Below are 55,444 nucleotides of genomic sequence, written 5' to 3'. Positions count from 1 at the left end.
ATCTGCGGGCGCGCGTGGACGAGGCCCGCGAGGCTGGCCGCAAGTCACTGCTGTTGATGATCCGGCGCGGTGGCGAGCCGCGCTTCGTGGCGCTGTCCGTCGCCGAATAAGCTGCGGCAATGTGATCGGGCGGGGCCTTTGGCTCCGCCCTTTTCATTGCGGGCTGAATGGCCTATCTCGCGGATAGCTAAAGGATACAGCCATGGCCAAGATCACCTATATCGAACATAACGGAACCGTCCACGAAATCGACGTCAAGCCGGGAATGACCGTCATGGAAGGCGCGCGCGACAATGGCGTGCCGGGGATCGAGGCCGATTGCGGCGGCGCCTGCGCCTGTTCCACCTGCCATGTCTATGTGGCGCCTGAATGGGTCGACAAGCTGCCTGCCAAGGATCCGATGGAAGAGGACATGCTGGATTTCGCCTGGGAGCCCGATCCGGCGCGCTCGCGTCTGACGTGCCAGCTGAAAGTGACCGACGCGCTTGACGGTCTGGTCGTGAACCTGCCCGAAAAGCAGATCTGATGCGCATTCCGGCGGTGCTGGCGGCTTTTGTGGCTTGCCTGCCTGCCGTGGCATCTGCCGAAACCGAAATCCGCGCAAGTTTTGAAAACCCGGCGACCGCAGCCGATTACGAAGGTGATTGGCCGATCTGGTCGCGCGTGCGGCTGAAGAACGCCCGTTCAGGCCGCAGCGAGGAAAGCCTTGCGCGGGGAAGTCTTGCCCTGACCTGGCATCTGGACGTCGATCCGGGCGGGTTCTTTCTGGGCGACATGCCAGCAGTGGCGGATATCGACAATGACGGCCGGTCGGATCTGGTGACGATCCAGCGCGACCGTGAACTCGGATGGCGTGTTCTGGTCGCCGATCTGCCGATGAACGGGATTGAGTTTCTGACCGAGGCGCGCTTTGCCCCTGCGATAACCGAAGTCGTGCTGCTTGGCGTGGCCGATTTCGATGGCGACGGCCTGCAGGAGATCGCGGCTGTCGCAAGTGGCGACAACGTGGATGCCCTGCTGATCTATCGCTGGCAGGGTGCAGGAAAGCCGCTGGCGGTCATTGGCCCCTTCATGGGCTTTGCGCCGGGGCCGGTCGATGCGGGGCCGAGGCTGCGCGAATGCGACGGGAAGATCGCCTTTCTTGCGGCTTACGTTGATGCGGGTGTGGTCGTCGCAATCCGCCCCTCGGACAAGCCCGACACGGTAACTTACGATCAGGTTGCCGGAAGCGCCGATAAGGCGGGTTTTGCTGCGGCGCGCGCCTGTTCCTAAGGTGCTGCATTGCAATCATCATCTTGCCCACAGCGCCAACTGCCGCTAGCCCTTCACCGGTTGCGTTAAGAGAGAAAGAGCCTGCAATGTCCGACCTGATCCTGACCGTCACCTGCCCGGCCCGGCGCGGGATCGTTGCGGCGATTTCCAGCTTTCTGGCCCAGAACGGCTGCAATATCACCGATTCCGCCCAGTTCGACGATCTGGAATCGGGGCGCTTTTTCATGCGGGTCAGTTTTCAGGACGAGGACGGGCGAGGTGCCGAGGCGCTGCAGGCAGGCTTCGCCCCGGTCGCGGAAGATTTTCAGATGGAGGCCGCGATCTACGATTCCGCCCATCGGATGCGGGTGCTGTTGATGGTGTCGAGCTTCGGCCATTGCCTGAACGACATCCTGTATCGCTGGCGCATCGGGGCGTTGCCGATTGATATTGTCGGCGTCGTCTCGAACCACATGACCTATCAGAAGCTGGTCGTGAACCACGACATTCCTTTCCATCAGATCAAGGTCACGCCGGCGAACAAGCCCGAAGCCGAGGCGCGCCTGATGGAGGTCGTGCGTGAAACCGGGGCCGAGCTGGTGGTGCTGGCGCGCTATATGCAGATCCTTTCGGACCGGTTGTGTTCGGAAATGTCGGGGCGGATCATCAATATCCACCACTCGTTCCTGCCCAGCTTCAAGGGTGCGAACCCCTATAAACAGGCTTATGAGCGCGGGGTGAAGCTGATCGGGGCAACGGCGCATTACGTGACCGCTGATCTGGACGAGGGGCCGATTGTCGAGCAGGACACCGTGCGCGTGACCCATGCGCAATCCCCTGCGGATTACGTCAGCCTCGGCCGGGATGTCGAGGCGCAGGTATTGGCCCGCGCCATCCATGCCCATATCCATCACCGGGTCTTCCTGAATGGCTCGCGCACGGTGGTGTTTCCGGCCTCGCCCGGCGGATACGCGTCCGAGCGCATGGGCTGAGCAGGGGCGATGGGCGCGGCCGCTTTCTGGATATTTGGGCCAGAGTGAATGCCGGATGCCTACGCCGGGCGGAGATGAAGAAGGGGCGCGGCCTTGCGGTCAGCGCCCCTTGTCTTTCGGTAATCCGGGATCGGCGATGATCAGACCGGCATCCGGCTGCTGTTGATGCCCGGGATGGCCGCGGCCTCACCATTGCCGGCGGGGCGGCGACGGCGCGGGGCAGGGGCTTCGTCGCCGGAATTGTCGTCGATGAAGTCCAGCACGATCGGACGGATGTTGAGGCGCCAGCTTTTGCCTGCGAAAATGCCGTAATGCCCGGCGCCGGGTTCCAGGTGCTGGCGTTTCTTGTCGTCGGGCAGGCCTGTGCAGAGATCCAGCGCGGCGACGCATTGCCCCGGTGCCGAGATGTCGTCATTCGCCCCTTCGACGGTGAAGACAGCCACATCCTTGATCTTGCCCAGATCGACCGGCTTGCCGTTCACGGTGAAGCGGTTCTCGGCGATTTCCAGGCCTTTGAAGATGCGTTCGACCGTCGACAGGTAGAATTCGGCGGTCATGTCCATGACGGCAAGGTATTCGTCATAGAATTTGTTGTGCTTGTCGCCTTCCGAGGCCTCGCCGCGCGCCTCGGCAAAGATCTTGTCCATGAAGGCGCGGGTATGGGTTTCGGCATTCATGGCGATGAACGAGGTAAGCTGCGCCAGCCCCGGATAGACCATCCGGCCCGCGCCCTTGTATTTGAAGCCGACCTGCTGGATTGCCAGGTATTCCAGTTCACCCATCGTCATGCGATTGCCGAAATCGGTGACCTCTGTCGCGGCGGCGTCAGGGTCGATCGGGCCGCCGATCAGGGTCAGGGTGCGCGGCTGGGCCTTTGGGTCTTCCTCTGCCAGCAGCGCGGTGGCAGCGAGCGCCAGCGGTGCCGGCTGGCAGACCGCGACGACGTTCACGTCGGGGCCGAGATGGCGCATGAAGTCGACGAGGTATTGGGTATAGTCCTCGATGTCGAACTTGCCCTTGCTGACAGGGATATCGCGGGCATTGTGCCAGTCGGTGATATAGATTTCCGCATTCGGCAGAAGCGAGGTCACGGTCGAGCGCAGCAGCGTGGCGTAATGGCCCGACATCGGGGCGACCAGCAGGATCTTGCGTGACAGGGGTTCGCGCCGGGCGACGCGGAAATGCACCAGATCGCCGAAATCGCGTTTCAGTTCTGGTTCGATATAGACGACGTGGTCCTGGCCATCTGCGCCGGGGATCGGCGGGATGTTCCAATCGGGCTTGATGACCATGCGCGCAAAGCTGCGTTCGGTGACGCGGCCCCACGCGCTCATCAGGCGGAACATCGGGTGTGGAACCATCGCGAAGGCCGGGTAGGAGGCCATGGCGCGCGCCGAAGCGCCCAACCATTCGTTGGTGTTGCGGATCGTCTCCATCGCGTCGTAGGAGATCAGCCCCTTCAATATCTGTTTGGCCATTCGTCCCTCGTATGGCAACGCACCGGGCGCGATGCCCTCTTTTTCAAAACGGGGGCGCCGGGTAAGCTTGTCTTGCAAAGGTAGGGGGGAAGATTGGTCATGGCAAGCAAGGACGCACGCAAATCTCCGGGACGCAGCAAGGGTGACGTTGGGTCAACTGCTGGAAAACGCTCCAATCCTTCCCAAACGGAAGCCTCCGCGCCTGCCGCGAGGGCAGCTGCGGGGGCAAGCAAGCCTGCGGCGAAGGCCGCGGCCAAATCAGCGGCCGGCGCGGAATCGGCTGTGGCCAGGGGGGCGGCGAAAAAGGCTGGCGCAAAGACAACTGCCAGAAAGGCAGCCTCCCCAAAGGCGGTGAACAGAACGGCGAAGCCGAAAGTGGCCGCCAAACCGGCGAAGGTCGCGCCCCCAATTGCTCCGGCAGGGGGCCCGCCTGCTGACATGGCGAAAGCGGCGTCGGTGCAGGCGCGGCCCGAACCCGCTGCGCCCCCGCCGGCAGCGGCGCCAGAGGTTCCTGCCCAACTGGCCGAGAACATGGAGCGGATCGAGGCGCTGACCCAGCGGCTGGCGGCGGCGCTGTCGCGGCGTCCGATGCATGATCCGGGCGTCGAGGCGCCGGGGGCCGACCTTGTCGTCAATGCCGGCCTCGCCTGGGCCAAGCTGTGGTCCGAGCAGCCCGCCCGCATTGTCGAGCAGCAGGTGAAATACTGGGGCGAGACGCTGGCCCATTACGCCGGGATGCAGCAGCAGCTGACGCGCGGCAAGCTGACCGCGCCCGAGGATGCCGAGGCCGAGACCGACAAGCGGTTTCGCAACCCGCTTTGGCAATCGCACCCCTATTTCAATCTGGTCAAGACGCAGTACCAGATCAACGCGCGCGCCATGCGCGAGGCGGCGCAGAACCTGGACATGCTGGACCCGGTCGACCAGCACCGGCTGAACTGGCTGACCAACCAGATCATCGACATGTTCGCGCCGACGAATTTCCTGGCCACCAATCCCGACGCCATCGAACGCGCGCTTGAAACCGAGGGCGAAAGCCTGGTCAAGGGGCTGGCCAACCTGGTGCGCGACGTCGAGACCCATGGCGGCGAGATGATCGTCTCGCTGGCCGACCGCAACGCATTCGCGGTGGGTGAGAATATCGGCACCGCACCCGGCCGTGTCGTCCGTCAGGAAAGGCTGTATGAACTGATCCAGTACAGCCCCAGCACCGAACAGGTGCACGCCGTGCCGATCGTGCTGTTTCCGCCCTGGATCAACAAGTTCTACATTCTTGACCTGAAGCCGGAAAACAGCCTGATCCGCTGGATCGTCGATCAGGGCTATACGCTGTTCGTGGTGTCCTGGAAAAACCCCGACGCAAGCTTTGCCGAGACCGGATTGGCCGATTATGTCAGCGCCTATCTGTCGGTGATGGACGCGGTCGAGGAAATCACTTCAGAGCCGAAGCTGAACGCCGTCGGCTATTGCATCGGTGGCACCACGCTGTCGCTGACGCTGGCGCTGATGGCGCAGCGTGGGGATGATCGGGTGAACTCGGCCACCTTCTTCACGACGCTGACGGACTTTGATGAGCAGGGCGAGTTTACCCCCTTCCTTCAGGACGATTTCGTCGAGGGCATCGCCGCAGAGGTCGCGCGCACCGGCATTTTCGCCGCCCACCTGATGACCCGCACGATGAGCTTCCTGCGCGCCAACGATCTGGTCTGGGGGCCGGCGATCCGGTCCTATCTTATGGGAGAGGCGCCGCCGGCTTTCGATCTTCTTTACTGGAACGGCGACGCGACCAATCTGCCGGGCAAGATGACGACCGATTACCTGCGCGGGCTGTGCCAGCAGAACCTGCTGGTGGGCGAGGGCTATCCGATGCTGGGCCATCAGTTGAAGCTGTCGGACATCCAGTTGCCGCTTTGTGCCATAGGCTGCGAGACCGACCATATCGCGCCTTGGAAACACAGCTGGCGCGGCGTGGCGCAGATGGGATCGAAGGACAAGCGCTTCATCCTTTCGGAATCGGGTCACATCGCCGGGATCGTGAATCCGCCGTCGAAGAAGAAGTATGGCCATTACACCAATGACGGCGATTTCCTGGGTGGACCAGAGGCGTGGCTCGACTCGGCCCGTTTTGCTGCCGGCAGCTGGTGGCCGGTCTGGGAGGAATGGCTGCGTGAAAAATCGGGCGAGATGGTCGCCGCGCGCAGTCCAGAGGCTGGATTCAGCGCTGCCCCGGGCGAGTACGTCCACGAAACTCCTTGATTGCGTGCACATTTTTTGTGATCGGTTGATTTTTGCTGCAGTGCAGAAAATAAAGGTTGAAATGCTGCGGTGCGGCATCTATCTTGTGGTCACTGGAATGAACAGGCGGCGCTCCTCCTCCCCAGCCGCCGAGATGGAGATAGAGAAATGGCCAAGACCCCTGATTTCACCAAGACCATGCAAGACCTGATGGCGAACTTCCCGGTCGACACTTCGTCGATGCAGGACGCGTTCAAGACCCAGTCGGCCCTGAACGAAAAGCTGTCGCGCGTGGCCCTGTCGGCTGCTGAACGTTCGACCGAGATCTCGGCCCAGTGGGCGAAAGACTCGATCGCCCGCATCGGCGAACTGACCACCAAGAAAGACGATGCCGGCGCTTATGCCAAGGCTTTCGCCGATTTCGCCAACGCCTCGGCCGAAACCGCTGCCGAGCACATGTCGGCTTTCGCTGAAGTTGCCAAGAAACTGCAGATGGAAACCGTCGACCTGCTGATGGCTGCCGGCAAGAACCTGGCCGACGACGCCCAGAAGACCGCTGAGAAAGCTTCGAAGCAAGCTCAGGAAGCTGTCAAGAAAGCCGCGACCGCCACGAAAGCCTGATCGGCTTTTCTGCACGGACGTGAAAAGGGGTGGCCGAATGGCTGCCCCTTTTTTCTTTGCAATTGCCGCAAATTGTCCTCAAGATGCTGCAAATGCATCCATTGAGGACAGCCGATGGCCAAGCCCGATGCCGCCACGCCCTTGCTGATCAAGCGCTATGCCAGCCGGCGGCTTTATAACACCGAAACCAGTGACTACGTCACGCTCGAAGATATCGCGACCTTCATTCGCGATGGTCGCGAGGTGAAGATCGTCGACCTGAAAACCGGGGATGAATTGACCCGGCAATATCTGCTGCAGATCATCGCCGAACACGAGGGCAGGGGCGAAAACGTCCTGCCGGTGGATGTGCTGACCGATCTGGTGCGCAGCTATACCAGCCAGGCGCAAACCGTGGTGCCGCAGTTTCTGGCCGCCAGCTTCGAGATGCTGCGTGAAGGGCAGTCGAAGATGATGGAAAACATGGCCGCGATGTCCAGCACCAGCCCGATGGCAAAAATGCCCGGCTTCGATCAGCTTCAGCGCCAGCAACAGGCCTTCCTGAAGGCGATGATGGGCGGCTGGCGCGGGGGCGCGTCGGGTCCGGCACCGGACGACGGGGACAGCGCCCCGGCGCCCGAGGGCGACATGGATGAAATCCGCCGTCAACTCGCTGCATTGCAAGAGCGGATTTCGAAGCTCTGATCTTGCGGTTCCCCGCGACACCGGTTAGGTAGCGCGGGCACGGACGGTTGGCCGAGTGGTCGAAGGCGCACGCCTGGAAAGTGTGTAGGCGGGGAACCGTCTCGAGGGTTCGAATCCCTCACCGTCCGCCAAACACCGCCGATTTCCGCCGAAAATAGCCTATGCGCCGTCGTTTGCCGCATTCCACCAATCGGCATGCACAACCGCCAGTTCTACGCTACAGCCCGATAAAACTTGAGAGCCAGCGAACGACAATTTGCGACCCCATTCCGCATGGAAGGTCACCTTCTGCGCTCACTCGAAAGCTGACGGGGCACGACTAAACTGTTGGATCAGGAAGTCGAGGAAGACGCGGATTTTTGGCGCAAGATGCTGGCGCGATGGATAAACCGCATAGTGTGTGATTTCTGTCGTTGTCCAGTCATCCAGGACCGATTGCAGCCGTCCGTCCCGCAGGTCTTTCGCAACGTAGGGAAGTGGAATCAGGCTGACGCCGAGACCACCGCGCAACGCATCACGCACGGCTAGGCTCGACGTTACCGAGTAGCGCGCCTGGACGGCGATCCTTTCGGTGCGCCCTCTCTTTTTGAATTCCCAGGTATCGACATTTCCGCCAAACAGAAAACGAATGTGGTCCAGAATTTTCAGATCAGATGGCGTTTCCGGTTTTCCATGCCGCTTGAAATAGGCCGGTGCGGCGCAAAGCACATGCGGCATGACCGCCAGCTTTCTTGCAATCAGGCTTGAATCCTCAAGATTGCCGCTGCCGCGTATCGCTAGATCGAACCCTTCGCGAACGATGTCGACCCGGCGGTCATCGAGATGCAGGTCGAGCTTCAGTTCTGGGTAGAGCGAGAGGAATTCCGGAATCGCTTCGGAAAATCGCACGAGGGCGACAGTCATAGGCGCGCTCACGCGCAGCGTGCCGGACGGCGACGTCTTGACAAGCGAGAGTGCCGTTTCCGCCTCGGTCAGCGCATCAAGGCCGCGGGTGACGGAGTCGAGATAGATCCTGCCTTCCTCGGTCAGAGCCATGCGCCGTGTTGTCCGGTTGATCAGGCGCACCCCCAGATGCGCTTCAAGCTCCGCTACATTCTTGCTGATGGCGGGTGGAGAAAGGCCCAGCTTACGGGCTGCTTCCGCAAAGCTGCCCAGTTCAGCCACATGCCGAAACACCTGCAACGCTGTGAAGCGGTCCATTTATTAGTTCCTACCAGATAAGAGTATCTTTCTATACCGGCATATTCTGTCCAGCAAGTGAATTCTCTATATCTGCGAAGCAATGTCAGGGAATTTCGCAATGCCTCATCCAACCATCCACCTTATCGAGCGGCGCGTTTCCGCCAATCAATTCGACGCGTCTCACAGGCTCACCGACACCGAGATCGGAGAACTCGTTCGCCTCGCGACGCGCGCGCCGACGGCCTACAATCTGCAGAACTGGCGCTTCATTGCGGCGCGGACACAGAATGCGAAGACGAGGCTGCGCCAACTGGCCTATGGGCAAGCCAAGGTTTCCGAGGCCGCCGTCACATTCATCATCTGCGGGCAGACGCCCGACCATACAACCCTTGCCGACCGGCTGCGCCCGTTCGTCGAAGCCGGGCACATGCCGCAAGACATGGCTTCGGTTTGGCAGGAGAATGTGGGGGTCCAATACGCCGAACCCCGCGCGGCCCGCGATGAGGCGATACGTTCGGCCGCCCTTGGCGCGGCGACGCTCATGTATGCCGCCGAGGCAATGAATCTTGCGTCGGGTCTTATGGGCGGCTTCGATGCCGACGCCGTGGCCCGCGAATTCGGCCTCGCCCGAAATGAGACACCCGTAATGCTTCTTGCGGTCGGTCGCGCCGCACCGGGCAACTGGCCGCAGAAGCCGCGCCGACCGCTTTCCGAGGTTCTGCAGATATCATGAAAACCAATGTTACCGATTTTGCCATGACTGCGATTGCGCCTGTTATCTGGGGCAGCACCTATATGGTGACGACAGAATTCTTGCCAGGATTCTCTCCGATCACGGTCGCCATGCTGCGGGCGTTGCCCGCAGGCCTGCTGCTGATGATGATCGTGCGAGAATTGCCGATCGGCATCTGGTGGTTGCGCGCATTCGTGCTCGGCGCTCTCAACATCTCGATTTTCCTGAGCATGCTGTTTGTCGCGGCCTACCGGTTGCCCGGAGGGGTTGCCGGCACCGTGCTCTCGGCGCAGCCCCTGATCGTCGTCTTTCTGGCCTCCTTTCTTCTTTCCAGCCCGGTGCGGCCATCAGCTATCATCGGCGCCCTTGTCGGGATGGGCGGCGTTGCCCTGCTCGTTTTGACACCCAGCGCCGCGCTCGATGCCATCGGTGTTGCCGCCGGCCTCGCCGGCGCGACCTCCATGGCACTCGGAAGCATTTTGGCGCGCAGATGGCGACCTCCGGTATCGCCGCTCACCTTCACGGCTTGGCAATTGACCGCCGGCGGCCTGCTTTTGCTTCCCGTTGCTCTGCTCGCCGGACGTTCCATTCCTGTTCCGACGCTCTCCAACCTTCTGGGGTTGGTATGGCTCGGCCTGATCGGAGCGGCTTTTACCTACGCACTCTGGTTTCGGGGCATCGGGCGATTATCTCCTTCGGTCGTATCATCGCTCCTGTTCCTCAGTCCGCTGACGGCGGTGCTGCTCGGATGGAGCTTTCTCGAACAGACGCTGACCCCGCTTCAGATTGCCGGTATCGCATTGATTATTGGCAGTATCTGGCTCAGTCAGCGCGCGAACAGCTGAATCAGCGTCAACTCACGAATGAGTGCTATTTCGACCGTGTCGTTGAAGAAGAAGCGCGGTGCCAACAAAGCGTCCGTATTATCGAAAGTCCGTGCCGAAAGCTGCTTGTCTCCTTTCCACCCAATGTAGCCATTCATTCTTGCCTTAATTTAGGGGCTATAGAGTAGGTGTGGTTCTTACTTTCGCCGTCTCCGGCGCGCCAAACACCGCCGGTTGCTGCCGAAAATTGCCTATGTCCCGCCGTTTGCCGCATGCAATGAGCTTCCGGTTATGGTGGTGCCGTTCAGGAAATATTGCCTGCCGCCTTTAGATAGGCGGTCACCATTACGATCAACTCGTCCTTTATTGCCGGGATTTGATCTCGGGCAAGATGGCCTTCAAGCACCGATCGCACCGGCCCTATCAATGCACCGAACGCGATTGCCCCAATCATTTCAGGATTATTGAGACGAATATCAGGGGCTGATCGCAGGGCATCAGCGATGTCCGCGAGCGTTCGTATACGTAACTGCGCGATCATCGCGCTGCCGCCGAGTTCTTCAGAAACAGCGTAAAGCGCACTCGATTCATTGGGATTGCGCAACTTGGTTTCCAGAAACGATGTTACCAGCGCTGCCGCAACCTCGGCGACTGGTTTGCCGCATGCAGAAGTCAACGCCGTGCTCATGGCGTCTGCTATGCCCGTCAGATGCTCGCTCAGCACGTCGGCAAGCAACGCATCGCGGTTGGGATAGTATTGATAGAGGCTGCCCACCGAAACACCGGCCCGCTCCGCCACCCGGGTGGTGGTGCATTGCCTTACACCATCGCGCACCAAAACCTGAATCACCGCGGCATGAAGGGCTTCCCGCGTCGCTCGGGAGCGATCTTGAACGGGTAATTTTCGGGCTTTCAGCGTGGCTGCCGGGGTGGTCATGAAACGCGAATTCCTAACGTGAAGGATCATTCATATATTGGAACCTCGACACGCGAACAAGGCATGAAAGGCATGATCTGTGGAAGAGACGTTTAAATTCGGCGCCCATTTGGTTCGGCGCATCGGCTATGGCGCCATGCAACTCGCTGGCCCGGGCGTGATGGGATCGCCATCCGATCCTGAGGCCGCGCGAATTATCTTGCGCGAAGCGGTCGCTCTTGGTGTCGATCACATCGACACCAGCGACTTTTATGGGCCGCATGTCACCAATCTGCTTATCCGTGAAGCGCTGTCGCCCTATCCGCACGATCTGCTTCTCGTCACCAAGATCCGCGCCAAGCGCGGCCGCGATGGATCGTGGAAGCCGGCGCTCTCGCGCGCAGACCTGTCAAAGGCGGTGGAGGACAATCGTCGCAATCTCGGACTGGATGTTCTTGAAATCGTCAACCTGCGAATGACAGGGACGAAGCATGGTCCCGTCAAAGGTTCAATTGCAGAGCCTCTATCAGTGCTGATCGACCTCCAGCGCCAGGGCTTGGTCCGAAACATCGGCATAAGCAACGTAACGTACGAGCAAGTCAAGGAAGCACGGGGCTTGTGCGACATTGCCTGTGTTCAGAACCACTACAATCTGGCCCATCGCGGGGATGACGCTCTCATCAACGAACTGGCCGCCGCCGGCATCGCCTATGTTCCCTATTTCCCGCTCGGCGGGTTCCAGCCGCTTCAGTTCGAGGCGTTGTCGCGAACCGCGCAAATACTTGACGCGTCCCCCAGCCAAGTGGCGCTCGCCTGGCTATTGCACCGTTCGCCGAACGTACTGGTGATCCCCGGCACGGGCTCGCTTGCGCATCTCCGCGAGAACCTCGCGGCCCAGCACTTGATCATCCCCGAACAACAACTGGCCGAGCTCAACGCTATTGCCACAGTCAGGCCCGAGGACGATCCCGGAGCCATCTGAATGGTGGCAGCGTCAGATTCCAATAGTTCACCAAAATCAGCATCAATCCATACTCGTAGCAAGGGACTCCCTTCATGCCGCATGTCGAAGTCGAAAACGCCACCATCCACTATCAATTGTTGGGCAATCCAGAGAAACCCAAGGTCATGCTTATAGCAGGGTTAGGTGGAGTTGGGATGTCATGGTGGCCACAGGTGGAACGGTTTGCCGGGCGTTACCATGTGGTGCTACCGGATCAGCGCGGAACCGGGCAAAGTTCTCGGCCGGCAGATGGCCATACAATGGCACAAAATGCTCAGGACATGGCTGCGGTGCTGCGACATGCCGGCGGTGGGCCGGCGCATATTGTCGGCTCGTCGGCCGGTGGCGCGATCGCTCAGATCATGGCGCTCGACCATAGCGAACTGGTGCGCAGTGTGACGTTAACTTCGTCCTTTGCCTGCGCGGACGCCTATATGCGCCGTGAGTTTTCCGTCCTGCGCTATTTGATGGAGCACGCCGACTTGCCGACTGTTTATGCCGCTTTCGCCATGATCCTGTTCGCCCCGGAATACGCCGCAGAGAATCCGGAAATGATCCAAGCGTGGATCGATCGCGCCGCTCAGGCGCCTGAGGAACGCGACGTCGCGATCAAACGCATCGATATGGTCATAGCGCACGATGAATTGGCGCGCCTCGGCACAATCCGTCGTCCGACTTGCGTCATCTGTGGCGATCAGGACGTGCTCACGCCGTTGTCGCTCTCGAAACAGATCGCCGACGCTATCCCCGGAACCGAAATGCATGTGATCGAAGCAGGTGGCCATCAGGTTCACGCGGAGAAGGACAGCCGCTACTTTGAGCTTGTCAGCTCTTTCATCGATAAGCACTGAACCGTAAAGTGGTGCCGACCGCACCTGAACTTCTCGCCGTCGCCGAGACTGGGGGTAGCAACCAGCAAGAGCAGTTGGGGTGAAGGGGGATCTCCCGGCCTGCATAAGCCCCTTGGACGCACGGAAGGCTGGGGATATTGCCCCCGGACAGTTCCATTTACCTTAGTGGCGCGAGGGCAACGCCCTCGGTATAACAAAACAAGCAGTCGCCGCCTCGCGGCGTGATTTGGGAGACACGTCTTGGCGCGCGATGAGGGCCTTGAAGAAATCTTACGGGGCGACCTTGGGGACATGTCTGGATTGACGGAAAAGGCCATGTTCGGTGGCTGGGCTTGGCTGCTTGATGGCAATCTGTTGTGCGCGGCACGCGACGATGGGATGCTTGCCAGAATCGGCAAGGACCGGGACGGCTGGGCGCTGGATATGCCTTGCGTGGTTCCGATGATCTCTCGCGGCCGGCGGATGCAAGGTTGGGTACGCGCCGGACCGTCGGCTTTCGGTGACGACGCGCTAAGGCGCAAGCTCGTCGATGCTGCACTCGCCTTCGTTCGATGACTGCCGGCAAAGTAGGCCGCTGCGGCGCGACCCGGAGGAGAACGCACTTCCACATTGCCCTGTGGAGAGCTGGAGGGTCGCCAGTAACAATGTCCCGGCGCTCTTGCCCCGGGGCCGTTTTTTATCAATCACTTTGGAGGGGTATAGCGTAGGTGTAGTTCTCGGTTTCGTCGGCTTCGGCCCGCCAGTTATATTGGCGAAAGCCCGAAAGCAGGTCCCTCGCGGGGCCTTTTTCTTTATGTACCAAAGGGGGTTGCGGGGACCATCCGCCCTTCGGAGACTGGCCGGCCGCGCCTCTGAGCGCCGACCGGTTCGTTCTTCCCCCGCCATCCCGGCAGGCGGGTTCAACGTCGCAACAGATTTCAATGAACTGATATGATTGCGCAGGTCCTGCGGAGCGTTAAAGCGGTCGTGTTGTCAGCACCGATAACATTTCATGCGCCCGCCTTTTCAGCGCGTCTTCGTCAACACCGGCTCTCGCATGCAGCGCGATATCCGCCAGAACGGCAGACAGGATCTTGGCCGCTATTGTCGGAGCGCAGGAGGTTTCACCGCGCGCCACGGTGTCGCTGGCCAGCTTCTCCAGCTGCAGCTCTACGTCGTTGAGGGTCGCTGCAAGGACGGCCTGGATATCCGGATCCTCAAGCGCTTCTGCTGTGGCTGTGCCAAAAACCAGACACCCACGCGCCTCGCCCGAGCAGTAGAGTTCGATGGCCGCGTCAAAGAATGCCGTCAGGGATTCTGAAAAGGACATTCGCGCCGACAGCGCGCCTTCGGTTGCTTGCGCCATGCGATTGCGAAACGCGTCGAGCGCCAGAAGATACATCGTCTTCTTGTTGCCAAACGCGGCAAAAAGACTTGGCCTGTTCATCCCCGTTGCCAGGGACAACTCCTCCAGCGATGTGGCGGAATAGCCCTGCCTTCTGAACGTCTCTGTGATCGCCAGCAGCGCTGCGTCACGATCATAGGCAGGAGGGCGGCCGCGTGGCCTTTTTGTTTTTGTACTGTCTTGCATAAATCTTATATCCATGGATTTATGTTCACATCAGTACATAAATAATCGGGACGAACGATACTCGCAATGGGACACAGACAGGCAACTGGCATGGGAAGTTTGGATTGGGGCGCAGGGGGGCGTGGCGCACTTGTATGGAACGAGAAGCTGCGGCTGCTTGGTAATCTGATCCTCGTAAAAGCCGCTGACTCGTGGGATCGCGTGACCGAAACGCTCGGGTTGCTGCGGCCAGAATGGACCGATACCGAAGTTCTGCTTCCCCCGATGAATGCGCTGACCGCAGATGCGCTGGCATTGGCCGAAGAGACGCATGCACCGGCATTGCTGGCGCATAGCTGGCGAACGTATCTGTTTGGTGCGCTGCTTGCCCGGCACGAACGGATCGACTTCGACCCGTCGCTCTTCTTTGCAGCTGCCATTCTGCATGATTTAGGCTTGACCGAAAGCCACAAGCCCGAGCTCTGCCAGGCGTGTTTTGCGCTGAGCGGCGGAGAGCGCGTTCGGGATCATCTGCACAGCCGAGGTCATTCCCAAGCGACCGCGCGCAAAATTGGCGATGCGATTTCGCTGCACCTGAATGGCCGTGTTTCACGCTATCGGCATGGCGCGGAGGCGCATCTCGTTTCGCGTGGCGCGAACTGTGACCTTTTCGGTGCAGGTCGCAGGAGGATATCTCGCGTCAACCTGATCGAGATTCACGAGCTGCATCCCCGCGACGGGGTGTTAGACGCGCTGCGCTTTGAAAGCGCGCGGCATCTTCGACACACGCGCGCGCAGGTGATGACGGCCCTGTCCAAAGGAAAGCGCCTGCCTGAACCATTCGCTGATATTGTGCTGCCAGGGACTGTGACATCGCGTTCAAACCCGTCAGCCCAGCCAAGATGAAGCAGGAGCGTTGACGTGACCCGGCCATTCAAGGTTGCCGCCGTTCAACGCTGTCTTTTCTTGATCTCGGTTGCGACCCTGGGCATGCGTTCGAATTCATCGCAAATGCCGCAGGCGATGCCCTTCGATGATCGGCGATGACGACGAAGTCGAATTTCGGCACTGGTCCAACCGCTTCGGGGCCGGTGCTGGATCAGTCCCTGCTGCCTGACCAAGCGTCAAAGACGTGCGGGCCGGATGCTGTGTTGTCGATCCGTCCGGGAATATGTGGAGGAATATCGGGGCTATCCGCCGCGAAAACGCCACAGCGGCGCAGGTGGCCGATCAGGGGCAGGCCGGGGGCTGCGCGTTCAAAATATGTACGGACCGAGCAGGGCGTGTGGTTGCGATTTGCAGATACGCCGATTTTGACGCCATGCAGACATGTCCAGGTATGCGTGTAGTCCGGATAAAGAACGCTCTGCGTCAGTTCGATCCCGCTATCATATTCATAGTCGTTCAGGAAAATCCTGTCGCCCAGCAACAGCGCGCTTCCCTGATATCGGTGATGCCGCCGTCCCGGTCGGTTGAACGGGCCCATCCGCTCCAGCCGGCGATAGAAGACATGTTCCCCCTCGGGCGCAAAGACGACAAGTGAGCGGACGATACGCCCGCGCTGCGACATGGAATAATAGTATTCGAAGAAACTTCCGGTCAGTTCCAGGACCCGCCGGTCACCCCGGGCGCGGATCTGGTCGAGATGTCGTTGCACCCGGTGGGCGAGACGATCGGAATCGAGACCGCGCAAGCGTACGATCTCTGAAAAGTCGGTTTGCGGCAGGACGATCTCATGCGGTTCAACCCCAAAATAATCGCAGATCCGCCGCAGCAGGGGGCGGCGAGGAAAGCTGCTGCCGGCCAGATAGCGGTTCAATTGGCTGCGGTTGATGTCCAGATCGCTGGCCACGCGCGAAATCGAAGGTTTGTAGCTGCATAGCAGCCGCAAATTGGGCGCGAAGAACTCCATGGTGTTAACTGTCTCGCTATCAGCACCGAAATGCACCAGTTGGCGCCAGTCTGCCTAATTGTGTCGAGCGGGCTTCGTCAAGCAATCTGCGGCAGATTAATTCGCCATGCCCGGAGCATCCAATGAATCCCGACAATCTTAGATCTTCGAAGACAAGGCCCACGCTGGGGATTGTGACCGGATCCGGACCCGAGGCTGGAATGGATCTGTGGTCCAAAGTCCTGCGAAAGAACGCCGATGCCTTTGGCGCGGATTTCGGTGGTGATACGGATGCCCCTCGGGTCATCGTCGTGTCAGAGCCGGAACTGGGCCTTTCGATGGATCTGGCCCGCAACGAGGCCGAGGTCTGGGCCGCAATGCAGCGGTCGCTGGCTGTGCTGGCACCGCAGGTTGATGCCTTCGCGATCGCCTGCAACACGCTGAACTGGTACGCGCCGAAGATTCAGGCGCTGGATCTGACGGCGCGACTTCTTTCCTTCCAGTCAGTCCTGACGGGCTGGATCGAAAAGACCGGCATATCGCGTGTCGCGCTTCTTGGTGCGGCGCCGGTAACCGAGATGGGAGAGTGGTCAGCCTATCGCTTTCTTGACACGCTGATTGATGTGGAGCGTCCGGCTGATCCCGCTGCCCTGCACGAGTTGATCCATGATGTCAAAAGGCTGGGCAGCCATAATGCCTCACTGCGGCCACGCTTCGCGGATCTGGTAAACGCGCTTGACGCCGATCACGTCCTGCTTGCCTGTACGGAGCTGCCATTGATTGCGGAAATTGCCACAGACAAGCAACTGGTTGACATGACGGATCTGGTCGCCGACGCATTGGTGGCCTGGTCGATGGATGGTGTGCTGAATTGATTGCCAAAAATGAGATACTGATCCTGCATACCGGCGGGACCATCGGCATGATGCCGGGACCCGACGGCCTGCGGCCTGCCAGCGGATTGGTGGAAAAGGCGCTGGCAGAGATCACCCCGGAAGGGGTGACGATCCGGGTTGTTGCCTTTGATCCGCTGCTGGACAGTGCAGAGGTGGGTCCAGTGCATTGGAACCGGCTGATAGACGCCGTCCATGCCGCGACGGGCGGCGTGCTGATTACTCACGGCACGGATACGATGACCTATACAGGTGCCGCCTTGTCGCAGGCGCTGCAAGGCATCGACCGGCCGGTCGTGTTGTGTGGCTCGATGCATCCACTGGGTACGGGTGGCGATGCCGAGGAAAATCTGGCGCTTGCGCTGAAAACCGTGATGTCGGGTGAGGCAGGTGTTTCGCTGGCCTTCGCGGGTGAGGTGTTGCCAGCCTCGGGGCTGGTCAAGCAGGATTCGCAACATGCGAATGCCTTTCGCAGCGTGGCGCAACGGCCGCTGGACGGCGCACTTCGTTACCGGACCTTCGCGGACAAGCGGCTGGCGGTGTTGACCATCACGCCCGGCATACCCGCCGCCGTCATCGACGCTGCTTTGAAAAAGCTGGATGGCGCGGTGCTGCGCGTTTACGGCACAGGCACAATGATGTCGGACCCGGCGCTTCTTACGGTGCTGACAGCCGCGTGCGACCGAGGCTGTCGACTGCGCGCCGTCAGCCAATGCGAAAATGGCGGGCTGGTGCCGGGCAGCTATGCTGCCGGTGCGCCGATCTGGCAGGCGGGTGTCCAGAATGGCGGCCCGGAAACGGCCGAGGCCGCACTGGCGCATATCTGGCTGGAGCTGTCCGACTAACCAACCCAGCAGCATACTGTCGCGGTCAGGCTGGTAACTTGCTTGGCCGCCATCGCCTCGCGAATTGCTGCATTGCCGTGGCGCGCCGCCCGAGATGTGTTGGTGCCTGTCCGACGCCGCTCAAACCTACCCAGCTTACGGGCGGGCCGCCTCTGCCTTGCGTCTGGCGGTCAGTGGCCCGATCCCATTTCAAAGCTTCGGCGTATAGGCCGTGACTTCAATCTCTACCTTGGCGTTTGGCAGCATCAGCGCCGAGCATACGGTCGAGCGGGCAGGCGGAGGGGAAGGAAAGTACTCGGCATAGATCCGGTTGAACGCCGGGAAATCGGCCGCGTCAGTCAGCCAGATCGTTGCGCGCACCACGTCCTTCAGATCGCTGCCAGTCGAGGCAAGGATATGCCGGATGTTGTCGAGGCATTGCCGCGTCTGCGCCTCGATCCCGCCATCGACCACCCGGCCATCGGAACCAAAGCCCAGCTGCCCGGACAAAAAGACAAAGTCTCCTGCACGTGCGGCTTTGGATAGCGGTACTGGTGTTCCGTCCGGAAGGGTGACGGGGCCCCCGATTGCTTCGATTGACATCATGTCTCCATTGTTTGCGTTGGAATTCAGAAACGGCGCATGCTGTAGTGGTCCTCGCTCAGGTAAGGCTGCCTGCCAGACATCAGATCGGCGACAGCGCGAGAGGTTCCGCTGGCCGTTGTCCACCCAAGATATCCGTGCCCGGTGTTCAGATAGAGGTTCTCTGGCCCGGACTGCCCGACAATTGGCAGGCAGTCTGGCGTCATTGGCCGATGCCCGCACCAGGTGGAAACGGGGTCGGCCGCGTTGATGATCGGCGCCAGATCGGGATATGTCGTCAGGGCTGCACGACGCAGATTATCGATGCGCGTCGGGTTGATCTCTGGTGAATAGCCACTGAACTCGGCAGTGCCGACAAAGCGGATGCGATTGCCCAGCGGAGTCATCCCGATATGCGCGTCGTCGTCGACAACTGGAATGGCGGGCTTGCGGCTTGCCTGAGACACATCGAATGTGACCGAGTAGCCCTTGACGGGTTTGATGGGTAACCTCAGCCGCAGCTTGCGTCCGATTTCCCGGCTCCAGAACCCGGCGGCCAGGACGACGGCATCGGCCGCAAGGCGACCTTTGTCGGTCACCAATCCAGTGATACGCGACCCCTGGGTTTCGAAGCCGTTAACGGTTTCGCCGAAGCGCAGTTCAACGCCGGCTTCCGATAATCTGGCCGCCAGGGCTCGGCAGAAAAGATGCGCGTCGCCATGCTGATCATCGGGGTAGTAGAAGCCCCCGCACAATCCATCGCCTATCCTGTCAAGCGCTGGCTCGATCCTTATCAGCTCGTCCGTTGAACACGGATTTACCCTGACACCGGACGCCGCAATATATTTGTTGATGGGTGTCACCCGGTCGAGTGACCGCCGGTTGCGATAGAACATGATGGTGCCGCGGCGGTCGCTGTCGAAACGAAGGCCCAAGCTGTCCGTCATCTCGTTAAGGACGCCTTGGCTGAAATGCGCCAGTCGGCTGTTGCGCTCGATCGTTCTGAAGTACCTGGAATATGTCGAGTTGCGCAGGAACCTCATCCCCCAGAGCAAGTAGCTGGGGATTGCCGATGCCTTGAGGTACAGCGCCGCTGTCTCATCATTCAGCGATGACAGAAGCGCCCTGAAGATACCGGGCGAATTCCACGGCGCCGCATGGCTGGGGGTGATCAGCCCGCCATTGGCGAGGCTGGTCTCCAATGCGACGCCTTCGCGGCGTTCCACCACAGTTACGTCCCAGCCATCGTTGTGAAGGAACCAAGCTGTCTGCAGACCGGCCAGACCGGCACCGACGATGATGGCTTTTTTGGGCATGAACGTTTCTCTTTTTTGCGTCGGCTATCAAGCTGGCAGCAGATGTCAGGCGCTGACCGGACATGCCGGCGCGCAGCTACGCAATCTGCATAGCAATAATTTTCTGAAAGGAAAATTATAATATACGAAAAACTGGTGGAAACTTTGGCGCGAGAGTGGCCGTCAAGAATTTACATAGCAGCTGCCGCGAGGCTGTTCGTTCGCGCGGTTGGAAGGTGCCCGGCTCTGGCGGTGTTACAGTTCCGGGGCTTCGGCACCCGGGTCGCCGCCAGCGCAGACGGCAAGCACGACGGCATCATCGTCCGAACCGCACAGATACGCATGGCCCATGGTGCTGTCGATATAAACGAAGTCACCCTCATTCAAAACGGTCGACGCGTAGAACTCGGTATGCAGTTCGATTTTTCCCTTCAGCACATAAATGAACTCTTCGCCCCGGTGGTGCGTAAGCGGCCCGAAGTCGCTGAGCGTGCGCGCCTTGATGCGGACGATGCAGGGAACCATGGATTTTACGACGAGCTCTGAGCAGAGATAGAGGTGGTCGTAGGTTTCCGTTTCCAGTCGCACACCTTCGCCATGCCGGCCAATCACTTGCCATCCGCGCGGCGCGCGTTCGACGGGGGCGGGCAAGGTCGGCTCTCCGAACATTTCGCTGATGGTCGTGGACAAGCCGCGTGCAAGTTTCACAATGACTTCGTAAGTGGGTGAAACTGCGTCGTTTTCCACTTTGGAGATCGTGGATGCGGAAACGTCGGAAAGCTTTGCCAGCTCGGTGAGGGTCATTTTTTGGTGCTTGCGACGCGCCTTGAGGCGCGCGCCAAAGGATGCGTTTGGTCCGCCGACAACGCTGTTCTTTGAGGTCATTTGCGATCCGGGGTGAGGGTGCCTGAGATCTTGCAGTCTAGGCACGGCGTCGGGGGCGCGCAATGTCATCGGGTAAAAATTTGTCGAATGATAAAATGATCACGATCTGCCGCCAGAAGCCGGAGGCGACCGAGGTACAGGTTTCGAACTCTGCGGCAAGGCTGGCGTGGGAGTGGGTACAGATAGCCCTATGTGTTTGCTATATATGCACAAGTCGGGCGTATCATCTTGGGCGTCAGGGCAGACAGCAGATTTTCGGGTCGAATGGAAGTTGAATAATTTTCCATTATTGCAAATGAAAAATTTGCCGATAGTATGTGATGCATAACGCGCCGTGCGCAAGCGGCGGGCGAGACAGGGGGGATGGGAAGACATGGACCACCGGATATTTGGCGACACGATCTGTCCGCCGTGTCCTCGCGTCGAAGATCGCGGGGGCCTTTCATGATCTGGCTGGTCCCTTTCGCCACGGCGCTGTTCCTCGCGTCGGGTCTTGCGTTGGCATATGTCTTCGGCGCCAGCACTGTTCTTGCGTTTTTCGCGACCGACAACACACGCTATCTTGCGGTGCTTCCGCAGAAGATTTTTTCCCATATCAGCGTTTTCGCCCTGCTTTCGATGCCGCTTTTCATCCTGGCGGGCGAGATCATGAATCGCGGTGGCATTACCCGTGCGCTGATTGACCTGTCGATGGTCATCGTCGGGCGCTTGCGTGGTGGGCTTGGCCACGTCAACGTTCTTTCATCCATCTTCTTCGCCGGGATTTCGGGTTCGGCGGTGGCGGATGCTGCTTCGTTGTCAAATACGCTGATCCCGGCGATGAAAGAGCGGGGATATCCGGAAGTCTATGCCGGGGCGATCACGGCGGCATCCTCGATCATCGGGCCGATCGTTCCGCCGTCCATCATCCTCATATTCTACGGCGCCATCATGCAGACATCGGTCGCCGCTTTATTTGTGGCGGGGATCGTGCCGGGCCTTTTGCTTGGGTCCGCACTTCTCGGCGCAAACGCCTTTTATGCGTGGCGGGATGATCACCCACGGATCGAAAAGGAAGACCGGCCAGAACCCCTTCGTGCCGTCCTGGTTGCCCTTCCGGCGGTATCGCTGCCGCTGATAATCGTGGGCGGGATCGTCTTGGGCTGGATGACCCCGACCGAGGCGGCGGCGGTCGCTGTATTCGTCGCGCTCATCGCCTCCAGCTTCTATTCGGGCATCACCTTTGACGACTTGCGGGCCAGCGTCGCGCGCACCGCCAAGCTGACAGGTTCGATCTTCATGGTCCTTTGCGGCATTGCCGCCTTCGGCCATTTGGCCTCGTTAGAGCGTATTCCACAAGCAATCGCCGCAACGATTGCTGAGCTTGGCCTTGGCCCGGTCGGGTTCATGATTGCGATGAACCTGCTGCTGATCGTCGCAGGCATGTTTTTCGAGATCATCATGGCACTGGCCCTGGTCGTCCCATTGCTGGCGCCGATCGCGCTGGAAAATGGGGCGGACCCCGTTCATCTGGGCATTGTCATCTGCTTCAACCTTTGCGTCGGCCTTGTAACGCCGCCCTTGGGTGGCTGCCTGATGATCGTCTCGACGGTTGCCAAGATGAAGTATTGGGCACTGGCGCGCGCAGTTCTGCCATTCGTGCTGATCGAGATCGTCGTGCTGCTCATCATCATATTCGTCCCCGACCTGACGCTGTTTCTGCCGCGTGCAATGGGTCTTTGGGAATGAAAATCCGGTCGCCACGACCGCAAACAGGAGAGGAGATCAAAAAATGTCAGTGATGAAACTATGCGCAGGCACCGTTGCCATGATTGTCTGCGCATCGCAATTGTCCGCCGCCCCGGTCAAGATTGCGCTTGAAGGTGCGCCGGATCTGGAAAAATCCGGCACATATGTCTGGGTTCACACCTTCGGCGAATACCTCGAGTCGCACGGCATGGAAGTGCAGGAATTCGAGCGTGGTTCACTGGGCGATGAAGCAGAGAAAATGGACCAGATCCAGCAGGGTTTGTTGGAGGTGTCGTCTTCAGATACAAAGCGCGTCTCGCAGCTTGCGCCAAGCCTGACGCCGCTGACGCTGCCGTATTTCGTCCCCGATTTCGCTGCCTTGGATAAGGGCCTGTATGACGGCGGCATGATCGACAAGATCAACGAAGAGGCCGCGCCGCACGGGCTTCGTGTCATCGGCATTTCCAGCCTGGGTCTGCCCGCGGGGATCTTCAATACGAAACATGCCGTCAAATCGCCCGCCGATCTGGCCGATCTTCGCATGCGCGCGCTGGATGAGACGGACATTGCCATCTACGAGCTGTGGGGCACACGCGGCACCATCGTCAGCTGGGACGAGGTGCCGAACGCGCTTCAGACAGGGATTGCAGATGGCTATCTCAATCCGCCGATCGTGCCGATCCTGTATGGCCATACTGGTTTCATAAAGCACTTTACCGATGCGCGGATGTCGACCGCGCACCGCACAATCGTCATTTCCGAAGACTGGTATCAAGGTCTCAGCGCCGAAGAACAGCAGATCGTTGACGACGCGGCTGCGGCGGCGACGGCAGCCAATCGGGAATGGCTTGCCGGCCGCGCAAGCGAACTCGATCAGCTGCGCGAGGCGGGGATCGAGGTGACAACACTAAGCCCGGATGTCTGGTTGGAGTTCCAGCAGCTGTCCATGCCATTGTGGCAGCAGGTCCCGATGCCGGAAGGCTTGCTGGATTCCTGGAAACAGGCAATGGGGAACTAGGGCAATGCGCGCGCTTGCACTCGCACTCGACCGCGTGTCTGATGCCTTGGCACGGATCGCCCTATGGGGTGCCGTTCTGTCCATCATCGTGATGGTGCTGAGCGCCGGTTGGCAGGTGCTCGCGCGCTATTTGCTTGATACGCCCCCGCCATGGACCGAGGAGGTCGCGCGTTTCATGATGGTTTGGGCAGGGCTTCTGGGGGCGGCGAGCGCGTTCCGCAACCACGAAGACCCCTCTCTCTTTCCCGAGATGCGGGAAAAGACCGGGCTGATGGGGGATTGTTTCCTGGTCATTCGCAATGCCGCCGCGCTGATCTTTACCTTGCCGGTCCTGTGGTTCTGCCTTGTGGGTTTGAACGGTCAGTTTGGCTCGGGCTATATCGCCCGGACGATGGCCAGAACGGCGGACACGATGGGCGTGTCGATGGCCGTGTTCAGCGTGGCCATTCCAATCGGGTTCGCGCTGATTGGCCTGTTTTCGATTGCAGAGCTGCTTCTGCATTTCTGCGTTCGCCGCGTTACGGCCTCGCGCAGCCATCCAGCCAAGCCATTGGACAGGTTGCAATAAGGCGAAGGCTCGCTGTCCTGATCGCCGCCGAGGCGTTCGACCTCTCGCGATGCTCGACACGAAGTTCCTTAATATGGGCCGGTTGCGCGGGGACGCATGGTCAACTGAATAACCGTCGAGAGGCCCGCATTGCCGGTACCGCCTCGGAAGAAGGATGCTGATATGAAAGTACTCATTGCCTGTCTGGCGACCGAAACGAATTCTTTCGCGCCCATGCCGACGGGGCGGTTGGCGTTCGAGACAGAGCTGATGACCCGCGAAGCCACAAAAATGATACCAATCGTATCTACCGAACCGCTGATCGAATGGCGCCAACTGGCCGAGGCTCGCGGTTGGGAGGTTTTCGAAAGCCTCAGCGCCGTTGCCCCGCCAGCCGCGCCGACGGTCCGCGCGGTGTATGAAGAAATGCGGGACGAAATTCTTGACGATGTCCGCAGAGAGCGGCCCGACATACTGCTCCTTTCGATGCATGGCGCGATGATGGCGCAGGGCTATGACGACTGCGAAGGCGACCTCTTGTCACGTGCGCGTGCCATTCTTGGACCGAAGGCAATCATCGGGCTTGAGATCGACCCGCACTGCCACCTGACACCGCTGATGATCGAATGCGCGGATGTGATCGTGCTGTTCAAGGAATATCCGCATACGGACGCACGTGAACGCGCGCATGAGCTTTTTTCGATGGTGGCCGATACGGCTGGAGGCAAGATCAGGCCTGTCATGCGCGATTATGACTGCCGGATGATTTCGATGTACATGACACCCACCGAACCGATGCGCAGCTTTGTCGATGAGATGATGGCGCGTGAGGGAAAGGATGGCGTCCTGCACATATCTCTGGCGCACGGCTTCCCTTGGGGCGACAACCCTTCGGTCGGGACGCGGATGCTGGTTGTTACGGATGGCGATGCAGAAAAGGCATCGGTCGTCGCGCGCGAGTTCGGCGAGCGGCTTTGGACATTGCGCGATCAGGTCGGTACTGATTACCCCTCCGTCAATGAGGCCCTTGACCGCGCCGAGAATGCGGGCGCTTACCCCGTCGTGCTGGCCGATTTCGCGGACAATGCCGGCGGCGGCGCCCCCTCTGATGCGACCTATGTGCTGCGCGAGGTGCTGGACCGTGGCATGAAGGACGTGGCGATCGGGATGTTCTGGGATCCGGTCTTGGTCAACATGTGCCTCGACGCCGGAATTGGCGCGCAGATGGAGGCGCGCGTCGGCGGCAAGATCGGCAAATCCTCTGGCGATCCGGTTGATCTTCGGGTCGTTGTCCGAGGCATCAGCAGGGATTCCACCCTCAGACTGGGCGACGCGACGATGAATGTGGGGGCATTGGTCTGGATCGAGGCCGATGGCGTGCATCTGATCCTCAGCGAGAAGCGGGCGCAGTGTCTCAGCCCCGAAACATTCACGCTTCCCGGCCTCGATCTCAGCACGATCAAGGTGATCGTCGTCAAGTCGAGCAATCACTTCTACCTGAACTTCCTGCCGATTGCCGCCGATATCATCCACATGCGAGGCCGCGGTGCGATTTCGCCGGATATGACTGGCATCCCGTTGACAAAGCGGGATGGAAACTACTGGCCGAAGGTTGCCGATCCGTTTGACGAGAGCGGCTGACGGCAACCGTCGCCCGCCGCCCGGACGCAGGCGTGGGGATGCGGGTGATGGAAAATGGCCCCTTGGGCGGGATTGTTCTGCCGGCTTCGGCTCGGAACTGAAAAAAACGCTACGTCTGGTGATGGGCGCCGTGGCGGGCCGAAGCCGACGACACGGGGGGGTACAGCTGAGTCATAACCCTCTGAATGACAGGCATGAGCAATTCGCAACCATGCTGATTGCTGTCATACCCACTTAATTGACAATCTAGGTCAATCGTCCTAGCGGTGGTGCGTCGCAATATAGGATGCCTTGCATGACCGTCCCTGTAACCCGTGACCTGATTGTCGAGAGAGCCGACGACCTTTTCTACGAAGGTGGGTTTGAGGCCACGTCTTTCGCTGACATTGCCGTTGCGGTCGGTATTTCACGGGGAAACTTCTATCATCACTTCAAAACCAAAGATGCGATTCTGGATGCAGTGATTTCCCGCCGATTAAGGCGAACAGCCGAAATGCTAGAGGCGTGGAAGGCGGAGGGGAGCACACCCCGTGAACGTATCCTGTCCTTTATCCATATACTTGTTGTCAATCGCACGAAGATCATGGCTTTCGGCTGTCCCGTTGGAACACTGTGTTCTGAATTGGCAAAGCTCGATCATGGCGCACAGTCCCGAGCCGCCAAGATATTCAGCCTGTTTCGGGACTGGCTGGCGGTTCAGTTTCGCGCCCTTGGCCTGGAAGATGAGGCTGAGGAACGGGCGATGCATCTTCTGACGTGGTCGCAAGGTGTGGCTGTCATGGCCTCGGCATATCGGGACGAAGCCTTCATTCACCGTGAAGTTGCCGGAATTGAGAGATGGCTGGACGACCAATCTGGCATGTCCATCCCCCAAAACTGAGCAGAGGAACAAAGATGTTCATCACCTTCCTGGAATTTTCCGACAATAAAACTGCCGCGTCCGAATTCATGGCGGCGCATAACGATTGGATCGCACAGGGTTTTGCCGAGGGTAAATTCTTATGCGTGGGCTCGCTTTCTCCGGCGGCGGGCGGCGCAATCATCTCGCACGGTGAGAGCCGTGATGAACTTGAGGCGCGAGTGGCCACCGACCCATTCGTGGTACATGGTGTTGTCTCTGCCGAAATCCGCGAAATCGATGCAAAGCGCACGATTCCGGCGCTGAATTTCCTGAAAGAACCGGCATGAGCGTGACCGTGTCGGGCCCTGATGGGCGCTCTCGTTGCGGCTGGTGCGCTGCCGCGCCGGAGTTTTTCGATTATCATGACAAAGAGTGGGGGTTTCCGGTTGCCGACGATATCCGTCTGTTCGAGAAGCTGTGCCTGGAGAGCTTTCAGTCGGGCCTGAGTTGGCGGACGATCCTGAACAAACGCGATAATTTCCGGATGGCGTTCCAGGGTTTCGACTTCCGCAAAGTGGCGTCGTTCGACGAAGCTGATGTGGCCCGGCTGTTGAGTGACGTGGGAATCGTACGCCACCGCGGCAAGATCGAAGCCGTGATCAACAACGCGCGTTGTGCCTGCGAGTTGGCGGACGCCGAAGGGTCCTTAGCCGCATTTATCTGGCGCTTCGAACCTCGGGACGAGACGGCTCCTCCACAAAGCCGCTCGACTTCCCCCATGTCGGTGGCTCTTTCAAAAGAGCTGCGTAAGCGGGGCTGGAAATTCGTTGGTCCTACAACAGTTTATGCGTTCATGCAGGCCATGAGGCTGGTCAACGATCATGCTGAGGGATGTGTGATGCGTGATGAAGCCCATCGGGCCAGAGCCGCGTTTCATTCGCCATCCTGATTGCGGGCAAGACCACATTGCCCTCTCCGGCTTTCAGAATTTCATAGGCATGCTGCGTTTCACCGCCACTTGGTACGTACACGGCGATCAACGGCATATAGGCCATGTTCGGCGACAATCGGCGGTGAATGGCGGGCCGAAGCCGATGAAAAAGAGAACTACACCTACGCCATAGCCCTACAAAGTGAATGAACCACTCAATCACGTGACGTCTCACGGCAACCAAGAATCTCAGAGCGGAGCTCCTACGCCTGATGCGGCCAAGGTTCGCTTTGAGCCCTAGGCTCAGGACCTATTGATTTCCGGTTGGCGGAATGGTTCACGGCTCGAAAAACGAGCGGTAAACATGTCTGATCGTTTCTGGTTGAGCGCCGCGCAGATGGCGCGACTTGAGCCCTTTTTCCCGAAGTCCCATGGCACGCCCCGCGTGGATGATCGACGGGTGCTGAGCGGCATTATCTTCATCAATCGCAATGGTTTGCGTTGGCGCGACGCACCTAAGGAATACGGGCCACACAAGACGCTCTACAACCGTTGGAAGCGGTGGAGCGACAAAGGAATTTTCGCACGGATGATGACCGGGTTGGCTGCCGAACACGGCGAGGAAAAGACCGCGATGATCGACGCGACCTACCTCAAGGCTCACCGCAAAGCGTCCAGTTTGAGCGTCAAAAAAGAGGGCGCGGCCGCCTGATTGGTCGGACAAAGGGTGGTATGAACACCAAGCTGCACGCCATCTGCGACAGCCAGGGCCGCCCGCTCAACCTGTTTGTTACCGCAGGTCAGGTCAGCGACTACATCGGAGCGCGAGCTTTGCTGAGCAGTATTCCTGATGTTGACTGGTTACTCGGAGATCGCGGCTATGACGCAGATTGGTTCAGAGAAGCGTTGAAAGACAAGGGTATACGACCCTGCATCCCGGGTCGGAAACAGCGCAAGACAACCGTTCGGTCTGACAAGCAGCGATACAAACGGAGAAACCGTATCGAGATCATGTTCGGCAGGCTAAAGGACTAGCGACGCGTCGCGACACGATATGACAGATGCCCGAAGGTCTTCCTGTCCGGCATAGCCCTCGCAGCCCTCGTCATTTACTGGCTATGAGTCCTGAGCCTAGGCGACGCCGGAACAGCTGAATGATGTGCTATTGCGGCCTAGCGATCCGAGGTCTTGGGTCCCGTGTCTGGCCTCCTGTCACCCGACATCGGGCGCTTAGCGCACCGCGCCTGTCGAGGCAACCGCGGGGAAACTGGTCGAGTTCAAATGAAATCTCGGGCTATCCTGAATTCTATGCCCAGGCCGGTTTCACTCAGGCGCTCTTCGAAGAAAATGGCGAGTTGGTTTTTCGGTAGCTTGCCGGGGGTACGCCGATGACACGTTTGAAAGCCCGGTTGAACGCAGCCTGTGATCCGTACCCCAACTGATGGGCCAGCTGAGCCACCGGAATATGCTCGCTTTCAAGCCGTTTCGCGGCGATACCCATCCTTAACTCGGTTAGATAACGCAGCGGACTCAGCCCGACTGTTTTTGTGAAACGCTCCGAAAACGCCGAGCGAGACGCCCCCAACAATGCAGCCATAGATGGGACATCCCAATCACGGGATGGATCACTGTGGATCGCGACCAGAACGCGCGCCAGACCCGGATCCTGCAGTGCGGCAATCACACCAGTCGTATTATCGCATCCACATTCTATCCATCCCCGGACGATCAGTGCCGCAATCACATCGGCAAGGCGTGCCAACACACCTACCGAGCCCGCCCGATCTTCGGACATTTCGCGCTCCATCGCTGCCAGGATGGTTCGCATTTCCGGCTGGCGTGAGAGGAGGGCACCGACCGACATCACCTCTGGCATGAAAGAGACCAGTGGATGCATTGTCGCCATATCAAGCTCCATCGTGCCTGTCAGGATCGTGCAGTCCGTCGTGCGGCAAACCGAAGGATCACAGTCGCGGATTTCGCAAAAGACTTCGCAGACGGGCTCTGGCGTAAAGCTTTCGAATGATCGAGATGGGACACGAGGCGCGGATAGAACTTTGTGAGGATGGCCCCGTGGGACCAGCACAGCATCGCCGGCTTGCATCAGGCGAGGCTCGAGGTTTGGCAGCAGCAGATAAGCTTGCCCTTGGCCGACAAAATGAAAGCGCGCTCCGCTAAACTCATCGAACTGGATGCCGAAGGGTGGCGACAGCCGCAGGCGCCAATACCGCGCACCTTGCAGGCGCATCCCCATCAATAACTCACTTACTGCGTCTCGTGGGGGGACATCTCTGGGGTTTCGATCAAGCATACAGGTAAAGCTGACATAGATTGTCCAGAATTTCTACCCCAGATCCCAGCCATTACGTTCTCAAGGTGGGATAGAGACATGACGACTGAAATATCAGCTTCGCCGGAAATCAATCTGGAAGCGGAGCAAGCTGACACCCAAGACAAGCATGCGCATTGGGCAGGTGTCGTTTCAATGTCATTGGGTGTGTTCGCTCTTGTGACTGCGGAGTTCTTGCCCGCAAGTCTGTTGACGCCAATGGCGAGCGGGCTGCAGATCAGTGAGGGTGCGGCGGGACAAGCGGTAACGGCTACAGCGATTGTCGCATTGGTGACAAGCTTGTTGATATCGGTCGTGATCGGTGCGCTGAACCGCAGGCTTGTGCTGATTGGCTTTTCTCTTTTGCTGATCGTCTCAAATCTGATTGTTGCAGCGGCGCCGGGGTTAACAACGATCCTTGTCGGGCGGATTTTGCTTGGCGTCGCATTGGGTGGATTCTGGACGCTTTCGACGGCAACGGTGATGAGGCTCGTTCCAACGGATGCAGTTCCCCGCGCATTGGCCATCGTCTTTATGGGCGTATCCGCCGCCACGGTCGTCGCGGTGCCTGTCGGCAGTTATCTGGGTGCCTTGATTGGCTGGCGCGGGGTATTTGTCGCCGCATCGGGCTTAGGTGTCGTGGCTGCCCTGATCCAGTTCGCGACGCTTCCCTCGCTGCCTGCACGCAACCGACGTTCGCTCAATGTCTTGCTTGATGTGATGCGACGTCCGGGCATTGGTATTGGCATGCTTGCAGTTCTGCTTGTCTTCGCCGGGCATTTCACGTTCTTCACCTACATCCGTCCCTTCCTGGAAGACGTGACCCACGTCCAGGTGGCTGGTGTTACCGCGATCCTGTTTGCTTTCGGGATCGCGAATTTCATCGGTACCTACCTTGTCGCGTATGTGATCGAGCACTCCCTCAGGTTCGCATTGCTGCTCATGCCGATGGTTATGGTCGTCCTCGCGCTCTCTCTGTCCGCTTTCGGCGGTATACCGGCACTTGATGCGGCGCTGATTGCGATCTGGGGGCTGGTTTTTGCTGGTGTTCCGGTGTCGTGGTCAACTTGGATTACCCGAACACTATCGGATGAGGCTGAAACCGGCGGCGGGCTGATCGTCGCTGCGATAAACTTGGCAATAGCGATTGGCGCCGGCTTCGGTGGGTTTCTGCTGGAGACGGTCGGATCCAGGGGGGTGTTTGCCGCGAGTGGCGCAATCTGTCTGATCGCGACGGTGATCATTCTGGCGCGTGTCAAGGCAAAGTGAACACGGCCGACGCTAGATCGCGCGGTGATCAACCTTCGGCCGCTAGCGGCGGCTCGAAGGTTCCACCTAAATCCATCGTCGGCGTCTTCTAATTCGGGTCATCGGCCGCAGACGCGCCGACATGCCGCAACGACACTATCGACAGAATTACGAGAGCGGTCGCGAGTATGGCGGCCACAGTCGCGGCACCGTTCAGGCCAGAAACGAATGCAGCACGGGCTTGCTCAATCACACTGGCGGGCAGAGATTCCTGAAGCGCAATCGCAGTCGAAAGCCCTTCGGTAACCGCATCCAGCTGTGAGGGATCAAGGTCGGCGGAAAGCGTACTGGCAAGGTCGCGACCGTAAATGAACGTCGCAATGCTTCCAATAATCGCGACACCGAGCGCTGCGCCCAATTCCTGGACCATCTCTGACATTGCCGAGGCCGCGCCGGCCTTGGCTGGCGGCGCGGCACCGACCACGAGGTCGGTGCCGAGCGCGGCGATCACCCCGAGCCCCAGATAGACGAGCGAGAACCCAGCCAGAAGAAGGCCGACGCTACCCGTTGGCGCAACCATGGTCATCATGACGTAGCCCAATGCCGAAAGTGCGATAGCCGCGCCCACGACCAGCCCAGGTTTTACGCGCCGCGCTACGAGGGGAGCGACTATGCCCGCCAGGAACATCGTCAACGCCGGTGGCCCCATCCAGATGCCAGCAATAAGCGGGGGAAATCCTGACACGAGTTGGAGATACTGTGTCACGAGCAGCATCGCACCGCTCACGCCGACAAGACTGAGCAACAAGATGACCAATGCGGCCGAGAAGGACCGGTTGGCGAATAAGCGTATGTCGAGCAGGGGTTCGCGTAAGCTCAGTTGTCTTCTGACGAACGCAACGGCGAACAAGATGCTGGCGATTGCGGCCAGGATCGTCGCCACGTCGATGCCATGCTTCGCGGCTTCTTTGAGCGCGTATATCCCGGGCAGGATGCCAAGAAGCGACAGTGCTACGCTGAACAGATCGAACCGTCCCCTTGCGGGATCACGATACTCTGGCAGCAATAGGGGGCCCGCCACGAGTAAAATCCCCACGACCGGGAGCGCCACAAGAAACGCTGACCCCCACCAGAACCGTTCGAGAAGAAGACCGCCAACGAGTGGCCCGGCGGCCATACCCAATGCAAACATCGTCGCCCAAAAGCCGATGGCCAATGAGCGCTGAGATGGAACTGCGAACATGTTGCTGATAAGGGCCAATGTGCTCGGCATGAGCGTCGCGCCCGCGACACCAAGGATGGCGCGGGCGAAAATCAGCATCTCAGGGCTGGTCGAGTAGGCGGCCAGAACAGATGCGGCCGCAAACGCAATACCGCCGATCAGCAGAAGTTTGCGACGCCCGATCCGGTCGCCAAGCGCACCCATGGTGATAAGAAAACCCGCGATCATGAAGCCATATATGTCCATGATCCATAGAGTCTGTGTGCTGGTCGGCTGAAGATCCTCCGCCAGTGCGGGAAGCGCCAGATAGAGCAAAGTCATATCCAGGCCGAGTAGCACCGTTGGCAGCGCCAGAACGGCCAAGCCCAGCCAGGTCTTGATGCTGGCTGGTGCGGGCATTTCTGCGGAGCAGGTAAGGGTGTCGATAGCCATATTGCCTCCTTGAACAGAGCTTGTATGTAGGCGGCAGGCAACGTGTTACTATTTGACAGTTTATCCTATTACTCGGAGCAATTGCCATGGCTGGCCGAACGCTTGATCGAACCAAGAAGGACCTCTCGGATTTTTTACGGGGACATCGCGAACGCCTTTCGCCCGCGGATGTTGGGCTTCCGGAAACGGCGCGTCGACGAACGCCGGGTCTCCGCCGCGAGGAGGTCGCCGCGCTCGCCGGTGTTGGCCTGACCTGGTACACATGGTTCGAGCAAGGTCGGGAGATTGGCGTCTCGGAAGCTTTCCTTCTCAATATCTCACGCGCCCTCAAGCTGAGCGATGCAGAGTGCTGTCATCTTTTCCTCTTGGCCCACAGGCGTCCGCCGCCTGCGGACATTTATGACTGGCCTTCTGTCAATCCTCGTATTCAGGCCGTCATGGAAGATCTTGCGACCAAGCCTGCCTATGTGATTAATCTTGGTTGGGACGTCGTTGCCTGGAATGAAGCCGCCGATAAGCTTTTCGGCTTTGCTTCACGTGATCGCGTTGAGCGCAATTTTCTCAGGATGGTGTTCGCCGATCCTGAACTGCGCAGGCGCCACCCGGCGTTTCAGAACGATGGTCCAGGACTGATCGCGAATTTTCGTTACGACCTCGCGGCAGCACCCGAAAACCCGGCGCTTCTTTCATTGATCGACGACTTGAATTGCGTATCGCCAGACTTCCGAAGATGGTGGAGCAAACCGCGATCGGCAAAATACAGGCTAGGTGTCAGCTCGATTGTAGATGGTCAGGAAACGCTAAGCTTCGACCACGAAATGATGCTCGTGGATGAGCATAAGTACCTGCGCATGATTATTTATTTTATGAGAGAAAGTGCGTTGTGATCATTGGCGAGAATTCAGGTATTCTGCGACGGAAAAACGTCTGTGTCGCAACGTGAGGGGAATGCGGGTGCCATACGCTGGGGAGAAGGTTGATCCTCATTTTCTTCGCATCAACGTTCTTCCCAGCGTAACTTCGTCCTATAGCAAGCCTGCTACCTTGAGGCCAACGTCAGCCAAAGTTCTGTTTTGTGGTCTGTAACGGTCCAAAAAAGCCGATGATGCGTGCAATTCGCGTCTCGCTTGGGTCAAGGAAGGCAATGTCCAGACCGTCCGGGAAGGACGGCCCATCGGGCGTCACGAACTTCCAAGCGAAGCGCGCGATCCCATGATGGACATCCACGTCGCTTGTTCGCAAGATGCGGACACCGGGATACCGCGCATGGATGCTTGCGACATGCGCCAAAAGGTCTTCCGCGTCAGCAGCGTGGACCATCGGGTCCGTGTAAGTTGCGTCCTCGCCCCAGATGGGGAGCAGCAGCGCTCGCCGCTGCTGGGCGTCGTCCTTTGACCAGGCAGAGCAATATTGATCGATGAGTGTGGTCAACGCCATTCTACTTACCTCCGGGTTTGCCCAGGAACTGCGATAGCGATGCGAAATCATCATTCTCGCGGCCGGCGTCAATCGCCCGTTTGAAGATTGTATCGTAACCATCGACCACCGAGCGGTCGATCCTGCGCGCTTCCATCAACTCAATCAGATGCTGGAGCGAGCTGTGGTGCGGGGAAATCGAAGAGAGGGTCTCCTCGTCGCTGGCAAAACGACCGGCATTCGTCCGCTTGATGAGGTCAGCCACCAGTCCATCAAGCACGGGAGCGGTTGCTGCCCATTGCCGCTCCAGTTCGCCTAGATCAATGTCTTCGGCCTGGCACACCGCAATCGCGTGGAGTGTTCCAAACAGCGCGCCCCACATGAGAGCAAGCAGCGCGCTGTCTAGCGCGTTCGCCCGCCCCGGTTCTACACCGACATGCTGGACATTGCCGCCAAGGGCGCCAAACATGACCGAGCTGGCTTCGAAAGCCGGCCGTGGTCCGGAGATCAGGATCGTCCCGGCCTCGGTGCCGATGAAATCGGGCGTGGCCATGATCGCGCCATCGAGATGGCTGGCTCCGTGTTTGGTGGCCCATTCAGCGGCTTCGCGCGCGCCATCCGGCGTCCCCGAAGTGAGTTCCAAAATCACCTTGCCGTCGATGGTCGAGGCAACATCCTTGCTACGCAATAGCGCCGTGGTTGCAGCGTAGTCGGTGACGTTCACGACGATGATGTCGGCTGTTTCGACGGCTTCGCGCACCGACGCCGCGACTGTGGCTCCAGCTTCAGCCAGCGCCTTGGTCTTTTCTGCCGTCCTGTTTCAGACGCTCGTGTGGTATCCCGCCTGAAGAAGCGCGGCGGCAAGCGCCGATCCCATGCGTCCGGTCCCCAAGATGCTGATTGTAGGCTTCATTCCAACTCTCCATATCGATCGGCGCAACACTCGGCTCGCCTACCGTTTTGAGGAGAGCTATGATCTGGACAGGGCAGCGCCAATACGCACGGAGGCGTAAGTGGTTACTCCGGGGGTAAGGAGAACGAATTGAACGCGCACATGGACAATGGCTTTTCGACTGCGATGAGGGTGGTCGCGAGCAAATGGAATATAAATATTCTTTGCGAACTTGGTGCAGCGCCCCGCCGGTTCGGTCGGCTGAGGAAGTGCATTTGATCAGCCCCACCTGAGTGGTCCGGTTTGATTGTTAGTGCATGACCGGCCTCTGATCCATCGGGATGAGGCTTTCGGGGGCCGGTGGGCGGTAGCCCAGAGCGCTGTGTGGTCGCTTGGTGTTATAGTGCTTCCTCCATGTTTCGATGACGATTTGCGCCGCGCGGAGGCTGTAGAAGATCTCGCCGTCCAGAAGCTCATCACTGAAACGGGCGTTGAAGCTCTCGCAGTAGCCGTTCTCCCAGGGTGAGCCCGGTTCGATGCAGGCCGTCTTCGCCCCGACAGCTGCGATCCAGTCTCGAACGGCTTGGGCGATGAACTCTGGGCCATTGTCGGATCGGATGAAGGCAGGAACGCCGCGCAGCATGAACAGATCGCTCAACGCATTGATCACGTCGGTCGAGTTCAGCCTGCGCTTCACCCGGATCATCAGACATTCGCGGCTGTGCTCATCCAGGATGTTCAGCGTCCGAAAGGCCTTGCCGTCATCGGTTCGGCAATGGACAAAATCATAGGACCAGACATGGTCGCGGTATTCCGGTCGCAGCCGGACGCAGGATCCGTCGTTCAGCCAGAGCCGTCCCTTCTTCGGTTGTTTCATTGGTACTTTCAGCCCCTCACGCCGCCATAAGCGCTCAACACGCTTGTCGTTCACCTGCCAACCTGCATCGCGCAACAGGGCCGCAATCCTGCGATAACCATAGCGGCCATATTGGCGCGCCAGCTCGATCATATCGGCGACCAGCCGGTCTTCGTCAGCCCGGCCCTGCGGCAGCTTACGCTGGGTCGAGCGATGCTGGCGCAGCACACGACATGCCCGGCGTTCGGAAATGCCCAGCTCACCGCGAACATGATCGATGCAGGCCCGGCAGCGAGCGGGGCTCAGGGGCTCCGCCCGTTTGTGCGCTTGAACGATCCACTGGATCGTTCATCACGACGTGAACCGCTTCAAACTCCCCGGGCCGCCTCGGTCAAAATGAGTTTGTCCAGCGTCAGATCCGAGACCGCGCGTCGCAGCCGTTTGCAACCGCTTCAGTTCCTTCAACTGATCTACACCCATGCCACCATACTGCTTGCGCCAGCGGTAATAGGTCTGTTCAACAAACCCGATCTTCCTGATCGCGTCCAGACGGGACATCCCTTGCCCCATCAGAACCTCAACCTGCCGCAACTTCGACACAATCTCTTCCGGCTTCGGTCGCTTGTTCGCCATTTCTGATCCTCCGTTTCCCAATTATAACGGCGGAACACTTCACGGGGGGAGGATCAGCGGCACAGATCGGCGCACTTTGCACCGGCATCATGCTCGGCCAGGATGCTGATGATCTGCTCGTCCGTAAATCTCGTTCGATTTATTGTCCGTCCTCAACTTGGATCGGACTCTAATCGCATCTAGAGGAACAATCCCGTGGCAGGTCAAAGCCTGACGGCTTGTACGGGGTCGGAAGCTGCCGGCGCTGGGCTCAAGAAATATCGGCCTGTGGCGTAGAATCGGCGGCTTGCTATCTCATCCGGTGGCGATGCGGTGATCGGCGGCAATATCGCACTATAGAGGGCAATCGGCGGTGAATGGCGGAGGAGGTGGGATTCGAACCCACGGTAGGCTTCCACCTACGTCGGTTTTCAAGACCGGTGCATTAAACCACTCTGCCACTCCTCCGACGGCCCTCGCGTAACCTGTGGCGCGGGCGCCTGCAAGCCCGACTTGCCGCGGCCCCCTCGCTTCGCTACGACAGCACCAGCCCGCAGGACGTTGAACCGACAGGAGCGTGACATGGACGACCGCATCAATTCCCTCAGCCAGGGCCCGGACGACCAGGGTCGCTTCGGCATCTTCGGCGGCCGTTTCGTCAGCGAGACGCTGATGCCGCTGATCCTCGATCTGCAGCAGGAATATGACCGCGCCAAGAAAGACCCGGCCTTCGAGGCAGAGATGGAGGATCTCTGGGCGCATTATGTCGGCCGGCCGAGCCCGCTTTACCATGCCCCCCGCCTGACCGAGGAACTGGGCGGCGCGAAGATCTTTCTGAAGCGCGAAGAACTGAACCATACCGGCAGCCACAAGATCAACAACGTGCTGGGCCAGATCCTGCTGGCGCGGCGCATGGGCAAGACCCGCATCATCGCGGAAACCGGGGCAGGGCAGCACGGTGTTGCCACCGCCACTGTCTGCGCGCGTTTCGGGCTGAAATGCATCGTCTACATGGGCGCCACCGATGTCGAACGGCAGGCGCCGAACGTCTTTCGGATGCGCTTGCTGGGGGCCGAGGTGGTGTCGGTCACCTCGGGCAAGGGGACGCTGAAGGATGCGATGAACGATGCCATGCGCGACTGGGTGACCAATGTCCGCGACACCTTCTATTGCATCGGCACCGTTGCGGGGCCGCATCCCTATCCGGCCATGGTGCGCGATTTTCAGGCGATCATCGGACGCGAGACAAAGGCGCAGATGGTGGCCGCCGAGGGCCGGCTGCCTGACAGCGTCGTGGCCTGCATCGGTGGCGGGTCGAACGCGATGGGGTTGTTCCACCCCTTCATCGACGACCCCGACGTTCGCATCATCGGGGTCGAGGCCGGCGGCCACGGTGTCGATGAACGGATGGAACATTGCGCATCCCTGACCGGCGGCCGTCCGGGCGTGCTGCATGGCAATCGCACCTATCTTCTGCAGGATGAGGACGGACAGATCCTTGACGGGCATTCGATCAGCGCGGGGCTCGATTACCCCGGCATCGGCCCGGAACACGCCTGGCTGCACGATCAGGGGCGCGCCGAATATGTCTATGTCACCGACAAGGAGGCGCTTGAGGCTTTCCAGCTTCTGTGCCGGACAGAAGGCATCATCCCGGCGCTGGAACCCAGCCATGCGCTTGCCCACGTTACCAAGATCGCGCCGGCCCTGCCGAAGGATCACTTGATGGTGGTCAACCTGTCAGGTCGCGGGGACAAGGACATCTTTACCGTCGCCAAGCATCTAGGCGTCGAGGTCAACGCCGGCGGTTGAGCCTCTGGCCGTCCCGTAAGTCGGGACGGCTTTTTCTGATGCCGCTTCGATTGCCCTTCCTGCTGCGTCGCAGGCCTTGGCCGGCTGTGGTCGAAATTCGGCAAATAGAACGCTGCGGGCGAGGGAATACGCCGCCTGAAGAATTTAAAATGCAAGCAATAGAGTGCTAGCAATTTCTGTGCATAAACCTTTGTTTAAACGGGCCCGATAGCTCCTCGGTTGAATGGTGCCGGGGTGCAGCCTTGTTTAGCTGGGTCCATGCCGGGGAACGGCGTCATTCCATATAGGAGCTTAAGATGCGGAACGAATTGACTTTGGCGAGTGTGTTTGTGGTGCTGGGCCTTTCGGCGGCTTCGGCACAGGTCAGCACGGATGCGGCCGTGCAATCGCTGGCCGAGCAAGGCTTCACCGACATCGAAGTGGACCACGATCGTGGCGAGAATGAACTTAGCATCGAAGCGTGGCGTGGTGACCAGAAAGTCGAGATCACCTATGACACGCGGACTGGCTCGGTGATTGAGCAGGAGACCGAGACCGTGCGCGGGGGCCGTGCGGCCGATATTGCCGATGATCGTGATGACTTGGACGACAGCGGCCATGCCGATGAAGATGACGATGACGATGCAGGCGATCATGACGACGGCGATGATGCAGACGACCGTGACGATGACAACGACCGTGATGACGACGGCGACGATGCGAGTGACCGTGACGATGATGGCGATGACGCCAGCGATCGCGATGATGGTCGGGACGATGACCGGGACGACAACGACCGGGACGATAGTCGCGACGACAGCGACAGCGATGACGGCAGCGATAGTGACGATAGCGACGACGACAATGATGATGACTGAGGGCGTCGCGGGTCACATCCTTTGCCGCCTTGTCGCGGCAACGGGCTTGATCTGGCTCGCGACTGCGCCGAAAACGGTCAAGGGGCGGCGCGCGCCCCTTGTTCCGCCGCCGTGAGGATACCTCTGTGACCTTTCGCCATCGTTTAACGGGCCTTCTGATCGCCGCCTCTATTGCGCTTGCGATGCCGCTGCCAGCCATGGCCGCGGGGGATGTTGCCGGCCAGGTCACCCGACAGCTGATGGATCAGGGCTATGACCGGATCGAGGTGCATCGGACCTTGCTGGGGAAGGTAGTCGTCACCGCAACCGGGCGCGGCCATCAGCGCGAGATCGTGATCGACCCGCGTAACGGCGCGCTGCTGCGGGATCTTGTGCGGGATGCCGATGGCGGCACCGAAAGCGTCGGCCTGGCGGTCGTCGACGATGATGACGGTGACCGCGAAGGACCGGTATCATCGGGCCGCGACAGTTCGGGCAGCAAATCGGGCAATCGTTCCGGCAGGTCGGACGACGACCGGGACGACGACGATTCAGATGATGATTCCGACAGCCGCTCGGACGACAGCGATTCCGACGACGACGACGATGATGACGACGATGACTGACGCCCCGTTCAGTGATGGGCAGACGGCAGCTGTTCGGCAGGGCGGTCAGTTTCTGCGTCAGGCGCCGCTGGTCGCCATCTTGGCGCTGCAGACGATATGTGCAATCTATCTGATACGCGACATGGTCGCCTCGGTTTTCGGCATTTATTACGAACCGCTTGCCTGGGAATATACCGAATATCTTGATATCGGCGCGGCGGTCGGCTTGATCGCCGGCATCGGTCTTGGCGGGCGGATGCTGGCGCTTTCTCTGCGCGCAGGGCGCGAGGCGCAGGAAAAGCTGGCACGCGCCAAATCCGCCTTCATGGACCTGATCGATCAGCGCTTCACCGATTGGGCACTGTCCCCGGCCGAACGCGATGTCGCGCTGTTTTCGATCAAGGGCATGTCCGTGGCGGAAATCGCTGCGCTGCGGGGAACATCCGAGGGGACGATCAAGGCGCAGGCGGCGGCGGTCTATCGCAAGGCCGGGGTGGGCAATCGCCACCAACTGCTAAGCCTGTTCATCGAAGATCTGTTCGATCCCGCAGCCGTCCCGACCGCCGCCAGACCGAGTTGCGGGGCTTGAGCCGATCAGCGGCGCGGCGTCTCTCCGGAATTGACGGCGTGGGCGCGCAACAGTTCGAGTGGGATGATGCGGGTGGCACCGGCATGGGTCGCTTCCAGAACCACGTTGGGGGCCGCGAATTCCTGCGCCGCCTGCAGAAAGCGCGCCGCGCATAAACACCAGCGATCACCGGGTTTCAGACCCGCAAAGCGGAATTCCGGCCGTGGCGTCGACAGGTCATTGCCAAGGTATTTGGACAGGGCCAGAAATTCGGCCGTGACGATGACGCAAACCGTGTGGCTGCCCTGATCCTGAGGCCCGGTATTGCAGCAACCATAGCGATAGAAGCCGGTCAGCGGATCCATCGAGCAGGGCTGCAATGGCCCGCCCAGCACGTTCACCGATGGCTCCATAAGGCGTCTCCTTGCGTTTTCCTGCACATGCGCGGCCATCCTTTGACGGACCGGCTGCGCCCTCAGGATGTCCCCATAGTCGGGATTTGACAAGGCGATCGGACCATTGCCGAATGTGTCGGCAAGCCGAAACGGCGCCCACGCCTCGCGAGAGCCGACTTCGCTCGGCCAGCCGGGCAACCGCCGTGCCGCGGCGTGCGGCGCTGGGGGCGACCCAGCCCCGAGCGTGCCCGCTTCATTTGAACCTTGCGGCCAGCGATTGCAGCTTTTCGCTGATGCTCTGCGGGGCAGTCGGCTCGGCCGGGTCGGCGGGTTTCGGGGCCGGTTTGGCGGCACCTTTCGGGCTGGTATCGGCTGCCCCCTGATTGCGGCTTGGTGCCACACGGCGCGCGACGGCGTTCTGAAAGCCGGGCCCGTCGCCCGCTGCCAGGGCGACCGCGCCGTCGGAAATGCCGCGCAGCAGGTCGTCCAGCCAATCCTGATCGGCCTTGGCGAAGTCGGACAGGACATGGCCGCTGACGCGATCCTTGTGGCCCGGATGGCCGATGCCCAGACGGACGCGGGTGTAGCTTTCGCCGATATGCTGATGGATCGAACGCAGTCCGTTATGTCCGGCATGACCGCCGCCCAGCTTGACCCGGCATTTTCCCGGCGCGAGATCCAGTTCGTCATGAAAAACGATCACGTCATCGGGCGTCAGCTTCAGGTATCGCATCGCCTCGCCGACGGACTGCCCGGACAGGTTCATGAAGGTCATCGGCTTGATCAGCATGACTTTTTCGGAACCCAGCCGCCCCTCGGATACCTCGGCCTGGAAGCGTTTGCGCCAAGGTTGAAAGCCATGATCGGCCGCGATCCGGTCCACGGCCATGAAGCCGATATTGTGCCGGTTCGCCGCATATTTCGCGCCCGGATTGCCCAGACCCACGATCAGTTTCATCGTTCTTCCTTCGTCCCATTCGGTTCAAATGCGCTGCATCCCTTGCGGATGAGATCGGGCGTTACTAAGACTCTGTCAACCTTTCGCAGGTAGAACATCGCTCTGGCAGGTCTCGAATCGGACCGTAAACGACAGGGCAGGCAATCGGGCAGGAAAGATTGATGAGCGATCCGGCAGAATTTTATATGAACACGCTTGTTCCTATGGTGGTCGAACAGACCTCGCGCGGGGAACGGGCCTATGACATTTTTTCGCGACTTCTGAAGGAAAGGATCATTTTCGTGTCCGGGCCGGTCCATGACGGCATGGCCACGCTGATCTGCGCGCAGTTGCTGTTTCTTGAGGCGGAAAACCCGTCCAAGGAAATCTCCATGTACATCAACAGCCCGGGCGGTGTCGTGACCGCCGGTCTGTCGATCTATGATACCATGCAGTATATTCGCCCGCGCGTCTCGACGCTGGTGGTCGGGCAGGCGGCCTCGATGGGGTCGCTGTTGCTGTGTGCCGGCGAAAAGGGCCAGCGGTATTCGCTGCCCAACAGCCGCGTCATGGTCCACCAGCCGTCGGGCGGGTTCCAGGGGCAGGCCACGGACATCCTGATCCACGCGCGCGAAACCGAAAAGCTGAAGCGCCGTTTGAACGAGATCTATGTCCACCATACCGGCCAGTCGCTGGCTGATGTCGAGGCCGCGCTGGAACGCGACCGCTTCATGTCGCCCGAAGAGGCGAAGGATTGGGGCCTGATTGACGAGGTCCTGACGCCGCGCGGCAAGGCCGAGGCAGAAAAGAAGTAAACCTGCGGGGCGCATCCGCGCTGCGGTTTGGGGATTGAGACCGGGGGCCGTGGCCCCTAACATGGCAGTACTTCGTGGACCCGCCGGTTGGCGGGACTGCCTTGGACGTAAGGACGTAGCATGGCGACAGAAAACGACAGCAAGAACACGCTCTATTGCAGCTTTTGCGGCAAGAGCCAGCACGAGGTCCGCAAGCTGATTGCGGGCCCGACCGTGTTCATCTGCGACGAATGCGTCGAGCTGTGCATGGACATTATTCGCGAGGAGACGAAATCCTCAGGCCTGAAATCAGGCGAAGGCGTGCCGACACCGCAGGAAATCTGTCAGGTGCTGGACGATTATGTCATCGGTCAGGAACGCGCCAAGCGCGTGTTGTCGGTGGCGGTGCACAACCACTACAAGCGGCTGAACCACGGCGCCAAGTCGGATATCGAACTGGCGAAATCGAACATCCTGCTGATCGGCCCGACCGGCTGCGGCAAGACGCTGCTGGCGCAGACGCTGGCCCGCATTCTGGATGTGCCCTTCACCATGGCCGATGCGACCACGCTGACCGAGGCCGGTTATGTCGGCGAGGACGTCGAAAACATCATCCTCAAGCTGTTGCAGGCGTCGGAATACAATGTCGAACGCGCGCAGCGCGGCATCGTCTATATCGACGAGGTCGACAAGATCACCCGCAAATCCGACAATCCTTCCATCACTCGCGACGTGTCGGGTGAGGGCGTGCAGCAGGCGCTGCTGAAGATCATGGAGGGCACGGTTGCCAGCGTGCCGCCGCAGGGCGGGCGCAAGCATCCTCAGCAAGAATTCCTGCAGGTCGACACGACGAATATCCTGTTCGTTTGTGGCGGTGCCTTCGCAGGGCTGGACCGGATCATCGCGCAGCGCAACAAGGGCACGGCGATGGGCTTTGGTGCCGCGGTCAAGGAAAACGACGACCGCGGTGTGGGCGAGTTGTTCAAGGAACTCGAACCCGAGGATCTGCTGAAATTCGGTCTGATTCCGGAATTCGTCGGCCGTCTGCCGGTCATCGCCACTCTGACCGACCTGGATGAAGAAGCGCTGATCATCATCCTGACCAAGCCGAAGAACGCTCTGGTCAAGCAATATCAGCGCCTGTTCGAACTGGAAGGCGTCAAGCTGACCTTCACCGACGACGCGCTGTCGGCGATCGCCAAGCGCGCCATCAAGCGCAAGACCGGTGCGCGCGGGCTGCGTTCGATCATGGAAGATATCCTGCTGGATACCATGTTCGAACTGCCGGGGCTGGAAAGCGTCGAGGAGGTCGTGGTCAACGAGGAGGCGGTCGACAACGCCGCCGCCAAGCCGCTGATCATTCATGTCGAGGCCAAGAAAGAGCCCGCAAAGACCGCCGGTTGACGCCTCAGTCGTTTGGATCGGAAAGGCCCGGAGCTTCTCCGGGCCTTTTGCTTTTCGCCGTGTACCAATCGGCGGTGCTGAGAAGACGCCTTTGCCGGGCCACACCCGGGTCGCGGCGGCGTTTGTGCCGATGCGCAACGCATGGCCACACGGGGGTAGCGAGGACTGATGCCATTCCCGCTGTCTGATGGTGCTCGGGGCGGGTTGTCTTGCGGCTCGGCGTGCTCTGATTCATCCTGAGGTGGAAATCTCACGCGGGGAAGTCACCGATTTGGCGACAGTGGGCCGGATCATGGTTACACGCCACACCTGACCGAGATGGCGTGGTTTTACACGCGGGGCAGGTGAAGCTGCTATTCGATATCGAGGATGTCGAAGATTTCTGTTGGCGCGCGGGGCAGATGGGCCTTGCCGTCGCGCCGATCCATGAGGCCGATGGCTATCTGTTTTCCAATGCGAAGAACCCGTCCGGAAACTCCATCCAGGTGTCGGGCCGTGCGTTTCGGCACGAGAGCTGAATGCGGAAGTGGCAGATTGGGCATTGGGCTCTGGCGATTGGTGTCGATCGGTGACAGAAACAATTCAGACCTGCATTCATGGCGCGCGTGGCAAAGGTGAACGGAATGAAGCTTGCTGCGATGCTGTCTGCCGCAACCTTGGCCCTGCCTGTCAGCGCCGATCCTTTCGAGAGCTTCGGCACGACGATGAAATACGGTCTGCCGCTGGCCGCTGCCGTCTGCGCCGTCGATCAGGACCGGGTTGAGGATTTTGTTGTGCGGGGCGCGCTGCAGGCGGCGTTGGTTCTGGGGATGAAGCGATATTTCGACGGGCAGCCGATTTCGCGCCGCCCTTCGGGCGAGGGCGAAGGTTTTCCGTCAGGTCACACGGCGGCGGCTTTTTTCGGCGCCTCCGATCTTGCCGGCAAGTGCTTTGACGACCAGCCCGAGGCTGGCGCCCTGGCTTATGGTGCGGCAGGTTTGACCGGGTGGAGCCGCGTGCATGCGGGTGAACACACTGCGCAGCAGGTCTGGACCGGCGCACTGATCGGATTCAGCTTCGGCGCTGCCAATTTCGGAATCGGCACGGAGGGTGCGTCCTTCAGCGTCGGCATGAAGTTTTAGGGCTGTTTGGCAGGCCAGCTTTCAATCTCTGCCGCGACCAGCTCCTGCAATTCCCAGATGTAAGGGTCGCGGATGCCGGCGGCTTCCAACCCCTGCGCGGTGCGCAGCAGATATTCGCTGCCTGATCCCGCCGCGCCATTTGCGCGCGCCAACAGCCGCGCCTGATCCGCGACCGGCAACTTGGTCAGAGGAACGTCGATCGGATCGGCGTAGAAGGTCAGGGCCTCGGACCGCTGCCCGTCGATTTCGACCTCGATCCAGCGCGCATTGGCGGCGAGTTCGTGCGCGACCAGTTCTCGTTTCAGGACGGCCCGCAGGGAATCGTGTTCGGTTCCCGGCGCGACGTCAAGGACCAGCCCCTCGCAGGTTCCGCCCGATGCGAGCGCCAGCATCAGGCCGGGATTCTCGACCGAGCCACGAAAATGATCCAATGCGATGCTGAATTGGCGATGCCATCCGATCGCGGTTGCGCGGCGGCGTGCCGAAACAGCAAAGCCCGAATTCCAGATCAGCGAACCATAGGCGAAAATTGGGACCGGTGTGGGCCGGCCCCGGGTCAGGTCGTCGGCAAGTCGATCCAGTTCGGCATCGTCCAGCAGATGCCACTCGTCGCGATACAGCGGGCCGTCGACGACCTGCGTCGCGCGTTGCACAAGGGCATCTGTCAGGCGCAGGCGCGGCTGATCCGCTGGATCAGACATCCAGCCCTTCTTCTTCGACGAAGCGGGCATTTTCCTGAATATATTCAAAGCGAAGCTCTGGCTTCTTGCCCATCAGACGCTCGACCAGATCGCCGGTTTCGCCGGCGGCATCCTCGTCGATGGTGACGCGGATCAGCTTGCGCGTAGCCGGGTTCATCGTCGTGTCCTTCAGGTCCTTGGCATCCATTTCGCCCAGACCCTTGAAGCGCTGCACGTCGATCTTGCCCTTGCCGCCCAGGCCCTTGGCCAGCAGCCGTTCCTTTTCCGCGTCATCGGCGACATAGACCCGATGCGAGCCCTGCGTCAGCCGGTAAAGCGGCGGGCAGGCAAGATAGAGATGCCCCTTGTCGATCATCTGGCGCATCTGCGTGAAGAAGAAAGTCATCAGCAGCGACGCGATATGCGCGCCGTCGACATCGGCATCGGTCATGATGATGATCTTGTCATAGCGCAGATCGTCGATGTTGAATTTCGTCCCCATGCCGACGCCAAGCGCCTGACACAGGTCGTTGATTTCCGCATTCGATCCCAGCTTGCCCGAGGCAGCGCCCAGCACGTTCAGGATCTTGCCCTTCAGGGGCAGCAGCGCCTGGGTGTTGCGGTCGCGCGCCTGCTTGGCCGAACCACCGGCCGAGTCGCCTTCGACGATGAACAGTTCCGTGCCGGACCGGTTCTTGGCCGAACAATCGACCAGCTTGCCGGGCAGGCGCAGTTTCTGCGTCGCGGTCTTGCGCTGGGTTTCCTTTTCCTGGCGGCGGCGCAGGCGTTCTTCGGCACGCAGGATCAGGAAATCGAGGATTGCGCCGGCCGATTTCGGGTCCGCCGCCAGCCAGTTGTCGAAATGGTCGCGCACCGCGCCCTCGACCAGACGCTGCGCCTCGACTGTTGCCAGCCGGTCCTTGGTCTGGCCGACGAATTCCGGTTCGCGGATGAAGCAGGATACCAGCGCGCAGCCGCCTGTCAGCAGATCTTCGCGGGTGATCTGGGCGGCCTTCTTGTTATTGGCCAGCTCGCCGTAAGCGCGCACACCCTTCAGCACCGCCGACCAGAAGCCCGCCTCATGCGTGCCGCCTTCGGGGGTGGGCACGGTGTTACAATAGGACTGGATGAAACCGTCACGCGACGGCGTCCAGTTGATCGCCCAATCGACCTTTCCAGGCACGCCGAAGCGACCCTGAAAGTCGACATTGCCGGCGAAGGGGCGCTCGGCATAGGTGGTCACCCCGTCCAAGGTTTCCGACAGGTAATCGGCCAGCCCGCCGGGAAAGTGGAACACGGCCTCCGTCGGGGTTTCGCCGTCGTCGATTTCCGACTTCCAGCGGATTTCGACGCCGCTGAACAGATAGGCCTTGGACTTCACCATCTTCAGCAGTCGAGCGGGCTTGAAGCGGTGATGGCCGAAGATTTCCTCGTCGGCGTGGAAGGTCACGGTGGTGCCGCGCCGGTTCGGGGCGGCGCCGATCTTGGCCACCGGCCCCTGCGGGATCCCGCGCGAGAAACGCTGTTCGAACAGTTCCTTGTTGCGCGCGACCTGCACGACCATCAGATCCGACAGCGCGTTCACCACAGATGCGCCAACCCCGTGCAGCCCGCCTGAGGTCTGATAGGCATCGCCCGAGAACTTGCCGCCCGCATGCAGCGTGCACAGGATCACTTCCAGCGCGGATTTGCCGGGGAATTTCGGATGCGGATCAATCGGGATGCCGCGGCCGTTGTCGCGCACGACGACGGTGAAATCGGCCAGCAGCTCAACCTCGATCCGGCTGGCGTGGCCCGCCACCGCCTCGTCCATGGAGTTGTCGAGGATCTCGGCCACAAGGTGATGCAGCGCGCGTTCATCCGTGCCGCCGATATACATGCCGGGGCGTTTGCGGACGGGTTCCAGCCCCTCCAGCACCTCGATCGAGGCGGCGGAATAGCTGGTGTCGTCCTGCGTCACGGGAAAGAGATCGTCGGCCATGTATCTGCTCGTTTCTGGTTTCGGCAGTTATCACATGAAGGGCCGGTCTGGGGCAAGGCTTTGCGGTCGCGCCTTGGCTTGCCCCAAGGGTTAGGGGGTCATTCAGGCTCTGCCAGACGGGCCTGCCACATTTGCTGAAATGCCGGGCGGGCCTGTGCGTCGGCCAGCCATTGCCGTATGGCGGGAAACTCCTCCATCAGCGGGCCATAGCCTTGGGCATAGCGGATCGTCTCGGCCATATTGATATCGGCGACGGTAAAACGGCCGCCGACCAGATAGCCGTGCCGCGCCAGATGATCGTCCAGCACCTTGAACGGCCTGATCAGCCGTTCGGCGGCGTTGGCGATCAGTGCCTGATCCTCGCCCGATTGGGCCTGTCCGCGCGAATGCAGGAACAGCAGTGTCAGCGCATCGGGTTCGATCGCGGTGGCAGCGTAAAAGCTCCATTGCATCATCAGCGCGTCTTCGCTGGCATCCTGCGGGCCGAAGGGCGCGCCATGCTTGCGCGCCAGGTGGTGGTTGATCGCGTAGGATTCGGACAGCAGCAATCCGTCATCCTCGACCACCGGGATCGCGCCGGATGGCGACAGTTTCAGAAAGGCGGGCGAACGGGTGTTCAGCGGGGCGTCCGGCGCGTCGGGATCGCCCAGCCGATAAGCCTGAATCACTGGCACCTGCCGGAAGGGCAGGCCGATTTCGTGGCACAGCCAGATGATGCGCGAGGCGCGAGAGCGGGTAACGCCATGGATGACCAGCATGAAAGCTCCTTCCGTTTTCAACAGCCTAAAGGCGAAACGGGCAGGCGGAAAGCGTCAAACCATCAACATGGGCCGGATGCCCTTACAACCAGTCCGCGACGCCGGTGCCGGTCAGTTCCGAAAGGCAGGTCAGCCCTTGTTGTTCGGCCCGCTGATCCAGCCCCCGCGCGATCTCTCCGGCCAGCGAGAACCCGCCATAGATCAGCGCCGAATAGATCTGCACCGCGCTCGCGCCGGCGCGCAGCTTTTGCCAGGCGTCTTCGACACTGCCGACACCGCCCACGCCGATCAGCGGGATATGCCCGCCGGTCATCCGGTAAAGCCGCGCCAGCACGCGGGTCGAGCGTTCGAACAAGGGCCGCCCCGACATGCCCCCCGCTTCCGAGGCCTGCGGGTCGCGCAGCCCCTCGCGCGACAGCGTGGTGTTGGTGGCGATGATCGCGTCGACGCCCACGGTGCGGGCGACCTGGGCGATATCGGCAAGGCCCGCATCGTCCAGGTCGGGCGCGATCTTGAGGAAGACCGGCCGGCGCTCTGGCAGGGCGTCGCGGGCGGCGATCACCCCGTTCAGCAGCGCTGCCAATGCGTCGGCGCCCTGCAAGTCTCGCAGGCGTTCGGTATTGGGCGACGAAACGTTGACGGTCAGGAAATCCGCCGCCATGCCTGCCACGCGCACGACGGTCGCGAAATCCTGGGCGCGGTCGGTGCTGTCCTTGTTGGCGCCGATGTTCAGACCGACAGGGATGCCGGGCTGGCGGGCAGCAAGGCGGGCGGCAATCGCTTCGGCGCCTTCGTTGTTGAAGCCGAAGCGGTTGATGATGGCCTGATCCTGGTTAAGCCGGAACAGCCGGGGCTTGGCATTGCCGGGCTGCGGCCGGGGTGTCGCCGCGCCGCATTCGATAAAGCCGAAACCCGCCTGCATCAGCGCGCCGACCGCGCGGGCATTCTTGTCATAGCCCGCCGCAAGCCCGACCGGGTTCGGCAGGTCCAGCCCGGCCAGCCGCGTGCGCAGCCGGGGCGAGGTCACCGGCCCGCCTGCACCCGGCACCAGCCTCGATGCCAGCGCCCGGATCGACAGGTCATGCGCGGTTTCGGGCTGCATCTGGAACAGCATCTTCATGCCCAGGCGTTCGATCAGGGTCATGGCAGCTCTCCGATTTGAAATCCGTTGGCGTCACGCGGCAGGGGGCGGGCCTCGGTCACCTCGTCCAGTCGCAAGGTGCGGTAAAGATGCGGAAACAGTGCCCCCCCGCGCGAGGGTTCCCAGCGCAGCGCCTCGCCCATCGTTGCGGGATCGCACGCCAGCAACCACAGGTCGTCCTCGCCGGCAAAATGCTTGTCCAGCGTTCCGGCCAGCGTCTCGGCGGTCGAAAAATGGATATAGCCGTCGGCCAGATCGACGGGCGCGCCGGCAGTCTGGCCGTGGTCCTGGAACTGCCGCCATTCGGGGCTGCGAAGCACTTTATAGATCATCATGGCGGTTGTTTCCCGCCTCGGCGGGGCGCGGTCAAGAGGGCGCGGTCACGAGGGTGCGTTCACGGGGGCGCAGTCGATGGCGCTGTCGTGACCCGCGACGATGCGTTCAACATTTGACCTGCGCGTCGCGCCGGGCCAAGCTGACGCCGCGAACCCGCCCCGAAGATGTCCTCGACCAGGAGATTGTTATGACCCGTACCCGCCTTATGGCTTCTGCCGCCGCATTGGCCCTGTCCGCTGGCGCTGCGCAGGCTGAATATGTGCTGCATGTCCTGCACACCAATGACGTGCACAGCCGGATCGAAGAGATCAACAAATACGATTCGACCTGCGACGCGGAAACTGCCGAGGCGAAGGAATGCTTCGGCGGGGTGGGCCGGATCGCGGCCAAGGCGCGCGAACTGTCTGAGCAGATCACCGCCGAGGGCGGCAACGTCATCCTGCTGGACGCGGGCGACCAGTATCAGGGCAGCCTGTTCTATACCACTTACAAGGGCACGGAAGTCGTCGAGTTCATGAAGGCCATCGGCTATGACGCGATGGCGGTGGGCAATCACGAATTCGACGACGGTGATGACGGGCTTGCGGTGCTGGCCGAGGGGGTCGAGTTCCCGGTCATCTCGGGCAATCTGGATCTCAGCCAGAACAACCGGCTGAAGGACATCGTGGATGGCACCGCCGTGCTGGAAGTGGGCGGCCAGAAGATCGGCCTGATCTCGGCGCTGGCAACGGACACGCCCGAAACCGCCTCGCCTTCCGACAGCGTGATCTTTCAGGACGAGATCGAGGCGCTGACCGCCGATGCCGAGGCGTTGAAGGCCGAAGGCGTCGACAAGATCCTCGCGCTGACCCATGTCGGCTATCTGAAGGATCAGGAAATCGCCGAAAAGGTGCCGGGCGTGGATGCGGTGGTTGGCGGGCACAGCCACACGCTGTTGGGTGATATGGAAGACGCGCAGGGTAAATATCCCACCATGGTTGCCGGCGCCGACGGGGCCGAGGTGCCGGTCGTTCAGGCCTATGCTTACTCGAAATATCTTGGCCATCTGGTCCTGACCTTTGACGATGCCGGCACGCTGGTGAAGGCCGAGGGGCAGCCGGTTCTGCTGGACGCTTCCGTCACCCCGGACGAGGCGATCACCGCCCGCATCAAGGAATTGGCCGCACCGATCGAGGAGTTGAAATCGAAGATCGTGGCCGAGACCACGACCGCGATCGACGGCGACCGCAACAATTGCCGGGCGCGCGAATGCATCATGGGCTCGCTGGTGGCCGATGCGATGCTGGAACGGGTGAAGGATCAGGGCATCCAGATCGCCATTCAGAACGGCGGCGGATTGCGCGCCTCGATCGACGCCGGGCCGATTTCCATGGGCGAAATCATCTCGGTCCTGCCGTTCCAGAACACGCTGGCGACCTTCAAGCTGAAAGGCGCGGATGTGGTGGCGGCGCTGGAAAACGGCGCCAGCCAGATGGAGGAGGGCGCGGGCCGCTTCTCGCAGGTGGCCGGGCTGAAATACACCGTCGATCCGGCGGCCGAGGCGGGCAAGCGCATCAGCGAGGTGCAGGTGATGCAGAATGGCGGCTGGGCGCCCATCGACCCGGCGGCGGAATACGGCGTGGCCTCGAACAACTACATGCGCAACGGCGGTGACGGCTATTCCGTGTTCGAAGCCAATGCTACCCAGGTTTATGACTTCGGCCCCGATCTGGCCGATGTGCTGGCCGAACACATCGCCCGTCAGGGGCCGGGCTTCTCGCCCGCGACTGACGGTCGCATCACCGTGATCGAGGCCCCCGCCGAGGAAGAACCCGCCGAGGCCGCACCCGCCGAGGAGGCTGCCCCGGCTGCGCAGTAATCGCGGATCGCGAAACGTCGCCGAAGCAGCCCGGCCCGGCCCCTTCCGGGCCGGGCTTCTCATTGCGTCAGGCGAACAGCGGCTTGTCGTTCTTTTGGTGGCGGCGGGTCAGTTCACGGCACTGCGCACCGGTCAGGAAGTCGCGTGCCCCAGCCCAGCGGGGGGCATTCTGGCCGAACAGTTCGGGGAAAATGGCCCGGATTTCGCGCCGGGCTGCGGGGCTCAGCGATGCCATCGCCTGCGGCCCGGTGAACAACGATTCGGTCCACGCCCCGTTTGACCGCACGATCTCGTGCCGGTCGAACAGAAGATGGTGATAGCCGATACCGCCCGGCGGGTTGGTGACCTCTATCCCCGGCAGGGTGCAAAGGTGGCGCGCGGCGACAAGCGCCTCGGGCGTGCCGCATATCCGCTCGGTGATCTTTGATCGCATCAGGATCCGATGCTGGGGTGAGACGGTCAGGTCCGATGCCGGTAGCCCCGGCCCCAACGCACCGGCACGGATGCGGATCGGGCGCAGGTTGGGGGCAATGTCCAGATGCCGCGCGTCCAGATGACGCCCCCCCGCCCAGGCGAGTGGCCGCAGCCCCCGGTCGCGGGTCAGCACCAGATCGCCCGCCACCAGCGTCTCGACCGCCCGGGGCCCGGTCGCGGTGTCGATCAGCGTGCCGGTGGCGAAACAGGTCGGGTTCAGATAGCTGGGCGGGATCGACGTTTCGGCCATCTTAAAGCCGGTGCTATTGGTATAGATTTTCGTATAGCTGTAGCTTTTTGCCGGATCGAGCGGTGGCGTGTCGACCCGGCTCGGGATGACCAGCACCGTCGATTTGTCGCCCACCAGTTTGGAGGCTCCGGTGTTGCTGCCCGCCCGGTGCGGGAAGAAGACGTAATAGCTGTTGTTCGTCCCCGGTTCGTTGATCAGCGCCACCTGGCCTGCGCGATAGGTCAGGGTCGTGCCTGCCGCCAGCACGGTGCCGCCAAGCTCTGTCTCGATCAGCAGTTTCTGGCCTTGTTCGGTATAGGTGCTGGCGGTTTCGAAGACATTATCGGCGTCGTCGAGGTAGATGCTGCTTTGCCTGGCGGTCGAAAACGAGATGTCCGATTGCTGGATGAAGGGAACATTCTTGCTGCTGGCAGGGACCGGCGCATCGAAGTCGAATACTTGAATCACGTAGGACATGCCCGTCCCTATCCCTGCCCGTATCCGGCTTGATTGCCGGTTGCAGTTAACACAACCGAAGGGTGATTAATAATTCGTTAACGCAACTATTAATTTTCCTGCTCTGCGGTTTTTTCAAGGTGATAGCGGTGCTATCGTTCAGACGAGATGCGCTATTGCAGGAGGCAAGGATGCGACTGACCTGGCTTGGACATGCCAGCTGGCGGCTGGAAATCGAAAACGCGGTGATCCTGATCGACCCATGGCTGGACAGCAGCCCGCTGTTTCCGGCCGAAAAACGGGCCGAGGCCATCGCAGGCGCGACCCATATCCTGATCACCCATGGTCATTTCGATCACGCCTCCGATGCCGTCGCGATCTCGCGCGAATTGGACATCCCCGTCGTCGGCATCTTTGACCTGATGCAGTTCTGGGAAACCAAATCGGGTATCCAGACCATCGGTTTCAACAAGGGCGGTACGGTCGATCTGGGCGGGGCCAAGGTGACCATGGTCACGGCGTCGCATTCATCTTCCTTCGCGGGCGAAGACGGGGCACCGGTCTATGCCGGGCGCGAGGCCGGCTATATGATCGCCGGGGAAGGCAAGACCATCTACCACTCGGGCGATACCGACATCATGGCCGATATGGAATGGATGGGCGATCTGCACCGGCCCGATATCGGCATCCTGTCGATTGGCGGGCATTTCACCATGGACCCGGCGCGGGCCGCCTATGCCGCTAAGCGCTGGTTCGATTTCGACACCATCGTCTGTTCGCATTACCGCAGCTTCCCGATCCTCGAACCCGATATCGCACCGTTGAAGGCGCTTGGCGTCAAGATTGTCGAACCCGAGATCATGGCGCCCTTCATTCTGTGAACGGCCCGGCCGCGCTTGCAGCATCGGGCGGGCGCGGCTAAACCGGCGCCAGGTTAAAGGAGCTGGCATGTCCATCACTGAAGACGAGGCGCGCAAGGTCGCCCATCTGGCCCGTATCGCGGTCGAGGATTCGCATCTTCCCGCGCTGGCGGCCGAGCTGAACAATATCCTGCATTTCATGGAGCAGCTGAACGAGGTCGATGTCGACGGCATCGAGCCGATGACCGGCGTCACGCCGATGCGCCTGAAACGGCGCGCGGACGTGGTGACCGATGGTGGCTATCCGCAGAAAATTCTGGCCAACGCCCCCGATGCGCGCGAGGGGTTCTTTGCCGTGCCGAAGGTGGTGGAATGAGCGATCTGAACAAACTGACCATTGCCGATGCACGCGACAACCTGCGCGCCGGCAAGATTTCCTCGGCGGAACTGACCGAGGCCTGCCTGTCCGCGATCGAGGGCGCCGGCGCTTTGAATGCCTTCGTGCTGGACACGCCGGAACTCGCCCGCGAAATGGCCAAGGCCGCTGACCAACGCATCAAGGCCGGCGACGGCGCGGCGATGACCGGGATTCCGCTGGGGATCAAGGATCTGTTCTGCACCCGCGGCGTCACCACCCAGGCCGCCAGCGGCATTCTGGACGGCTTCGTGCCCGAATATGAATCGACCGTGACCCGCAACCTGTGGAATGCCGGCGCGGTCATGCTGGGCAAGCTGAACATGGACGAATTTGCCATGGGCTCGTCCAACGAAACCAGCGTTTACGGCAATGCGGTGAACCCGTGGAAGGTCGATGATCGGAAGCTGACGCCGGGCGGCTCGTCGGGCGGCTCGGCGGCGGCCGTTGCGGCTGACCTTTGCCTTGCCGCGACCGGCACCGATACCGGCGGCTCGATCCGCCAGCCCGCGGCGTTCACCGGCACGGTCGGACTGAAGCCCACCTATGGCCGCGTTAGCCGCTGGGGCACGATTGCGTTCGCATCCTCGCTGGATCAGGCGGGACCGATGACCAAGACGGTGCGCGACGCGGCGATCATGCTGGGGGCGATGGCGTCTGTTGATCCCATGGATTCGACCTCGGCCGATATTCCGGTCCCGGATTTCGAAGCGGCACTGACCGGCGACATCCGTGGCAAGAAGATCGGCATCCCGCGCGAATACCGCATGGAGGGAATGCCGGCGGAAATCGACGCGCTTTGGCAGAAGGGCGCAGATATGCTGCGCGACGCCGGAGCCGAGATCGTCGACATCTCGCTGCCGCATACGAAATATGCGCTACCCGCCTATTACGTCATCGCGCCTGCCGAAGCCTCCTCTAATCTCGCCCGCTATGACGGCGTGCGCTATGGCCGCAGGGCAAAGCTGGGGCAGGGCGACGGCATCGTCGAGATGTACGAAAAGACCCGCGCCGAGGGCTTCGGGCCAGAGGTCAAGCGCCGGTTGATGATCGGCACCTACGTACTGTCGGCGGGTTTCTATGATGCCTATTATAACCGCGCCCGCAAGGTGCGCGCGCTGATCAAGCGTGACTTCGATCAGGCCTATGCCTCGGGTGTGGACGCGATTCTGACGCCCGCGACGCCGTCGGCGGCGTTTGGCCTTGGGGATATGTCGGGCAAGGACCCGGTCGAGATGTACCTGCTGGACGTGTTTACGGTCACCGTGAACCTCGCCGGGCTGCCCGGGATTTCGGTCCCGGTGGGGCTGGACGCGCAGGGGCTGCCCCTGGGGCTGCAGCTGATCGGTCGCCCGTTCGACGAAGGCGATCTGCTGAACCAC

The 55,444-nt window shown here is 60.7% G+C and carries 57 protein-coding genes, 2 tRNA genes and 3 pseudogenes (2 of these 62 running past the window's edge); 38 read left to right on the top strand and 24 right to left on the bottom strand.

Going from position 1 to position 55,444, the window contains the following annotated elements; all coding sequences use genetic code 11:
• From G7044_RS05555 to purU, 4 genes are all read left to right on the top strand, one after another.
• Positions 1 to 110, top strand: partial view of a Do family serine endopeptidase gene (locus G7044_RS05555; protein WP_166327417.1) — the final stretch only. It extends 1,345 nt beyond the left edge of the window; the window shows 110 of its 1,455 coding nt (coding positions 1,346-1,455); its start codon lies beyond the left edge, outside the window; its stop codon occupies positions 108 to 110.
• Positions 111 to 202: 92 nt separating this feature from the next.
• Positions 203 to 526: a 2Fe-2S iron-sulfur cluster-binding protein gene (locus G7044_RS05550; RefSeq protein WP_166326775.1), complete on the top strand. Its 324-nt coding sequence runs from the start codon at positions 203 to 205 to the stop codon at positions 524 to 526.
• Entirely contained in the window at positions 526 to 1,272 is a 747-nt protein-coding gene (locus G7044_RS05545) for a VCBS repeat-containing protein (protein WP_166326773.1), read from the top strand. The genes G7044_RS05550 and G7044_RS05545 overlap by 1 nt, the downstream gene beginning before the upstream one ends.
• An 86-nt stretch (positions 1,273 to 1,358) precedes the next feature.
• Positions 1,359 to 2,243, top strand: a complete 885-nt coding sequence (gene purU / locus G7044_RS05540) for a formyltetrahydrofolate deformylase (protein WP_166326771.1) — start codon at positions 1,359 to 1,361, stop codon at positions 2,241 to 2,243.
• Positions 2,244 to 2,383: 140 nt separating this feature from the next.
• On the opposite strand, the gene phaZ is transcribed toward purU, so the two are convergent.
• Complete coding sequence (phaZ, locus tag G7044_RS05535; RefSeq protein WP_407947379.1) at positions 2,384 to 3,721, bottom strand: polyhydroxyalkanoate depolymerase; 1,338 nt, start codon at positions 3,719 to 3,721, stop codon at positions 2,384 to 2,386.
• 438 nt (positions 3,722 to 4,159) lie between these two features.
• On the opposite strand from phaZ, the gene G7044_RS05530 reads away from it, so the two are divergent.
• The 4 genes from G7044_RS05530 (at position 4,160) to G7044_RS05515 (ending at position 7,392) form a co-directional block, all read left to right on the top strand.
• Positions 4,160 to 5,977, top strand: a complete 1,818-nt coding sequence (locus tag G7044_RS05530) for a PHA/PHB synthase family protein (protein WP_235931140.1) — start codon at positions 4,160 to 4,162, stop codon at positions 5,975 to 5,977.
• Between the two features lie 147 nt (positions 5,978 to 6,124).
• On the top strand, positions 6,125 to 6,577 hold the full coding sequence (locus G7044_RS05525; RefSeq protein WP_166327413.1) for a Phasin: 453 nt from the start codon (positions 6,125 to 6,127) through the stop codon (positions 6,575 to 6,577).
• 114 nt (positions 6,578 to 6,691) lie between these two features.
• The gene (gene phaR, locus G7044_RS05520) at positions 6,692 to 7,261 is read left to right on the top strand and encodes a polyhydroxyalkanoate synthesis repressor PhaR (protein WP_166326767.1); all 570 of its coding nucleotides are present in this window, start codon (positions 6,692 to 6,694) and stop codon (positions 7,259 to 7,261) included.
• 41 nt (positions 7,262 to 7,302) lie between these two features.
• Positions 7,303 to 7,392: transfer RNA gene (locus G7044_RS05515), tRNA-Ser, on the top strand.
• Positions 7,393 to 7,555: 163 nt separating this feature from the next.
• On the opposite strand, the gene G7044_RS05510 is transcribed toward G7044_RS05515, so the two are convergent.
• A complete protein-coding gene (locus G7044_RS05510; protein WP_166326765.1) occupies positions 7,556 to 8,461 on the bottom strand; it encodes a LysR family transcriptional regulator in 906 nt (301 codons plus the stop codon).
• A gap of 82 nt (positions 8,462 to 8,543) precedes the next feature.
• Here G7044_RS05510 and G7044_RS05505 point away from each other — a divergent pair, with 82 nt between their 5' ends.
• Both G7044_RS05505 and G7044_RS05500 read left to right on the top strand, forming a co-directional pair.
• Complete coding sequence (locus G7044_RS05505; RefSeq protein ID WP_235931139.1) at positions 8,544 to 9,176, top strand: nitroreductase family protein; 633 nt, start codon at positions 8,544 to 8,546, stop codon at positions 9,174 to 9,176.
• Entirely contained in the window at positions 9,173 to 10,021 is an 849-nt protein-coding gene (locus tag G7044_RS05500) for an EamA family transporter (RefSeq protein WP_166326763.1), read from the top strand. Before G7044_RS05505 ends, G7044_RS05500 begins: the two co-directional genes overlap by 4 nt.
• A 283-nt stretch (positions 10,022 to 10,304) precedes the next feature.
• Here the strand turns inward: G7044_RS05500 and G7044_RS05495 are convergent, their stop codons facing one another.
• Complete coding sequence (locus tag G7044_RS05495) at positions 10,305 to 10,937, bottom strand: TetR/AcrR family transcriptional regulator (RefSeq protein ID WP_166326761.1); 633 nt, start codon at positions 10,935 to 10,937, stop codon at positions 10,305 to 10,307.
• A gap of 79 nt (positions 10,938 to 11,016) precedes the next feature.
• On the opposite strand from G7044_RS05495, the gene G7044_RS05490 reads away from it, so the two are divergent.
• From G7044_RS05490 to G7044_RS05480, 3 genes are all read left to right on the top strand, one after another.
• Entirely contained in the window at positions 11,017 to 11,898 is an 882-nt protein-coding gene (locus G7044_RS05490) for an oxidoreductase (protein WP_166326759.1), read from the top strand.
• A 74-nt stretch (positions 11,899 to 11,972) separates the two neighbouring features.
• Complete coding sequence (locus tag G7044_RS05485) at positions 11,973 to 12,770, top strand: alpha/beta fold hydrolase (RefSeq protein ID WP_166326757.1); 798 nt, start codon at positions 11,973 to 11,975, stop codon at positions 12,768 to 12,770.
• Between the two features lie 240 nt (positions 12,771 to 13,010).
• Positions 13,011 to 13,325: a TfoX/Sxy family protein gene (locus G7044_RS05480; RefSeq protein WP_166326755.1), complete on the top strand. Its 315-nt coding sequence runs from the start codon at positions 13,011 to 13,013 to the stop codon at positions 13,323 to 13,325.
• Positions 13,326 to 13,725: 400 nt separating this feature from the next.
• On the opposite strand, the gene G7044_RS05475 is transcribed toward G7044_RS05480, so the two are convergent.
• Complete coding sequence (locus G7044_RS05475) at positions 13,726 to 14,340, bottom strand: TetR/AcrR family transcriptional regulator (protein WP_166326753.1); 615 nt, start codon at positions 14,338 to 14,340, stop codon at positions 13,726 to 13,728.
• 90 nt (positions 14,341 to 14,430) lie between these two features.
• Between G7044_RS05475 and G7044_RS05470 the strand changes: the two genes are divergently transcribed.
• Positions 14,431 to 15,225, top strand: coding sequence for an HD domain-containing protein (locus G7044_RS05470; protein WP_166326751.1), 795 nt, complete (start codon positions 14,431 to 14,433; stop codon positions 15,223 to 15,225).
• 193 nt (positions 15,226 to 15,418) lie between these two features.
• Here G7044_RS05470 and G7044_RS05465 read toward each other — a convergent pair whose 3' ends face one another.
• The gene (locus G7044_RS05465; RefSeq protein WP_328803812.1) at positions 15,419 to 16,267 is read right to left on the bottom strand and encodes a helix-turn-helix domain-containing protein; all 849 of its coding nucleotides are present in this window, start codon (positions 16,265 to 16,267) and stop codon (positions 15,419 to 15,421) included.
• A 164-nt stretch (positions 16,268 to 16,431) separates the two neighbouring features.
• On the opposite strand from G7044_RS05465, the gene G7044_RS05460 reads away from it, so the two are divergent.
• Positions 16,432 to 17,085, top strand: coding sequence for an aspartate/glutamate racemase family protein (locus G7044_RS05460; RefSeq protein ID WP_235931138.1), 654 nt, complete (start codon positions 16,432 to 16,434; stop codon positions 17,083 to 17,085).
• The gene (locus G7044_RS05455) at positions 17,082 to 17,948 is read left to right on the top strand and encodes an asparaginase domain-containing protein (protein ID WP_235931137.1); all 867 of its coding nucleotides are present in this window, start codon (positions 17,082 to 17,084) and stop codon (positions 17,946 to 17,948) included. Before G7044_RS05460 ends, G7044_RS05455 begins: the two co-directional genes overlap by 4 nt.
• Before the next feature lie 189 nt (positions 17,949 to 18,137).
• Here the strand turns inward: G7044_RS05455 and G7044_RS05450 are convergent, their stop codons facing one another.
• The 3 genes from G7044_RS05450 to G7044_RS05440 form a co-directional block, all read right to left on the bottom strand.
• Positions 18,138 to 18,530, bottom strand: coding sequence for a RidA family protein (locus tag G7044_RS05450; protein WP_166326747.1), 393 nt, complete (start codon positions 18,528 to 18,530; stop codon positions 18,138 to 18,140).
• Positions 18,531 to 18,556: 26 nt separating this feature from the next.
• Positions 18,557 to 19,825 (bottom strand): D-amino acid dehydrogenase, encoded by a 1,269-nt coding sequence (locus G7044_RS05445; RefSeq protein ID WP_166326745.1) that lies wholly within the window; start codon positions 19,823 to 19,825, stop codon positions 18,557 to 18,559.
• Positions 19,826 to 20,059: 234 nt separating this feature from the next.
• The gene (locus G7044_RS05440; protein WP_166326743.1) at positions 20,060 to 20,689 is read right to left on the bottom strand and encodes a helix-turn-helix domain-containing protein; all 630 of its coding nucleotides are present in this window, start codon (positions 20,687 to 20,689) and stop codon (positions 20,060 to 20,062) included.
• 444 nt (positions 20,690 to 21,133) lie between these two features.
• Between G7044_RS05440 and G7044_RS05435 the strand changes: the two genes are divergently transcribed.
• From G7044_RS05435 to G7044_RS05400, 8 genes and pseudogenes are all read left to right on the top strand, one after another.
• Complete coding sequence (locus G7044_RS05435) at positions 21,134 to 22,417, top strand: TRAP transporter large permease (RefSeq protein WP_166326741.1); 1,284 nt, start codon at positions 21,134 to 21,136, stop codon at positions 22,415 to 22,417.
• Positions 22,395 to 23,435, top strand: a complete 1,041-nt coding sequence (locus tag G7044_RS05430) for a TRAP transporter substrate-binding protein (RefSeq protein ID WP_328803811.1) — start codon at positions 22,395 to 22,397, stop codon at positions 23,433 to 23,435. Before G7044_RS05435 ends, G7044_RS05430 begins: the two co-directional genes overlap by 23 nt.
• Before the next feature lie 4 nt (positions 23,436 to 23,439).
• Positions 23,440 to 24,003, top strand: a complete 564-nt coding sequence (locus G7044_RS05425) for a TRAP transporter small permease (RefSeq protein ID WP_166326739.1) — start codon at positions 23,440 to 23,442, stop codon at positions 24,001 to 24,003.
• A gap of 162 nt (positions 24,004 to 24,165) precedes the next feature.
• A complete protein-coding gene (locus G7044_RS05420) occupies positions 24,166 to 25,623 on the top strand; it encodes a M81 family metallopeptidase (protein WP_166326737.1) in 1,458 nt (485 codons plus the stop codon).
• A gap of 295 nt (positions 25,624 to 25,918) precedes the next feature.
• Complete coding sequence (locus tag G7044_RS05415) at positions 25,919 to 26,503, top strand: TetR/AcrR family transcriptional regulator (RefSeq protein WP_166326735.1); 585 nt, start codon at positions 25,919 to 25,921, stop codon at positions 26,501 to 26,503.
• Between the two features lie 14 nt (positions 26,504 to 26,517).
• Positions 26,518 to 26,811 (top strand): YciI family protein, encoded by a 294-nt coding sequence (locus tag G7044_RS05410; RefSeq protein ID WP_166326733.1) that lies wholly within the window; start codon positions 26,518 to 26,520, stop codon positions 26,809 to 26,811.
• Positions 26,808 to 27,413: a DNA-3-methyladenine glycosylase I gene (locus G7044_RS05405; protein ID WP_166326731.1), complete on the top strand. Its 606-nt coding sequence runs from the start codon at positions 26,808 to 26,810 to the stop codon at positions 27,411 to 27,413. The genes G7044_RS05410 and G7044_RS05405 overlap by 4 nt, the downstream gene beginning before the upstream one ends.
• Positions 27,414 to 27,759: 346 nt before the next feature.
• A pseudogene (locus G7044_RS05400) lies at positions 27,760 to 28,517 on the top strand (IS5 family transposase).
• Positions 28,518 to 28,722: 205 nt separating this feature from the next.
• Here the strand turns inward: G7044_RS05400 and G7044_RS05395 are convergent.
• Positions 28,723 to 29,706 (bottom strand): AraC family transcriptional regulator, encoded by a 984-nt coding sequence (locus tag G7044_RS05395; RefSeq protein ID WP_166326729.1) that lies wholly within the window; start codon positions 29,704 to 29,706, stop codon positions 28,723 to 28,725.
• A 78-nt stretch (positions 29,707 to 29,784) separates the two neighbouring features.
• Here G7044_RS05395 and G7044_RS05390 point away from each other — a divergent pair, with 78 nt between their 5' ends.
• On the top strand, positions 29,785 to 30,993 hold the full coding sequence (locus tag G7044_RS05390) for an MFS transporter (protein WP_166326727.1): 1,209 nt from the start codon (positions 29,785 to 29,787) through the stop codon (positions 30,991 to 30,993).
• An 88-nt stretch (positions 30,994 to 31,081) separates the two neighbouring features.
• On the opposite strand, the gene G7044_RS05385 is transcribed toward G7044_RS05390, so the two are convergent.
• Positions 31,082 to 32,626, bottom strand: a complete 1,545-nt coding sequence (locus tag G7044_RS05385) for an MFS transporter (protein ID WP_207630167.1) — start codon at positions 32,624 to 32,626, stop codon at positions 31,082 to 31,084.
• 86 nt (positions 32,627 to 32,712) lie between these two features.
• On the opposite strand from G7044_RS05385, the gene G7044_RS05380 reads away from it, so the two are divergent.
• The gene (locus G7044_RS05380) at positions 32,713 to 33,513 is read left to right on the top strand and encodes a helix-turn-helix transcriptional regulator (protein ID WP_166326725.1); all 801 of its coding nucleotides are present in this window, start codon (positions 32,713 to 32,715) and stop codon (positions 33,511 to 33,513) included.
• 169 nt (positions 33,514 to 33,682) lie between these two features.
• On the opposite strand, the gene G7044_RS05375 is transcribed toward G7044_RS05380, so the two are convergent.
• The 6 genes and pseudogenes from G7044_RS05375 to G7044_RS05360 form a co-directional block, all read right to left on the bottom strand.
• A complete protein-coding gene (locus G7044_RS05375; RefSeq protein ID WP_166326723.1) occupies positions 33,683 to 34,063 on the bottom strand; it encodes a nuclear transport factor 2 family protein in 381 nt (126 codons plus the stop codon).
• Between the two features lies 1 nt (position 34,064).
• A complete protein-coding gene (locus tag G7044_RS18195) occupies positions 34,065 to 34,511 on the bottom strand; it encodes an imine reductase family protein (protein ID WP_328803823.1) in 447 nt (148 codons plus the stop codon).
• Positions 34,485 to 34,850 (bottom strand): annotated as a pseudogene (locus G7044_RS18190) (NAD(P)-binding domain-containing protein); the annotation flags it as partial. The gene G7044_RS18195 and the pseudogene G7044_RS18190, both read right to left, overlap by 27 nt.
• Positions 34,851 to 34,862: 12 nt before the next feature.
• Positions 34,863 to 34,955 (bottom strand): NAD(P)-binding domain-containing protein, encoded by a 93-nt coding sequence (locus G7044_RS18220; protein WP_407947376.1) that lies wholly within the window; start codon positions 34,953 to 34,955, stop codon positions 34,863 to 34,865.
• 289 nt (positions 34,956 to 35,244) lie between these two features.
• A pseudogene (locus G7044_RS05365) lies at positions 35,245 to 36,423 on the bottom strand (IS3 family transposase).
• A 357-nt stretch (positions 36,424 to 36,780) separates the two neighbouring features.
• Positions 36,781 to 36,870 (bottom strand) — tRNA-Ser (locus tag G7044_RS05360).
• Between the two features lie 114 nt (positions 36,871 to 36,984).
• Between G7044_RS05360 and trpB the strand changes: the two genes are divergently transcribed.
• The 4 genes from trpB to G7044_RS05340 all read left to right on the top strand — a co-directional run bounded on the left by trpB (position 36,985) and on the right by G7044_RS05340 (position 40,244).
• Positions 36,985 to 38,214: a tryptophan synthase subunit beta gene (trpB, locus tag G7044_RS05355; protein ID WP_166326721.1), complete on the top strand. Its 1,230-nt coding sequence runs from the start codon at positions 36,985 to 36,987 to the stop codon at positions 38,212 to 38,214.
• Positions 38,215 to 38,510: 296 nt separating this feature from the next.
• On the top strand, positions 38,511 to 39,071 hold the full coding sequence (locus G7044_RS17860) for a PepSY domain-containing protein (RefSeq protein WP_207630166.1): 561 nt from the start codon (positions 38,511 to 38,513) through the stop codon (positions 39,069 to 39,071).
• A gap of 125 nt (positions 39,072 to 39,196) precedes the next feature.
• Entirely contained in the window at positions 39,197 to 39,676 is a 480-nt protein-coding gene (locus G7044_RS05345) for a hypothetical protein (protein ID WP_328803809.1), read from the top strand.
• A complete protein-coding gene (locus G7044_RS05340; RefSeq protein ID WP_235931135.1) occupies positions 39,669 to 40,244 on the top strand; it encodes a helix-turn-helix transcriptional regulator in 576 nt (191 codons plus the stop codon). The genes G7044_RS05345 and G7044_RS05340 overlap by 8 nt, the downstream gene beginning before the upstream one ends.
• A 5-nt stretch (positions 40,245 to 40,249) precedes the next feature.
• Here the strand turns inward: G7044_RS05340 and G7044_RS05335 are convergent, their stop codons facing one another.
• Together G7044_RS05335 and pth are read right to left on the bottom strand one after the other, a co-directional pair.
• Positions 40,250 to 40,636, bottom strand: coding sequence for a DUF2237 family protein (locus tag G7044_RS05335; protein WP_166326719.1), 387 nt, complete (start codon positions 40,634 to 40,636; stop codon positions 40,250 to 40,252).
• A gap of 235 nt (positions 40,637 to 40,871) precedes the next feature.
• Positions 40,872 to 41,576 carry an aminoacyl-tRNA hydrolase gene (gene pth / locus G7044_RS05330; protein ID WP_166326717.1) on the bottom strand — a complete coding sequence of 235 codons (705 nt, stop codon included), beginning with the start codon at positions 41,574 to 41,576 and terminating at the stop codon, positions 40,872 to 40,874.
• A 161-nt stretch (positions 41,577 to 41,737) separates the two neighbouring features.
• Here pth and G7044_RS05325 point away from each other — a divergent pair, with 161 nt between their 5' ends.
• The 4 genes from G7044_RS05325 to G7044_RS05310 all read left to right on the top strand — a co-directional run bounded on the left by G7044_RS05325 (position 41,738) and on the right by G7044_RS05310 (position 44,874).
• A complete protein-coding gene (locus G7044_RS05325) occupies positions 41,738 to 42,370 on the top strand; it encodes an ATP-dependent Clp protease proteolytic subunit (protein ID WP_166326715.1) in 633 nt (210 codons plus the stop codon).
• A gap of 120 nt (positions 42,371 to 42,490) precedes the next feature.
• Entirely contained in the window at positions 42,491 to 43,753 is a 1,263-nt protein-coding gene (clpX, locus tag G7044_RS05320; protein WP_166326713.1) for an ATP-dependent Clp protease ATP-binding subunit ClpX, read from the top strand.
• 344 nt (positions 43,754 to 44,097) lie between these two features.
• A complete protein-coding gene (locus G7044_RS05315; protein ID WP_166326711.1) occupies positions 44,098 to 44,271 on the top strand; it encodes a hypothetical protein in 174 nt (57 codons plus the stop codon).
• Positions 44,272 to 44,376: 105 nt separating this feature from the next.
• Complete coding sequence (locus G7044_RS05310) at positions 44,377 to 44,874, top strand: phosphatase PAP2 family protein (RefSeq protein WP_166326709.1); 498 nt, start codon at positions 44,377 to 44,379, stop codon at positions 44,872 to 44,874.
• On the opposite strand, the gene G7044_RS05305 is transcribed toward G7044_RS05310, so the two are convergent.
• From G7044_RS05305 to G7044_RS05285, 5 genes are all read right to left on the bottom strand, one after another.
• Positions 44,871 to 45,575 carry a gamma-glutamylcyclotransferase gene (locus G7044_RS05305; protein WP_166326707.1) on the bottom strand — a complete coding sequence of 235 codons (705 nt, stop codon included), beginning with the start codon at positions 45,573 to 45,575 and terminating at the stop codon, positions 44,871 to 44,873. The genes G7044_RS05310 and G7044_RS05305 overlap by 4 nt on opposite strands.
• Complete coding sequence (gene parE / locus G7044_RS05300; protein ID WP_166326704.1) at positions 45,568 to 47,535, bottom strand: DNA topoisomerase IV subunit B; 1,968 nt, start codon at positions 47,533 to 47,535, stop codon at positions 45,568 to 45,570. The genes G7044_RS05305 and parE overlap by 8 nt, the downstream gene beginning before the upstream one ends.
• Before the next feature lie 98 nt (positions 47,536 to 47,633).
• A complete protein-coding gene (locus G7044_RS05295; protein WP_166326702.1) occupies positions 47,634 to 48,293 on the bottom strand; it encodes a glutathione S-transferase family protein in 660 nt (219 codons plus the stop codon).
• Positions 48,294 to 48,375: 82 nt separating this feature from the next.
• A complete protein-coding gene (locus G7044_RS05290; protein ID WP_166326700.1) occupies positions 48,376 to 49,437 on the bottom strand; it encodes a quinone-dependent dihydroorotate dehydrogenase in 1,062 nt (353 codons plus the stop codon).
• Positions 49,434 to 49,769, bottom strand: coding sequence for a DUF952 domain-containing protein (locus tag G7044_RS05285; protein ID WP_166326698.1), 336 nt, complete (start codon positions 49,767 to 49,769; stop codon positions 49,434 to 49,436). The genes G7044_RS05290 and G7044_RS05285 overlap by 4 nt, the downstream gene beginning before the upstream one ends.
• A 188-nt stretch (positions 49,770 to 49,957) precedes the next feature.
• Here G7044_RS05285 and G7044_RS05280 point away from each other — a divergent pair, with 188 nt between their 5' ends.
• Positions 49,958 to 51,628 carry a bifunctional metallophosphatase/5'-nucleotidase gene (locus G7044_RS05280; RefSeq protein WP_166326696.1) on the top strand — a complete coding sequence of 557 codons (1,671 nt, stop codon included), beginning with the start codon at positions 49,958 to 49,960 and terminating at the stop codon, positions 51,626 to 51,628.
• Positions 51,629 to 51,695: 67 nt separating this feature from the next.
• Here the strand turns inward: G7044_RS05280 and G7044_RS17950 are convergent, their stop codons facing one another.
• Complete coding sequence (locus G7044_RS17950; RefSeq protein WP_235931134.1) at positions 51,696 to 52,808, bottom strand: Hint domain-containing protein; 1,113 nt, start codon at positions 52,806 to 52,808, stop codon at positions 51,696 to 51,698.
• A gap of 170 nt (positions 52,809 to 52,978) precedes the next feature.
• On the opposite strand from G7044_RS17950, the gene G7044_RS05270 reads away from it, so the two are divergent.
• From G7044_RS05270 to gatA, 3 genes are all read left to right on the top strand, one after another.
• Positions 52,979 to 53,668, top strand: coding sequence for a metal-dependent hydrolase (locus G7044_RS05270; protein WP_166326694.1), 690 nt, complete (start codon positions 52,979 to 52,981; stop codon positions 53,666 to 53,668).
• A 67-nt stretch (positions 53,669 to 53,735) separates the two neighbouring features.
• The gene (gene gatC / locus G7044_RS05265; protein ID WP_166326692.1) at positions 53,736 to 54,023 is read left to right on the top strand and encodes an Asp-tRNA(Asn)/Glu-tRNA(Gln) amidotransferase subunit GatC; all 288 of its coding nucleotides are present in this window, start codon (positions 53,736 to 53,738) and stop codon (positions 54,021 to 54,023) included.
• Positions 54,020 to 55,444 carry the 5' portion of an Asp-tRNA(Asn)/Glu-tRNA(Gln) amidotransferase subunit GatA gene (gene gatA, locus G7044_RS05260; protein ID WP_166326690.1) on the top strand. 57 nt of this gene lie beyond the right edge of the window, so the window shows 1,425 of its 1,482 coding nt (coding positions 1-1,425); its start codon is at positions 54,020 to 54,022; its stop codon lies beyond the right edge, outside the window. Before gatC ends, gatA begins: the two co-directional genes overlap by 4 nt.

This window comes from Paracoccus xiamenensis, from assembly GCF_011308835.1.
Taxonomy (GTDB): Bacteria; Pseudomonadota; Alphaproteobacteria; order Rhodobacterales; family Rhodobacteraceae; genus Paracoccus; species Paracoccus xiamenensis.
The sequence above is the reverse complement of the archived record's forward strand: the minus strand, read 5'-3'. Positions and strand labels throughout refer to the sequence as shown.

Bases quoted from the DNA above. Each gene is read 5' to 3' on its own strand.
- G7044_RS05550 (WP_166326775.1), top strand. From the start codon at position 203: ATGGCCAAGATCACCTATATCGAACATAACGGAACCGTCCACGAAATC.
- G7044_RS05545 (WP_166326773.1), top strand. From the start codon at position 526: ATGCGCATTCCGGCGGTGCTGGCGGCTTTTGTGGCTTGCCTGCCTGCC.
- purU (WP_166326771.1), top strand. From the start codon at position 1,359: ATGTCCGACCTGATCCTGACCGTCACCTGCCCGGCCCGGCGCGGGATC.
- phaZ (WP_407947379.1), bottom strand. From the start codon at position 3,721: ATGGCCAAACAGATATTGAAGGGGCTGATCTCCTACGACGCGATGGAG.
- G7044_RS05530 (WP_235931140.1), top strand. From the start codon at position 4,160: ATGGCGAAAGCGGCGTCGGTGCAGGCGCGGCCCGAACCCGCTGCGCCC.
- G7044_RS05525 (WP_166327413.1), top strand. From the start codon at position 6,125: ATGGCCAAGACCCCTGATTTCACCAAGACCATGCAAGACCTGATGGCG.
- phaR (WP_166326767.1), top strand. From the start codon at position 6,692: ATGGCCAAGCCCGATGCCGCCACGCCCTTGCTGATCAAGCGCTATGCC.
- G7044_RS05510 (WP_166326765.1), bottom strand. From the start codon at position 8,461: ATGGACCGCTTCACAGCGTTGCAGGTGTTTCGGCATGTGGCTGAACTG.
- G7044_RS05505 (WP_235931139.1), top strand. From the start codon at position 8,544: ATGTCAGGGAATTTCGCAATGCCTCATCCAACCATCCACCTTATCGAG.
- G7044_RS05500 (WP_166326763.1), top strand. From the start codon at position 9,173: ATGAAAACCAATGTTACCGATTTTGCCATGACTGCGATTGCGCCTGTT.
- G7044_RS05495 (WP_166326761.1), bottom strand. From the start codon at position 10,937: ATGACCACCCCGGCAGCCACGCTGAAAGCCCGAAAATTACCCGTTCAA.
- G7044_RS05485 (WP_166326757.1), top strand. From the start codon at position 11,973: ATGCCGCATGTCGAAGTCGAAAACGCCACCATCCACTATCAATTGTTG.
- G7044_RS05475 (WP_166326753.1), bottom strand. From the start codon at position 14,340: ATGCAAGACAGTACAAAAACAAAAAGGCCACGCGGCCGCCCTCCTGCC.
- G7044_RS05470 (WP_166326751.1), top strand. From the start codon at position 14,431: ATGGGAAGTTTGGATTGGGGCGCAGGGGGGCGTGGCGCACTTGTATGG.
- G7044_RS05460 (WP_235931138.1), top strand. From the start codon at position 16,432: ATGGATCTGTGGTCCAAAGTCCTGCGAAAGAACGCCGATGCCTTTGGC.
- G7044_RS05450 (WP_166326747.1), bottom strand. From the start codon at position 18,530: ATGTCAATCGAAGCAATCGGGGGCCCCGTCACCCTTCCGGACGGAACA.
- G7044_RS05445 (WP_166326745.1), bottom strand. From the start codon at position 19,825: ATGCCCAAAAAAGCCATCATCGTCGGTGCCGGTCTGGCCGGTCTGCAG.
- G7044_RS05440 (WP_166326743.1), bottom strand. From the start codon at position 20,689: ATGACCTCAAAGAACAGCGTTGTCGGCGGACCAAACGCATCCTTTGGC.
- G7044_RS05435 (WP_166326741.1), top strand. From the start codon at position 21,134: ATGATCTGGCTGGTCCCTTTCGCCACGGCGCTGTTCCTCGCGTCGGGT.
- G7044_RS05425 (WP_166326739.1), top strand. From the start codon at position 23,440: ATGCGCGCGCTTGCACTCGCACTCGACCGCGTGTCTGATGCCTTGGCA.
- G7044_RS05420 (WP_166326737.1), top strand. From the start codon at position 24,166: ATGAAAGTACTCATTGCCTGTCTGGCGACCGAAACGAATTCTTTCGCG.
- G7044_RS05415 (WP_166326735.1), top strand. From the start codon at position 25,919: ATGACCGTCCCTGTAACCCGTGACCTGATTGTCGAGAGAGCCGACGAC.
- G7044_RS05410 (WP_166326733.1), top strand. From the start codon at position 26,518: ATGTTCATCACCTTCCTGGAATTTTCCGACAATAAAACTGCCGCGTCC.
- G7044_RS05405 (WP_166326731.1), top strand. From the start codon at position 26,808: ATGAGCGTGACCGTGTCGGGCCCTGATGGGCGCTCTCGTTGCGGCTGG.
- G7044_RS05395 (WP_166326729.1), bottom strand. From the start codon at position 29,706: ATGCTTGATCGAAACCCCAGAGATGTCCCCCCACGAGACGCAGTAAGT.
- G7044_RS05390 (WP_166326727.1), top strand. From the start codon at position 29,785: ATGACGACTGAAATATCAGCTTCGCCGGAAATCAATCTGGAAGCGGAG.
- G7044_RS05385 (WP_207630167.1), bottom strand. From the start codon at position 32,626: ATGGCTATCGACACCCTTACCTGCTCCGCAGAAATGCCCGCACCAGCC.
- G7044_RS05380 (WP_166326725.1), top strand. From the start codon at position 32,713: ATGGCTGGCCGAACGCTTGATCGAACCAAGAAGGACCTCTCGGATTTT.
- G7044_RS05375 (WP_166326723.1), bottom strand. From the start codon at position 34,063: ATGGCGTTGACCACACTCATCGATCAATATTGCTCTGCCTGGTCAAAG.
- G7044_RS18195 (WP_328803823.1), bottom strand. From the start codon at position 34,511: ATGTTTGGCGCCCTTGGCGGCAATGTCCAGCATGTCGGTGTAGAACCG.
- G7044_RS18220 (WP_407947376.1), bottom strand. From the start codon at position 34,955: ATGAAGCCTACAATCAGCATCTTGGGGACCGGACGCATGGGATCGGCG.
- trpB (WP_166326721.1), top strand. From the start codon at position 36,985: ATGGACGACCGCATCAATTCCCTCAGCCAGGGCCCGGACGACCAGGGT.
- G7044_RS17860 (WP_207630166.1), top strand. From the start codon at position 38,511: ATGCGGAACGAATTGACTTTGGCGAGTGTGTTTGTGGTGCTGGGCCTT.
- G7044_RS05340 (WP_235931135.1), top strand. From the start codon at position 39,669: ATGACTGACGCCCCGTTCAGTGATGGGCAGACGGCAGCTGTTCGGCAG.
- G7044_RS05335 (WP_166326719.1), bottom strand. From the start codon at position 40,636: ATGGAGCCATCGGTGAACGTGCTGGGCGGGCCATTGCAGCCCTGCTCG.
- pth (WP_166326717.1), bottom strand. From the start codon at position 41,576: ATGAAACTGATCGTGGGTCTGGGCAATCCGGGCGCGAAATATGCGGCG.
- G7044_RS05325 (WP_166326715.1), top strand. From the start codon at position 41,738: ATGAGCGATCCGGCAGAATTTTATATGAACACGCTTGTTCCTATGGTG.
- clpX (WP_166326713.1), top strand. From the start codon at position 42,491: ATGGCGACAGAAAACGACAGCAAGAACACGCTCTATTGCAGCTTTTGC.
- G7044_RS05310 (WP_166326709.1), top strand. From the start codon at position 44,377: ATGAAGCTTGCTGCGATGCTGTCTGCCGCAACCTTGGCCCTGCCTGTC.
- G7044_RS05305 (WP_166326707.1), bottom strand. From the start codon at position 45,575: ATGTCTGATCCAGCGGATCAGCCGCGCCTGCGCCTGACAGATGCCCTT.
- parE (WP_166326704.1), bottom strand. From the start codon at position 47,535: ATGGCCGACGATCTCTTTCCCGTGACGCAGGACGACACCAGCTATTCC.
- G7044_RS05295 (WP_166326702.1), bottom strand. From the start codon at position 48,293: ATGCTGGTCATCCATGGCGTTACCCGCTCTCGCGCCTCGCGCATCATC.
- G7044_RS05290 (WP_166326700.1), bottom strand. From the start codon at position 49,437: ATGACCCTGATCGAACGCCTGGGCATGAAGATGCTGTTCCAGATGCAG.
- G7044_RS05285 (WP_166326698.1), bottom strand. From the start codon at position 49,769: ATGATGATCTATAAAGTGCTTCGCAGCCCCGAATGGCGGCAGTTCCAG.
- G7044_RS05280 (WP_166326696.1), top strand. From the start codon at position 49,958: ATGACCCGTACCCGCCTTATGGCTTCTGCCGCCGCATTGGCCCTGTCC.
- G7044_RS17950 (WP_235931134.1), bottom strand. From the start codon at position 52,808: ATGTCCTACGTGATTCAAGTATTCGACTTCGATGCGCCGGTCCCTGCC.
- G7044_RS05270 (WP_166326694.1), top strand. From the start codon at position 52,979: ATGCGACTGACCTGGCTTGGACATGCCAGCTGGCGGCTGGAAATCGAA.
- gatC (WP_166326692.1), top strand. From the start codon at position 53,736: ATGTCCATCACTGAAGACGAGGCGCGCAAGGTCGCCCATCTGGCCCGT.